The 57,671-nt window shown below is 38.0% G+C and carries 52 protein-coding genes and 3 pseudogenes (2 of these 55 cut by a window edge); 10 read left to right on the top strand and 45 right to left on the bottom strand.

From position 1 onward, the window contains the following. From J7E77_RS05040 to J7E77_RS05055, 4 genes and pseudogenes are all read right to left on the bottom strand, one after another. Positions 1–455, bottom strand: partial view of an exonuclease SbcCD subunit D gene (locus tag J7E77_RS05040; protein ID WP_214712885.1) — the start only. It extends 691 nt beyond the left edge of the window; 455 of the gene's 1,146 nt are visible here — the first part of the coding sequence; the start codon lies at positions 453–455; its stop codon lies beyond the left edge, outside the window. Positions 456–653: 198 nt separating this feature from the next. After that, positions 654–854 (bottom strand): cold-shock protein, encoded by a 201-nt coding sequence (locus J7E77_RS05045; RefSeq protein WP_007083969.1) that lies wholly within the window; start codon positions 852–854, stop codon positions 654–656. A gap of 699 nt (positions 855–1,553) precedes the next feature. Then, entirely contained in the window at positions 1,554–1,907 is a 354-nt protein-coding gene (locus J7E77_RS05050) for an ArsR/SmtB family transcription factor (RefSeq protein WP_214712887.1), read from the bottom strand. 21 nt (positions 1,908–1,928) lie between these two features. Next, positions 1,929–2,129, bottom strand: a pseudogene (locus J7E77_RS05055) (sodium-independent anion transporter); the annotation flags it as partial. Positions 2,130–2,516: 387 nt separating this feature from the next. Here J7E77_RS05055 and J7E77_RS05060 point away from each other — a divergent pair. Further along, complete coding sequence (locus tag J7E77_RS05060; protein WP_214712889.1) at positions 2,517–3,311, top strand: TIGR00266 family protein; 795 nt, start codon at positions 2,517–2,519, stop codon at positions 3,309–3,311. Between the two features lie 317 nt (positions 3,312–3,628). On the opposite strand, the gene J7E77_RS05065 is transcribed toward J7E77_RS05060, so the two are convergent. The 5 genes from J7E77_RS05065 to J7E77_RS05085 all read right to left on the bottom strand — a co-directional run bounded on the left by J7E77_RS05065 (position 3,629) and on the right by J7E77_RS05085 (position 7,952). Further along, positions 3,629–5,089, bottom strand: coding sequence for a DUF4153 domain-containing protein (locus J7E77_RS05065; protein WP_214712891.1), 1,461 nt, complete (start codon positions 5,087–5,089; stop codon positions 3,629–3,631). A gap of 70 nt (positions 5,090–5,159) precedes the next feature. Further along, on the bottom strand, positions 5,160–5,795 hold the full coding sequence (locus tag J7E77_RS05070; protein WP_214712893.1) for an HAAS signaling domain-containing protein: 636 nt from the start codon (positions 5,793–5,795) through the stop codon (positions 5,160–5,162). Beyond that, positions 5,776–6,123, bottom strand: a complete 348-nt coding sequence (locus J7E77_RS05075; RefSeq protein ID WP_168243163.1) for a PadR family transcriptional regulator — start codon at positions 6,121–6,123, stop codon at positions 5,776–5,778. The genes J7E77_RS05070 and J7E77_RS05075 overlap by 20 nt, the downstream gene beginning before the upstream one ends. Positions 6,124–6,241: 118 nt before the next feature. Then, positions 6,242–6,415: a hypothetical protein gene (locus J7E77_RS05080; protein WP_214712894.1), complete on the bottom strand. Its 174-nt coding sequence runs from the start codon at positions 6,413–6,415 to the stop codon at positions 6,242–6,244. Between the two features lie 94 nt (positions 6,416–6,509). After that, positions 6,510–7,952, bottom strand: a complete 1,443-nt coding sequence (locus J7E77_RS05085; protein WP_214712902.1) for an amino acid permease — start codon at positions 7,950–7,952, stop codon at positions 6,510–6,512. Positions 7,953–8,451: 499 nt separating this feature from the next. On the opposite strand from J7E77_RS05085, the gene J7E77_RS05090 reads away from it, so the two are divergent. Together J7E77_RS05090 and J7E77_RS05095 are read left to right on the top strand one after the other, a co-directional pair. Next, positions 8,452–9,870: a sigma-54 interaction domain-containing protein gene (locus J7E77_RS05090; protein WP_214712911.1), complete on the top strand. Its 1,419-nt coding sequence runs from the start codon at positions 8,452–8,454 to the stop codon at positions 9,868–9,870. Between the two features lie 237 nt (positions 9,871–10,107). Next, positions 10,108–10,314, top strand: a complete 207-nt coding sequence (locus tag J7E77_RS05095; RefSeq protein ID WP_214712913.1) for a methionine aminopeptidase — start codon at positions 10,108–10,110, stop codon at positions 10,312–10,314. 134 nt (positions 10,315–10,448) lie between these two features. On the opposite strand, the gene J7E77_RS05100 is transcribed toward J7E77_RS05095, so the two are convergent. Further along, the gene (locus tag J7E77_RS05100) at positions 10,449–11,480 is read right to left on the bottom strand and encodes a VanW family protein (RefSeq protein WP_214712914.1); all 1,032 of its coding nucleotides are present in this window, start codon (positions 11,478–11,480) and stop codon (positions 10,449–10,451) included. Between the two features lie 361 nt (positions 11,481–11,841). Between J7E77_RS05100 and J7E77_RS05105 the strand changes: the two genes are divergently transcribed. Continuing rightward, positions 11,842–13,008, top strand: a complete 1,167-nt coding sequence (locus tag J7E77_RS05105; protein WP_214712916.1) for a polysaccharide deacetylase family protein — start codon at positions 11,842–11,844, stop codon at positions 13,006–13,008. 87 nt (positions 13,009–13,095) lie between these two features. On the opposite strand, the gene aspA is transcribed toward J7E77_RS05105, so the two are convergent. Both aspA and J7E77_RS05115 read right to left on the bottom strand, forming a co-directional pair. Beyond that, entirely contained in the window at positions 13,096–14,514 is a 1,419-nt protein-coding gene (gene aspA, locus J7E77_RS05110) for an aspartate ammonia-lyase (RefSeq protein WP_214712923.1), read from the bottom strand. 261 nt (positions 14,515–14,775) lie between these two features. Then, positions 14,776–15,201, bottom strand: coding sequence for a MarR family winged helix-turn-helix transcriptional regulator (locus tag J7E77_RS05115; RefSeq protein WP_214712925.1), 426 nt, complete (start codon positions 15,199–15,201; stop codon positions 14,776–14,778). A 228-nt stretch (positions 15,202–15,429) separates the two neighbouring features. Here J7E77_RS05115 and J7E77_RS05120 point away from each other — a divergent pair, with 228 nt between their 5' ends. Next, positions 15,430–16,644: an MFS transporter gene (locus J7E77_RS05120; RefSeq protein ID WP_214712994.1), complete on the top strand. Its 1,215-nt coding sequence runs from the start codon at positions 15,430–15,432 to the stop codon at positions 16,642–16,644. A 48-nt stretch (positions 16,645–16,692) separates the two neighbouring features. Here J7E77_RS05120 and J7E77_RS05125 read toward each other — a convergent pair. The 14 genes and pseudogenes from J7E77_RS05125 to J7E77_RS05190 all read right to left on the bottom strand — a co-directional run bounded on the left by J7E77_RS05125 (position 16,693) and on the right by J7E77_RS05190 (position 34,224). After that, positions 16,693–17,577, bottom strand: a pseudogene (locus J7E77_RS05125) (YitT family protein). Between the two features lie 132 nt (positions 17,578–17,709). Then, entirely contained in the window at positions 17,710–18,435 is a 726-nt protein-coding gene (locus J7E77_RS05130) for a sirohydrochlorin chelatase (RefSeq protein ID WP_214712927.1), read from the bottom strand. 28 nt (positions 18,436–18,463) lie between these two features. Continuing rightward, positions 18,464–19,063, bottom strand: coding sequence for an adenylyl-sulfate kinase (gene cysC, locus J7E77_RS05135; protein ID WP_214712929.1), 600 nt, complete (start codon positions 19,061–19,063; stop codon positions 18,464–18,466). A gap of 16 nt (positions 19,064–19,079) precedes the next feature. Next, complete coding sequence (sat, locus tag J7E77_RS05140) at positions 19,080–20,228, bottom strand: sulfate adenylyltransferase (protein WP_214712931.1); 1,149 nt, start codon at positions 20,226–20,228, stop codon at positions 19,080–19,082. A gap of 5 nt (positions 20,229–20,233) precedes the next feature. Continuing rightward, positions 20,234–21,331 (bottom strand): sulfate permease, encoded by a 1,098-nt coding sequence (locus J7E77_RS05145; protein ID WP_308160419.1) that lies wholly within the window; start codon positions 21,329–21,331, stop codon positions 20,234–20,236. 8 nt (positions 21,332–21,339) lie between these two features. Beyond that, positions 21,340–22,056, bottom strand: coding sequence for a phosphoadenylyl-sulfate reductase (locus tag J7E77_RS05150; protein ID WP_088086780.1), 717 nt, complete (start codon positions 22,054–22,056; stop codon positions 21,340–21,342). Between the two features lie 79 nt (positions 22,057–22,135). Then, positions 22,136–22,291 (bottom strand): YezD family protein, encoded by a 156-nt coding sequence (locus tag J7E77_RS05155; protein ID WP_285289242.1) that lies wholly within the window; start codon positions 22,289–22,291, stop codon positions 22,136–22,138. A gap of 188 nt (positions 22,292–22,479) precedes the next feature. Further along, on the bottom strand, positions 22,480–23,571 hold the full coding sequence (locus tag J7E77_RS05160; protein ID WP_214712939.1) for a GerAB/ArcD/ProY family transporter: 1,092 nt from the start codon (positions 23,569–23,571) through the stop codon (positions 22,480–22,482). A gap of 21 nt (positions 23,572–23,592) precedes the next feature. After that, positions 23,593–23,802 carry a hypothetical protein gene (locus J7E77_RS05165; RefSeq protein ID WP_214712941.1) on the bottom strand — a complete coding sequence of 70 codons (210 nt, stop codon included), beginning with the start codon at positions 23,800–23,802 and terminating at the stop codon, positions 23,593–23,595. A gap of 9 nt (positions 23,803–23,811) precedes the next feature. Then, positions 23,812–25,074: a Ger(x)C family spore germination protein gene (locus J7E77_RS05170; protein ID WP_214712942.1), complete on the bottom strand. Its 1,263-nt coding sequence runs from the start codon at positions 25,072–25,074 to the stop codon at positions 23,812–23,814. Further along, positions 25,067–26,602 (bottom strand): spore germination protein, encoded by a 1,536-nt coding sequence (locus J7E77_RS05175; RefSeq protein WP_214712944.1) that lies wholly within the window; start codon positions 26,600–26,602, stop codon positions 25,067–25,069. The genes J7E77_RS05170 and J7E77_RS05175 overlap by 8 nt, the downstream gene beginning before the upstream one ends. Positions 26,603–26,675: 73 nt before the next feature. Beyond that, positions 26,676–28,697 (bottom strand): YhgE/Pip domain-containing protein, encoded by a 2,022-nt coding sequence (locus tag J7E77_RS05180; RefSeq protein ID WP_214731463.1) that lies wholly within the window; start codon positions 28,695–28,697, stop codon positions 26,676–26,678. A gap of 142 nt (positions 28,698–28,839) precedes the next feature. Continuing rightward, positions 28,840–30,792: a lipoteichoic acid synthase gene (gene ltaS, locus J7E77_RS05185; RefSeq protein ID WP_214712946.1), complete on the bottom strand. Its 1,953-nt coding sequence runs from the start codon at positions 30,790–30,792 to the stop codon at positions 28,840–28,842. A 267-nt stretch (positions 30,793–31,059) separates the two neighbouring features. Continuing rightward, positions 31,060–34,224, bottom strand: a complete 3,165-nt coding sequence (locus tag J7E77_RS05190) for an efflux RND transporter permease subunit (RefSeq protein ID WP_214712947.1) — start codon at positions 34,222–34,224, stop codon at positions 31,060–31,062. A gap of 153 nt (positions 34,225–34,377) precedes the next feature. On the opposite strand from J7E77_RS05190, the gene J7E77_RS05195 reads away from it, so the two are divergent. Further along, the gene (locus tag J7E77_RS05195) at positions 34,378–35,238 is read left to right on the top strand and encodes a TetR/AcrR family transcriptional regulator (protein ID WP_214712948.1); all 861 of its coding nucleotides are present in this window, start codon (positions 34,378–34,380) and stop codon (positions 35,236–35,238) included. Positions 35,239–35,358: 120 nt separating this feature from the next. After that, on the top strand, positions 35,359–36,963 hold the full coding sequence (locus J7E77_RS05200; RefSeq protein WP_214712949.1) for an MDR family MFS transporter: 1,605 nt from the start codon (positions 35,359–35,361) through the stop codon (positions 36,961–36,963). Positions 36,964–37,005: 42 nt separating this feature from the next. On the opposite strand, the gene splB is transcribed toward J7E77_RS05200, so the two are convergent. Both splB and J7E77_RS05210 read right to left on the bottom strand, forming a co-directional pair. Further along, positions 37,006–38,034, bottom strand: a complete 1,029-nt coding sequence (splB, locus tag J7E77_RS05205) for a spore photoproduct lyase (RefSeq protein ID WP_214712950.1) — start codon at positions 38,032–38,034, stop codon at positions 37,006–37,008. Further along, on the bottom strand, positions 38,027–38,275 hold the full coding sequence (locus tag J7E77_RS05210) for a transcriptional regulator SplA domain-containing protein (RefSeq protein WP_214712951.1): 249 nt from the start codon (positions 38,273–38,275) through the stop codon (positions 38,027–38,029). The genes splB and J7E77_RS05210 overlap by 8 nt, the downstream gene beginning before the upstream one ends. A 189-nt stretch (positions 38,276–38,464) precedes the next feature. Here J7E77_RS05210 and J7E77_RS05215 point away from each other — a divergent pair, with 189 nt between their 5' ends. After that, positions 38,465–38,809, top strand: coding sequence for a hypothetical protein (locus J7E77_RS05215; RefSeq protein WP_374102951.1), 345 nt, complete (start codon positions 38,465–38,467; stop codon positions 38,807–38,809). Positions 38,810–38,979: 170 nt separating this feature from the next. Here J7E77_RS05215 and J7E77_RS05220 read toward each other — a convergent pair whose 3' ends face one another. From J7E77_RS05220 to J7E77_RS05295, 16 genes and pseudogenes are all read right to left on the bottom strand, one after another. Next, positions 38,980–39,834: a manganese catalase family protein gene (locus tag J7E77_RS05220; protein WP_214712953.1), complete on the bottom strand. Its 855-nt coding sequence runs from the start codon at positions 39,832–39,834 to the stop codon at positions 38,980–38,982. Between the two features lie 88 nt (positions 39,835–39,922). Then, the gene (brnQ, locus tag J7E77_RS05225) at positions 39,923–41,248 is read right to left on the bottom strand and encodes a branched-chain amino acid transport system II carrier protein (RefSeq protein ID WP_214712954.1); all 1,326 of its coding nucleotides are present in this window, start codon (positions 41,246–41,248) and stop codon (positions 39,923–39,925) included. Between the two features lie 147 nt (positions 41,249–41,395). Then, the gene (locus tag J7E77_RS05230) at positions 41,396–42,607 is read right to left on the bottom strand and encodes a GNAT family N-acetyltransferase (protein ID WP_214712955.1); all 1,212 of its coding nucleotides are present in this window, start codon (positions 42,605–42,607) and stop codon (positions 41,396–41,398) included. Positions 42,608–42,779: 172 nt separating this feature from the next. Beyond that, positions 42,780–43,550 carry a L,D-transpeptidase family protein gene (locus tag J7E77_RS31100; protein WP_285290485.1) on the bottom strand — a complete coding sequence of 257 codons (771 nt, stop codon included), beginning with the start codon at positions 43,548–43,550 and terminating at the stop codon, positions 42,780–42,782. A 474-nt stretch (positions 43,551–44,024) separates the two neighbouring features. Continuing rightward, positions 44,025–44,873: a tryptophan 2,3-dioxygenase gene (gene kynA, locus J7E77_RS05240; protein ID WP_214712956.1), complete on the bottom strand. Its 849-nt coding sequence runs from the start codon at positions 44,871–44,873 to the stop codon at positions 44,025–44,027. Positions 44,874–44,929: 56 nt separating this feature from the next. Then, a complete protein-coding gene (locus J7E77_RS05245; protein ID WP_214712957.1) occupies positions 44,930–46,357 on the bottom strand; it encodes an amino acid permease in 1,428 nt (475 codons plus the stop codon). 24 nt (positions 46,358–46,381) lie between these two features. Continuing rightward, positions 46,382–47,653, bottom strand: a complete 1,272-nt coding sequence (gene kynU / locus J7E77_RS05250; RefSeq protein ID WP_214712958.1) for a kynureninase — start codon at positions 47,651–47,653, stop codon at positions 46,382–46,384. A 50-nt stretch (positions 47,654–47,703) separates the two neighbouring features. Further along, positions 47,704–48,495, bottom strand: coding sequence for a 2-keto-4-pentenoate hydratase (locus tag J7E77_RS05255; RefSeq protein WP_214712959.1), 792 nt, complete (start codon positions 48,493–48,495; stop codon positions 47,704–47,706). Positions 48,496–48,540: 45 nt separating this feature from the next. Next, positions 48,541–49,320 carry a 2-keto-4-pentenoate hydratase gene (locus J7E77_RS05260; protein WP_214712960.1) on the bottom strand — a complete coding sequence of 260 codons (780 nt, stop codon included), beginning with the start codon at positions 49,318–49,320 and terminating at the stop codon, positions 48,541–48,543. A gap of 71 nt (positions 49,321–49,391) precedes the next feature. Beyond that, on the bottom strand, positions 49,392–50,870 hold the full coding sequence (locus J7E77_RS05265; protein WP_214712961.1) for an aldehyde dehydrogenase: 1,479 nt from the start codon (positions 50,868–50,870) through the stop codon (positions 49,392–49,394). Then, positions 50,851–51,324: a RidA family protein gene (locus J7E77_RS05270; RefSeq protein ID WP_214712996.1), complete on the bottom strand. Its 474-nt coding sequence runs from the start codon at positions 51,322–51,324 to the stop codon at positions 50,851–50,853. The genes J7E77_RS05265 and J7E77_RS05270 overlap by 20 nt, the downstream gene beginning before the upstream one ends. A gap of 22 nt (positions 51,325–51,346) precedes the next feature. Further along, the gene (locus J7E77_RS05275) at positions 51,347–52,351 is read right to left on the bottom strand and encodes an amidohydrolase family protein (protein ID WP_214712997.1); all 1,005 of its coding nucleotides are present in this window, start codon (positions 52,349–52,351) and stop codon (positions 51,347–51,349) included. Further along, a complete protein-coding gene (locus tag J7E77_RS05280; RefSeq protein WP_098932183.1) occupies positions 52,342–52,881 on the bottom strand; it encodes a 3-hydroxyanthranilate 3,4-dioxygenase in 540 nt (179 codons plus the stop codon). The genes J7E77_RS05275 and J7E77_RS05280 overlap by 10 nt, the downstream gene beginning before the upstream one ends. 35 nt (positions 52,882–52,916) lie before the next feature. After that, positions 52,917–53,482, bottom strand: a pseudogene (locus J7E77_RS05285) (NADPH-dependent FMN reductase). 61 nt (positions 53,483–53,543) lie between these two features. Further along, complete coding sequence (locus J7E77_RS05290) at positions 53,544–54,053, bottom strand: FAD synthetase family protein (RefSeq protein WP_214712962.1); 510 nt, start codon at positions 54,051–54,053, stop codon at positions 53,544–53,546. A gap of 26 nt (positions 54,054–54,079) precedes the next feature. Beyond that, on the bottom strand, positions 54,080–55,558 hold the full coding sequence (locus J7E77_RS05295; protein ID WP_214712963.1) for a 4-hydroxyphenylacetate 3-hydroxylase family protein: 1,479 nt from the start codon (positions 55,556–55,558) through the stop codon (positions 54,080–54,082). A 381-nt stretch (positions 55,559–55,939) separates the two neighbouring features. On the opposite strand from J7E77_RS05295, the gene J7E77_RS05300 reads away from it, so the two are divergent. Next, a complete protein-coding gene (locus J7E77_RS05300) occupies positions 55,940–56,575 on the top strand; it encodes a Crp/Fnr family transcriptional regulator (protein ID WP_214712964.1) in 636 nt (211 codons plus the stop codon). Continuing rightward, positions 56,572–57,228: a Crp/Fnr family transcriptional regulator gene (locus tag J7E77_RS05305; protein ID WP_214712965.1), complete on the top strand. Its 657-nt coding sequence runs from the start codon at positions 56,572–56,574 to the stop codon at positions 57,226–57,228. Before J7E77_RS05300 ends, J7E77_RS05305 begins: the two co-directional genes overlap by 4 nt. Positions 57,229–57,286: 58 nt before the next feature. On the opposite strand, the gene J7E77_RS05310 is transcribed toward J7E77_RS05305, so the two are convergent. Continuing rightward, positions 57,287–57,671, bottom strand: the 3' end of a protein-coding gene (locus tag J7E77_RS05310; RefSeq protein ID WP_214712966.1) for an AEC family transporter. The gene runs 539 nt beyond the window's last position; only the last 385 of its 924 coding nucleotides appear in the window; the start codon falls outside the window, past its right edge; its stop codon occupies positions 57,287–57,289.

Below are 57,671 nucleotides of genomic sequence, written 5' to 3' on the forward strand. Positions count from 1 at the left end.
GCTTTCATCGCGTCTTGATGGGAATGGATCGAATCATCGTGGAGAAGTTGACGGACCATCCCTGGCTCTGCATAAGGAACAAGATAGAAGTTTACTCCATTTATTTGCACAGGAGTGAAGCTTGTTGATAATTTTCCTGAAAGATAAAATTGGCTGTGCTTATACCATGAACTGCCAAAGGAAAGTCTCTCTGCACTATCGTGGTTCCCTGCAATGGCGACAACCGGTGTTTTCAGTTCAACATTTATTTTAAAAAGCATTTCATCAAGTAATTCCACGGCATCGGTTGGTGGTACAGAGCGATCATATAAGTCTCCTGCGATAACAACGGCATCGGGCTTTTCTTCAGCAACAATGGCCACAAATTGCTCTAGTACTTCGCGTTGATTCTCTGTCATATAGACCCCATGGACTAATTTTCCTAAATGCCAATCAGCTGTATGGATAAATTTCATCTGGTTCACCCCAATTTTTTAATCTGCATCTTTTCCAATACTACTATTATAACAAAATACTTTCAGATATGAGCTTGGAAATGCTAGCAGATTACTGGAACAATGGGTATTTTATACTAGAGGATATTTGAAGGGAATCTATAAAAATCCAAAAAACAGCCCGGAACCTAGTCCGGGCTGTTATAGTAGATTACAATATTATTTTTTAGTTACGTTAGCAGCTTGTGGTCCACGAGCTCCTTCAACTACTTCGAAAGATACTTCTTGACCTTCTTCTAAAGTTTTGAAACCTTCTGTTTGGATTGCAGAATAATGAACGAATACGTCGTTACCGTCTTCTGCTTCGATGAAACCAAAACCTTTTTCTGAGTTAAACCATTTTACTTTACCGTTTTTCATGAAAAAAAATCCTCCTATTGGCTTATACACTTAAGCCATGTGTAAATTCACCAAATTACAACGTGATAGCTTTACCTTCATTTCCTCATCCAAACATCGGTTAAAACTTTGAACAAGCTTGTAATATAAATCTAATCTCGTGCAACGGCTGATTAAATTTTAGCATTCTAATAGCCTAAATGTCAATAAAGGACAAAGCAAGATAAACCTACATACTTCTACATTTCCCCCCTTATTTTCTGCGGTAATTTCGAGTCAAATCGACATCTCTTCAAAAGGGACTATTCCATTCATATGGAAAGATTATTTAAGTCAAACTATGCGATCCATTAGCTATTTTTCAATATTGCTATTTTGGAAAGTTGGAAGAACAGCAGTATTGCGATCAATTTTTCCTATCCGACACTTAATTCCTTTAATGATGTCCTTCACAAGTAATTCCAAACCTATATAGGTTAGAGATGGGAAATCCGCAAAAAGCTTTTTAACCTCACTTTAGTTCATTTTTTTCCGCAAATACTATGTCGATTAATTTTGTCGACTTCTTCCTTTATTTTGGCCATTGGGGCAAGTAAATCTTTGAATCATGCAATATCTTCAGTGGAAAGATGGTGTAATATTACGAAATAACAATAATTACCAAAATTAATAAATTACCCCTTTTCACTGTGAATAAAAGAAAAAAATTACCGAAGAAAATTAATTCTTCGGTATTGCTAAATCTTCCTCATCTTCTTTAAACTTGTCTAGTATTGTGATCGTATCCACGAGATGATTGTTAAATATTTGCCTTGCAACGGCTAACAATTCGAAGATCATCGGGTCCTTCAAAGTGTAGATAACTTTGTTGCCCTCTTTTGTTCCAGACACAATATTCTTCGCTCTAAGAATGGTTAACTGCTGTGAAACTGCCGACCCTTCACTGCCAACAAGGGTTTGAATTTCATTTACATTCTTATCCCCTTCGGCAAGAAGTTCTAAAATGAGGATTCTCAAGGGATGCGCTAATGCTTTGAAAAATTCCGCCTTAAATTGTTGCATTTCAAGATTCAAATTGTCCACTCCTATGCTTTTTTAGAAAGTAGCCGTAAGTTTTGCTCTGCTTCCTTCTACTGCCTCCGCAGCTGATAGCTTTTTGCATTCTCTAAATGCGTAATGCTTACAGCCTAGGCACTTATTTTTGTTAATATGCTCAAGTGCATATTGGATGGCTTCACCAGTATGTTCAAAAAAATGTTCCTCGCCGATTATTTGATATAATCCAGTCTTTTTCAAGGGAATAATTATGGAATCTTTTGTCAATAAACATATAAACCCTTCTTATCTTCTTATTTTTATATATCTGACTATTTGAATATATGGTAATTTAACTTACATAGCAAGTATTTTGTTTTAAAAAAAGAAAATTTATATTTAATAAAAACTACTTGTTTGATTCACAATGCCATGTTATAATAACAAAGCGATGAGCTGAGTTGTGTAAGTCGAGAAACATTCCTTTTTGGAGCACACTATGTGGAGTGTGGTTTTTCGCCTCAATACGCAAAAGACGTCTGTGTAAACAGGCGTCTTTTTATTTTTATTATGTTAAAATTAGCACTTTTTTCCTAAATTTTTTATAATATATATAGATTTGCCATTATAAAAAGTGGAGGGAAAAGTATGAATAACCACGAAATTGATTATAAAATCTATGGTGACGACATGCAGTTTGTTGAAGTAGAGCTCGATCCACAAGAGACAGTTGTCGCTGAAGCAGGAAGCTTTATGATGATGGAAGATGACATACATATGGAGACTATTTTTGGTGATGGCAGCGGCACTAGTGCCGGAAGCGGACTTATGGGTAAGCTGTTCAGCGCTGGTAAACGGGTACTTACCGGTGAAAGCTTGTTCATGACTGCCTTTACCAATAACGGCATCGGCATAAAACGGGTGTCGTTTGCTTCTCCTTACCCTGGTAAGATTATTCCGATGGACTTAAGCCAATTGGGAGGAAAAATTATCTGCCAAAAGGACGCCTTTCTTGCTGCGGCTAAAGGGGTTCAGGTCGGGATTGAATTCCAACGAAAAATTGGCGCCGGCTTCTTTGGCGGCGAAGGATTTATTATGCAAAAGTTAGAAGGTGATGGGCTCGCTTTTGTTCATGCAGGTGGAACGATTATAAAAAAAGACCTTTTGCCAGGCCAGTCACTGCGCGTGGATACAGGCTGTTTAGTGGCGATGACAAGTAGTGTAAATTATGATATCGAATTTGTAAAAGGAGTTAAAACAGCCTTGTTTGGCGGAGAAGGCTTGTTTTTTGCCACACTCCGCGGTCCCGGTTCCGTCTGGATTCAATCCTTGCCATTTAGCCGTCTTGCAAGCCGTGTTTTTGCTGCGGCACCTTCACGTGGCGGGGCGAAAGACGAGGGCAGTATCGCAAGAGGGATTTTTGATATGTTTAATGGTGACTGATATGGAGGCGGGATCAATTGATCCCGCCTTTTTAATGTCTAGCTACTAATTTACCCAAGCTATAGTTTTTGAACAAACTCAAATTTTTTGAGGAATGTGATTCAAGCATAGAATCCCTATCCTTACTTTTTTCTTTTTCACAACCCTTGAACCATATATGTTCTCTTCTAGTTCTTTCTTGATCAAATTCACGATGACTATGACCACAAAAAATCCAACCACTGGACTTAAAATGGACCACGGAGCACGAATAATTTATTCAGATTAATAAACATCAACTAAAAGACGATCCGGATCACCGAATCGTCTTCTTTTTACTATTTTATATCCAACTTTTTAAGTTCAGAGAATGCCTGCTCTCGTTTTAGATTATACGATTGCCACGGCAAGCTTTCAGCAAGTGCTTCCTGTTTTCGCTCTAGTAATATTGTTTTTAGTTCAGGTATATTCTTATCTTTTTCATAAAGGTCTATTAAGCCTAAAACCCCTCTATATGACAAGTTATTAAGGTAATGAACATCAATTTTCCCGCTGGTCTCGTAACGGTTCATATTTTCTTTCACGACGATTTTATCCAAGTCAATAACTGTAATCGCTGTATAGTAAATTAATGAAGTAATAAAATAAAAGTGAAATAACGACAGCTTCTCCACCCAAATCTTCACTAGTGTATACGTAAAGATGACGACTAGGAAAATCATAAACGAATGCACCAGCACCCTAGTGAACGTAAATCCATACGCTTCTTCATACATACTTAACCGTAGGAAGGCGGAACTGAGCATCACGGAGCTCGCAAGGACAAGAATGGTCAGCATAATTTGCGTTGCTCTTCGCATGAAACTCGTTGCACGATTCACGAAGGTTAATACGATTACTGTTATGGATAAATTAATTAGTGTCACAAATAAGAGCTCGAAAAATCCTTTTCTAGCGTATTCAGCAAAGGTAAAATCCGCTTGTAATGTTCCACTGAAAAAATACCTGAATTGCACGACCGTAAACAAAAGATAAACGGCATTGATGATGACAAGTACCGTGATTGCGATAATTCCATCCATCTGAATCCTTTGCTCATTTGATTGTTGTTTTATTACGTTCATATGTCTGTTGTATAGGATTTGCATAAATCCAAAGAAGGCTGCTGTTAAGATTAACATAACAATTAGTCTCATGACGCGTTCAACAGTAATGACTTGGAACCACTGTGGAATGCCGCCAATTAATTGCTCAAACTGAGTATCTGCCGAAATTAGTAAATTCAATACGACAAAGAGGATTGGCAGTGAAATCACTATCCCCAGGATTATTTTTTTCCATACTACAAATTTGTCCTCATTAACACCTTGTTTAAAGCCCTTTCCAAATAATGCCGCGAAACTAGCATTATATTTAAGTGCTTGGATTAACCTAGTCAATATATAAGTAACAAACGCGGGTTTATTCCATTGAAAATTTTTCGGACTTGTGATTAACACTAAATGAAAGATAACTAACCCAGGGATCACCAGTATATTTAAGGCATAAAATAGCACATTATTATTTAAAAAATAACTGGCTGACAGCAGCCAAATACAACAAAGAATTAGATAACCCAATCGTTGATGTGAAAATTGAAAGCCTCGGTAGCGCCAAATAAACACCGAGTAAAAAGCTGAAATAAACACAAAATAGGAGATCCCTACCTCACTGCGAAAGAAAGCTTCTTCACCTAAAATTCCAAGCAACAAACATAAGACTAAAAAGATCCAATCAGATTTAGTAATTTTCATTTCCATCTTCATCCCTCTTTTTGTGTAGAAATTCTATATATATAGTTTTACTAGGTAGTTAAGCAAAAAAAACTGCTTATATCGACGCTTTTCTCCCCCATCGATAGCCAATCCAACTGACCGGGTATAGGATGATGGTAAAAATGATACAAGCTATAATAAATGTTTTGGTTAATAACGGGGCGAACCAAGAATGTGGAATAATATGAAAAACTGTTAGGATCATTAATAGCAAATTAGGAATAAGCGATAGTAAAAACGTTTTTCTAAGGAGCACTCTTCCATTATGCCCAAATCCCTTTCCGATTTCATATCCTAACAAGGCCCAAAAAAACATATACAAAACAGCTATTAAGGTTGGAATCGAGGTTAAGTGATTCCATGTAACCGAAAGCCATTCCCACGGATAGATATTGTGAGCCAAGGTTAGTAAACTGCCTCCTCCAAAAAAAAGAACATTTAAGAGGATAAACACCCATTTCATATTACTTGGAGTGACAGAAAACTCTTCTCTCCACACTTGTGCAATTTCTTTAGGGCTGCCAAGCCGGGATACAATCAGGTCAAAAACCGTATCCTCATCCTGACATTCCGATTCCATTAGAATTTCATCGATATGTGACGCATATTCACGGAGAATCTCCTCTTTATCTAATTGGGTTCCCAGCCCTTTTGCCAGTTGTTCAAGAAACCTATTCTTCGGCCGTTCCATGCTTCGATCTCCCTATCACTTTGTTCATCACTTTAACAAAGTCCTGCCATTCACGTGTTTTTTCACCTAATAATTCCTTTCCAGCCGTGGTTATCTTGTAATATTTTCGTGCTGGGCCCTTTTCCTGCTCCTGCCAATAACACTCAATGTACTCTTGCTTTTCAAGCTTGTGAAGTGCCGGATACAAGGTCCCTTCTTTAACACTTAAGTCATTATCACTGCGCTGTTCAAGCTCTTTCACTAATTCATAGCCATACATATCCCGTTCGTTTAATAATTGAAGCAGGATTAATGAAGTACTGCCTTTCACTAATTCGCGGTTAAACATTTTATCACCTACCTAGATATATTAGGTACATAGAAATTCTATAACAAAGGAATTGTATTGTAAAGAACTTATAAAAAAATAGTGGTAATTTTTTAATCACCACTACTGAAATCTAACCCTATTTTACTCTTCCGTTATTTCTCAGAACCTTAATATTTTGATTTCGTTCTCCACCATCAGATAATTCCTCTGAAAACTCAAGTTTTGCTTCGTTCCCAACTAATTCTCCATGCTTGATTGTCTTTCGTGGCATATTATTATTGGGTGCAGCTTGTTCATTCCATTTTCCCATCTTCATCACCTCGATAAATAGTATTTGAATTTTGCTTAAACTTATCCATTTAACAGAAAAAAACGCTCAATTTGAGCGTTTTTTACATGGTAAACTAAATAATCATTTTTTTATTTTCATGCAGTTGTAATTCTTGTTCACCTTCACCATCTTGTTCGCGGTTCTTTTTAATTCTAAAATGATAAATTAAATAACAGGCTGCTACAAACGGAACCCCAAGATACAGAGCCAAACGCTGTTCTGAATCAAACGCTAAACTTGACAATACGATAACGTTTAAAGTTAAGGCAATGATTGGTAATGCTGGATAAAGCGGCGTTTTAAATTTAAGATCCTTTACATTTCCGCCTTCACGAATGAATTTTCTACGGAAGGCAATTTGTGAAGCTGTGATTGAAATCCAACCGACTTGTGCACCTAATCCTGCGACGGAAAGCAGCCAAACAAAGACTGTTTCTTCGGCAAAGAAGCCTGACAGTAAGGATAATAAAGCGATCCCGATCGTCAATACAAGCGCGTTGATTGGTACTCCTTGTTTATTTACTTTTGCAAGTGCAGGACTAGTCATTTTCTCTTTAGACATGGCATATAACATTCGTGTTGCTGCATACAGTCCTGAGTTTGCAACAGAAAGTAACGCCGTCAGAATAACAAAGTTCATAATGTCTGCTGCATATGGGATTCCAATACTATCAAACACGACAACAAACGGACTTTCCACGACTCCAGCTTGTTTCATAGGAATTAAACTGGCTAATACAAATATCGCTAAAACGAAGAAAAATAGCGTTCTCCAAACTGTTTGTTTAATTGATTTCGGAATGGTCTTTTCAGGTTCTTCACTTTCACCTGCAGCTATCCCGATTAATTCTGTGCCCTGAAACGAAAAGTTAACTGCAATCATTGTAATAATTAAGGCAGTAAAACCATGTGGTAATAAACCATTTGCGGTGAAATTAGATAAAAACGGTGCTGGTTGTCCACCTTTCAAGTGAATTAAACCAAACATCGCCGCTCCACCAAGAACGATAAATGCGATGATAGCGAATATTTTTATACTTGAAAACCAAAATTCGGTTTCGCCAAACGCGCGTGCTGAGAGTGCATTCAGTGAGAATAATACAACAGCAAAAATCGCACACCAAATCCAAATAGGGGAATGAGGAAACCATCTTTGCATGAGCTGACCTGCAGATAATAACTCCAATGCTACAGTTACAGACCAGCCTAACCAATAAAGCCATCCAAGTGCAAATCCAGTTCCAGGGCCAATAAATTTCGTGGTATACGTTTGAAATGAACCAGATACCGGCATGGCAACAGATAATTCACCGAGACATAGCATGGTTAAAAACATGATCAAACCGCCGACAATATAAGAAAGAATAGCACCCGTTGGTCCTGCTTGGCTAATCGTGTAGCCTGAACCTAAGAAAAGACCTGATCCAATTACCCCACCTAAAGAGATCATAAATAAATGTCTCGTCTTCATCGTTCTTTTTAATTCATGATTTGAATTATTTTCTTGCAAATTCATAAAATATCCCCCTTTTCCCCTTAAAGAATGCGCTTTCAAACCTTATTAACACAAAATAATAGGATAATTTTCTGCCTAAACTGGCAGCTCTACATATTAAACCTTTTGCATTAGAAATTATACGGAAATAGTAGCCTATTTTCAATAGCTAATACTAGATAATAATTTGTAAATTATCGCTATATTTCAAAATATTAAAATGCAAGTTTCATGCCAAAATTAATATGCCGATTTGTGAGCATTTTTTGAACAAATAGGCAAAATATTTTTGCATGATTAATAAATATTTTGCACTTATACCGCCAAAATAATTTTTCCACAAAAAAGGAAAGAATATTTATCTAACAAAAGTTTCCAAATTGAGAATTAATCTAACAAACGCCAATATTCTTTGCAAATTTTCACGGTTTTTCTACGAAACTGCAAAACTATTTTGCATTATTACGTTTTATTTGGTTAAATAGGTGTATAAGGGATAAAACAAAGGGAATGAATCACGATGGAGAAAACTATACAAACCGCCAATTACTTACTTTATGTAAATCGAATGTATAAACGGATTTTGGACGAGGTGGATGTTGGTGTCCATGCCGTAGATGAGACTGGAAAAACGATTATATATAATAAAAAAATGATGCAAATGGAATCGATGGACCTTCATGACGTTATTGATAAAAACCTATTAGATGTGTTTATGTTTAAAGATGATCAATCTAGTACTCTTGTAAAAGCGCTGCACGAAGGAAAAAAAACGAGTAACGTAAAACAAACCTATTTTAACAATAAAGGTCGAGAAATTACAACAATAAACAATACTATCCCAATTTATTCGGAAGAAAAACTCCAAGGAGCAGTTGAAATTGCCAATGATGTTACAAAACTAGAGCGATTAATTAAAGGCAATATGAATAAAGGATCAACCCGATACACGTTTGATAAAATCATCGGAAATAGCCGTGCCATTAAGGAAGTAATCGAATCAGCTAAACGTGCTACCCGAACTTCCTCCTATGTTTTAATTGTCGGAGATACAGGTACCGGGAAAGAACTTTTTGCCCAAAGTATTCACAACGGGAGCGGGCGATTATCTGCACCATTTATTTCTCAAAACTGTGCAGCCCTTCCTGATAATTTAATCGAAAGCCTCCTATTTGGGACAAAGCGTGGTGCCTTCACGGGCGCTGTCGATACCCCAGGATTATTTGAACAGGCAAATGGTGGAACACTTTTGCTAGATGAGATTAATTCATTAAATTTAAATCTTCAGGCAAAGTTACTTCGTGTTCTACAGGAAAAGACCATTCGGCGAATAGGTGATACGAAGGATACACCTGTTGATGTACGAGTTATTGCCAATATGAATGAAGATCCGATCGATGCTATTGCCAATAGTCGGATGCGTAAAGATTTATATTATCGGCTTGGAGTCGTAACTATCTTTGTCCCACCCTTAAAAGAGCGCAAGGAAGATATACCATTATTAGTCCAAAACTTTATTGAAAAATACAATGAACTTTTTCAGATGAATGTAAAAGGTTTGTCAGAGGAAGTTAAACAGTCTTTCTTTGAGTATGACTGGATGGGCAATGTTCGTGAGCTTGAGCATATTATTGAAGCAGCTATGAATATTATGATCGATGAAGAATGGATCATGTACACCCATTTACCCTACCAATATAGAAGCAAAATGCAGATGAAAGAAAGAATGATCCCTCTTTCTACAGTTGATAACTTTATAAAAGAAAATGCAGAGGTAGCTGTTCCCTTAAAACAACAAATGGAGTTATTTGAAAAATCTTATATTGACCATGTATTAACTAAAAATAATTTTAATGTTTCTAAGTCAGCCCAACTACTTGGACTAAGTCGGCAAAGTTTACAGTATCGAATGAAGAAATTAAACATTACTGGGAAATAGGATGAACACGATTATATGAAGGTGGAGAGCAATGATGCTTTCCACTTTTTTTATTTCCATTGTAAAACCACTCACAAAAATGACTTTTTTTACATAAAATTATTATAGAAAAGTATTGAAGTTTGATAAATGGAAAATTGTATATTTCAATCGTTTCCCTATATGCAATAAAATAATACAAGCATAATAATTCCATTTTTTCTCCATACTAAGAAGAAAAAAGATGAGGTGAATAAAATGGGACTACTCAACTCTTTTAACCAGTGGAAAGAGACTAAATACCAGAATCATGTCTCGAATATGAAAGACCAGGGCAAATGTCCTGATTGTTATGGTCGAGGCTATACCGTCTACCCTTATAATGAATTTGCATACTTTAATTCGTTTGAATGCCCGGGATGTCAAGGCAGTGGTCAATATACAGATTGGGAGGAAATGAAGTAATACCGTAAAACGGTAACCTATTAAAAATAAACATAAAAAATCCCTTCATCAAACCCGTTTTCTCGGTTCAATGAAGGGATTCTGTCTGTCTTTAATGGCATCTTTTCATGTGGCAAACTTCACATTCTTACTAGCTAGATACCTTTCTTTACTTGGTCTTGGTAGGCTGTTGATGTCCTTACCTCTACTGTTAGTGACCCATTTCTTACAATTGCCTTTAATATTAAAGGTACACCAGATGTATTTTGAAATCTAAAATCTTTGCCGCCATAGGATACGGTAGCATCTCTTCCTTTTGGCACGTAACCAACCTTTAAGGAATGATGATGTTTTTCTACATAAGTTACAGCTAGTTGATCGATTGCATTATACAAAGTAGAAGAAGTTTGGCAAATGCCTCCGCCATATCCTTCGACTAATTTCCCGTAATTAATCTCTGGTGCTTTTTGGTACCCGTGCTCCGCATCACTCGGGCCAACTGTTGTATTGTATGAGAAGTAATCATTCGTTCCAAGGATTACATTATTTATCGCTTCTGCCGATAGTTCAATATTTTTGGTTCTTCCCACAACACCACTATTAAAATAAGTAGTATATGAGGCAATTACCACTTCATCTAAATGGGCCGCGTCTTCGTTTTCATATCCACTCGAAGTAATATATAAAGGAATCTCTACATCGCCACCTTTTTCAGAAACGAGCATAATCTTTTCAGCCAATTCCTCTTCATCAAGGATTGTTTGAGGTGTTCCTTTGATCACCTGACCATTTCCATCCAGCTTATCAAGAACCATTCGTTTATCGTACCCAGGTGTCGATTGAGATCCTCGCGCTAATTCTCTGGTCAATTTTGCAATTTCAACTTTATAATTTTCAGGATTCGTTATATACCCTAAATCCTTCGTATTAAAAGTTTTTACCTTGTCTTTCGTGTTCGGATCAATAATATTTACATATACAGGCCTTGCTTCTTCCCGTTTTCGTTCTTCTTCGCGTTTCTTTGCTTCTGCCAGTTTTTTTTCTTCTTGTAATTTTTTCTCTTTTACAATCTTTTGTTGAATTTCTGCTGCTTTTGCCTCTTTTTCTTTTGCGGTTAGTTCCGTACATCCAGTTCCTATTAAACAAACTGCTACTAATAGTGAAATTACCCAATTATGCTTCGCCATTTTATCCTACTTGACCCCTTTTTTTATAGCTCTATGCCCTTTTATAAATAGTTAGACGATACCCATTGAATTTTGTTTCATATGACTCTCCTATTCTATTCCATTTTTAATTACAATTTCCTGCAAAAAAGTTGGAAATTATAATATAAAAATAATAAACAAAATGAAGTTTGTATAAATCGTAGGCTTTTTTTATAGGTGCGTGGCAACTAAGCCCATTTCCTCATATGGTATAATTAAAGCAGAAATCAATTATATATCAATACCACTTTAGTCCCCTCTTTGTCTTCAGCACCAAATTATTCCTTGTACTAAACGATTTCTGCACCCACGCCAGAACGAAAATAAAGGGGGAATTACCATGACAGAAATCTTAATACTTGTTAGCATTCTTTTATTTTCAGTATCTCTTGTTTTAGGAGTAATTTCTCATGCCCATCGAACAAGAGGAAAAAGAATTTATTATACTCTTGCAACAATCTGTTTGCTATGCGTTGTTTTCCTGTTGTTTTTTCACGACAGGAACCTGCCTGCCCTTAGGAGTGGAGAAACAGTTGATTCTCCTAAAACAGAGATACCTTCAGGTCCCGGACAAAATAATGGAACCGATTCAGGAAATGAAAATCCACCCGACATTGAAAACCCTCCATCCGAAGAACCTGCAAAAGAAGAACCTAATCAACCTAACCCCACTACTCCCAAAAAAATTATTGTGGGTGATAACGAAACCGTTGACTACAAGGTCGTTAAAGGCGATACCTTATTCTCCATCGCCGAACAAGCAAATGTGACTGTAGAAAAAATTAAGCAATGGAACCGACTCCCCTCCGATGACATCTATGTAGGTCAAATATTGAAGCTTTATGGGAAGAATGTAGAGCCGGCACAACCTGCAGATCCACCAAAGCAGGATCCCCCACCTACAACAGCTTCATCTGTGATTATTTCAAACGGCAGCCTCCAGCAGAAAAAAATCGCATTAACCTTTGATGCGGGTAGTGATGCAGTGGGCATTGGGATACTCGATGTGTTGAAAAAGCATAATGTCAAAGCCACCTTCTTCCTTACCGGTAAATGGGTTGTGAAATATCCAAACCTCGCCAAAAGAATTGCCGATGAAGGACATGATATAGGTAACCATTCTTATTCCCATCCGGACGCAGTAAAAACGACAGCTAGTGCATTTAAAAAGGATATCATCAAAGCTGAAGAAGCAATCAAGTATGCAACGGGAAAATCACCCCAACCGTATTTTCGCTTTCCATTCGGATCATATAATTCATCCGCTCTTAAAACAGCAGGCGAAGCTGGGTACCCGTACAGCATCCAGTGGTCACTTGATACGATAGACTGGCAGCAGCCGGCTACTGGGGTAATCATCTCCCGTATTAAAACTGGAGCAAGCAACGGTGACATCATCCTCATGCATATCGGTGGAATAAACACACCGGAAGCTGTTAATCAAGTAATTCCATGGCTAAAAGCCCAAGGGTACCAACTGGTTCCATTGAGCGACTTATTACAGTAAAAAAAATGGTGCCTGACACTCCATTCGCAAATGTTCCGGTGTCAGGCACTCCTTATTTAAAAGAATAATATTTTTGTAAAAAGAACTTTAATCTTTTTCTAAAAGAGCAGCACCTGCGATTCCAGGTTTGGTCATTTCATATATATTCAAAATAAGATCTAATTCTTCTTCGCTTAGGACATCATATTTCAGGCATAATTCACGAACAGACTTGCCAGTTATAGTTGCTTCTCTAGCGATTCTCGCTGCCACTTCATAGCCAAGGTGTGGATTAACCGCTGTAATAATTCCTACGCTTTTTTCAACATTCTCTTTTAAGCGAGCCTCATTAGCCTCAATCCCTACAAGACAATGATCCGTAAACGATCGGAATCCGTTGTTCATAATACTAATAGATTGAAGTAGGTTAAAGACTAATACAGGTTCCATGACGTTCAATTCAAGCTGGCCTGCTTCTGAAGCTAGACAAATGGTATGATCGTTTCCAATCACCTGAAAGGCGATTTGATTAATCAGTTCCGGCATAACAGGGTTTACTTTTCCAGGCATTATCGAAGATCCTGGCTGACGGGCTGGAAGGGAAATCTCAGCAAGGCCCGCACGAGGACCTGATGCCATTAACCGAAGGTCATTAGCGATTTTAGACATGTTCATCATACACACCTTTAATGCTGCTGAAACTTCGGTATAAGCATCCGTATTTTGCGTAGCATCAACCAAATGTTCTGCATTGACCAACGGTAATCCACTGATTTCTGTAAGCTGTTTGACCACATCTAGTATATATTTTGGGTCTGCATTTAACCCTGTTCCAACTGCTGTTGCTCCCATGTTCACTTCATATAAATTCCCCCGTGAAAGATGGACCCGTTTAATATCCCGTTCAAGCACTCGAGAGTAAGCCTCAAATTCCTGACCTAATCGAATCGGAACTGCATCCTGAAGATGGGTCCGACCCATTTTAATAACGTTTTCAAATTGCTTAGCTTTATCCTTAAAGACCTTAAGCATATCCTGCATAGTCTCTAGCAATTTTTCAAGTAATCTGAGTGTTGCTATATGAATAGCTGTAGGAAATACATCATTCGTTGATTGCGACATATTCACATGTGTATTGGGACTTAAATGCATATAAGCACCTTTTTCATGACCAAGTAATTCTAGTGCACGGTTGGCAATCACTTCATTAGCGTTCATATTCATTGATGTCCCTGCTCCACCTTGGATCGGGTCAACGATAAACTGATTGTTCCATTTACCTTCAATCATTTCATCAGCAGCTTGGCTAATAACGTTGCCAAGTCCACTATACAGCCTCTTCGTATTCATATTGGCAATTGCAGCCGCTTTTTTAACCATCGCAAGCGCTATTATTAAATCTTCATGAATTCGATAACCTGTAATTGGAAAATTTTCAACTGCCCTAAGTGTTTGAATACCATAGTAAGCATCTGTTGGTATTTCTTTTTTTCCTAAGAAGTCTTGTTCAATTCTTTTAGTGTCCATGATTATCTGTCTCCCACCCTTTATAAAAAAACAGTCGATTTAGAAAAATTTTTATTACACAAAGATAATACCAGTTTAATCAACTCATGTCTCTCTTTTTAGAGATATAGTGCGAACTACCTTTCGAGAGATTTATAGAGCTTTTATCACCGTTAAAGTCCTGATAAAAAAGAGGTTTATCCAGAAAGTTGTCTATCACAACTTTTTGGATTACCTCTTTTTTCTATAAATTAGAATTTTACTCTTTTTTTCTTATAAAATTTATGAATTGAAGGACTGATTGAATTTTTCCAAAAGTATCCCGAATAATTTGCGTTCGTCATCAGACCAATCCTCTAGTAGTTCGGTAATTCGCTTTAAACGTGCCTGTTTATAATCGAATAATTCATTTGTACCTTGTTCAGTTAACTGAAGAGTGTAAGCTCTCCCATCCAATGGATCGGGAATTCTATACAAATAACCTTTATGCTCTAAAGCTGCTGCCTGTCTACTGACTGTAGATATATCTAACTTGAATTCCTCCGCTAAAACTTTAACCCCTACTGCCCCCTTCGATTTGATGCGGCGAAGGATTAAATAGGCAGATCTATCAAGATTCCCGAATTTTTTATTGTTTGAAATTGAAGTAGTTCGGCGAATCAGAATTGCTAGTTCAAGTTCGATCATTTCTAATGAATGTTCATCCATTTCTTTCCTACCTCACTGTCAACCTTATTTCCATATAACAAATATGATAACATATGTACTCTATGATAAGTAATCACAACCTTACATTCATTGCAAAAACACTATTGACGCAGTGGAAATTGATTGTATAATACAATTATATACTTTCATCATACAACTAATTCAAAAGGATGGAAACAAAAAACAGGGGGAAATTAGATGTCACCAAGACCAGAATCTAAAATAACAATGCAACCACACAAATCGGAGGCAATCGGTAAAAAGATTGGTTTACTTACCCAGCCAAAAGCAGTTTGGGCTGTATTTTTTGCAAGTATAATCGCGTTCATGGGATTGGGTCTTGTTGATCCTATTTTACCGGCAATCGCCGAACAATTAAATGCCACACAAACTGAAGTAACCTTACTATTCACTAGCTATAATGCCGTTATGGCAATTGCCATGCTTATTACTGGGGTAATCTCAACAAGGCTTGGCATCAAATGGACATTACTTTCTGGAATCGTGATTATTGCGGTATTTTCGGCTCTTGGCGGAGTTTCAAATGGCATTTGGACACTCGTTGGGCTTCGAGGCGGCTGGGGCCTTGGAAATGCACTATTTGTTGCAACGGCTTTATCTGCAATCGTATCCCTCTCAAATAGCGGAACGGCAAAAGCAATCATCTTATATGAAGCAGCAATCGGACTAGGGATTTCAGTTGGCCCGCTACTTGGCGGTTGGCTTGGCGCTATGTCATGGCGAGGCCCGTTTCTTGGGGTCGCCACATTGATGGTTATTGCCTTTATTGGCCTTTTCATCCTAATGCCAAAAGCAACTGCTCAAAATGCGGTAAAAGCTCGCACTTCATTATTAGATCCATTTCGCGCTTTAAAGCATCGTTCACTTTTAGTTTTTGGGATTGCAGCTGCCCTTTACAATTTTGGCTTCTTCACCTTGCTGGCATATGCACCATTCGTGATGGGCTTAGATGAACACGGATTAGGCTTCGTATTCCTTGGCTGGGGAATTTTACTGGCTGTCACCTCCGTTTTTATGGCTCCAAAGCTTTCTATATGGTTCGGAACGATAAAATCGATGTGTATGATGTTAATCTTGTTTGCACTTCTTTTGGTCGCAATGGGTATATGGACTTCAACCCAGTGGGTGATCATCGCCGCTGTTATCCTAGCAGGTGCGTTATTAGGAAATAATAATACACTCATCACTACAGCCGTGATGAATGCTGCCCCCGTTGAACGATCAACGGCCTCTGCTGCTTATAGCTTCCTCCGTTTTATTGGAGGCGCGATTGCTCCCTTTACTGCCGGAAAACTTGCCGAAATTTATAATCCAAGTGTTCCATTTCTTGTTGGAGCAGGGTTTGTCATCGTTTCGGTCCTTTTTATCTGGGTTAATAATAAACATGTGAAGCATGTAGATGATATTGGTTTAGGCCACTAATACTAGTTGAAGGATTTGTGATTCATTTGCAGATCCTTTTATTTATTGTTAGTGAATATCCTTTTTCTTAAATCGGCCTCCGCGGACTTCTGAAATGTCTGCTATAGCCAAAAAGGCTGTCGGATCAATATCCTCTACAATTGTGGTTAATTTAGATTCTTCCAACCTCGTGATAATACTGAAAATGACCTTCTTGCTATCTCCAGTAAAAGCACCTTGACCCTTAATGTAAGTTACCCCTCTTCCCAGTCTGGCATTGATGGCATTTCCAATTTCTTCTGCTTCATCACTAATAATCCAAACAGATTTGGACTCTTCTAATCCTGCAACAACAGCATCTATCGCTTTAGATGCAATAACATAGGCTAACAGAGAGTACATCGCCCGGTCCCAACTAAATACAAAACCGGCTGCTCCTAAGATAAAGATATTGATAAACATGATAATCTGGCCAACTGAAAATGGGACCTTTTTGGTGATTACAAGTGCCAATATTTCTGTCCCGTCTAACGCTCCGCCATTTCGGATGACGATTCCTACACCCATACCCAGAATCATCCCTCCAAAAACAGTAGCAAGGAGAATATCATCAGTAAAAGCTGGAATCGGGTGGAAAAATGATACAAAAATAGATAAAACGATTATTCCATAAACAGTAGAAAATGCAAAGGTTTTCCCCAACTGTTTATATCACATATAAACAAAAGGCAAGTTTAATATGAAGATGAAGATCCCTAATTTCCATCCAATTATATGGGCAAGCATAATTGAAATACCTGTAATGCCGCCATCAATAACATGGTTAGGAACTAGAAAAATTTCTAACCCGGTAGCCATAAGAATGGCTCCGATTGTAATAGCGATAGTTCGAAGAATAACTTTTCGAAGTGGTAACTTGCGGTGTTGAATTTTTTCATTCATAAGTTCTGTCACATAATCACATCTTTTCGTTAGATTTTACCATTTTATTATCCCCTGCTTTATTTATATAATTTGATTCCAAAGAAATAGCTAATAATCCATTGGACTATTAGCTAATGTGCATTTACAATAATCAGAGTATTTTTAACATTCTGCAACCCGCTCAATGATGATATCCTCAATGACTCGATGTTTGCTAAGCGAACCTGTGTGGATAATTTGCTGACCTAGATTATGTCTCATACTGACCTTTTGATCGACTTCCTTTAAAAGTAGACCGGAAAATAATAAATAAGGAACAACGATTATTTTTCCAGTTGATTTTTCGGAAATAGCCTCAAGACCTACTGGGAACTTGGGCTCAGCAGCAGCCAAATAACAAACAGAAACAAGTTTCGTTCTGAGGCGTTCCTGAATCCCTTCAGATATCTGTGCGAAGGCAGTGTGAATGCTCAGGTCACTGCTTCCTCTTCCAACAATTAAAATGGAATCCTCCGAAGATAAATCTACGACCGTATTCCTAACGAGTTCAGCAATTCCATCGAGAATCCTCCCCTGGACACCAAAAGGATTCCTTATTTTCACTTCGATTTTCGGAAACCGCTTCTGAAGAGAAGTAAGTGCACGAGGAATATCTTCTTTAATGTGACCTGCTGCCAACAAAAACAGGGGAATGACTGTAATTTCAGTCGCTCCCCTAATCACACAGCGCCGAAAGCCTTCCTCAATACTTGGTTCGGTCAACTCAAGAAAGCTCATTTCCTGAATAGCAACATCAATTCGTTCCATTACTCTATGTATGAAGGAATTCGCTTCCGCTGCTCCTTCTTTTGAGCGTGTGCCGTGGCCAATGTAAAGAATCCCTTTCATTCTCGCTGCCCCTTTATTAATTCATTATTTAGATAACTTTTTTCTCTCTTAAATAAGCAAAGACTTGTTCCACTGCCTCTTCAACGGTTACCTGATCAGAACGGAGGGTGATTTCCGGTTGTTCTGGCGCTTCATAAGGTGAATCGATTCCCGTGAAATCTTTAATTTCGCCACGACGCGCTTTCGCATAGAGTTGCTTGGGATCGCGACGTTCACATTCCTCGATTGGACATTGGACAAAAACTTCAATAAATTCACCGTCTTCAAATAAAGCCCGCACTTGCTCACGATCAGAGCGAAATGGTGAAATAAAGGCGGTGGTCACCACTTTGCCGCTGTCGACAAACAACTTGGCAACTTCGCCAATTCTTCGGATATTTTCAGTTCGGTCATAATCGGAAAAACCAAGATCCTTGTTTAAACCGTGGCGAATATTATCACCATCGAGGACATATTCATTGATCCCCTGACGGAACAATTCGTTCGATACAGCATTTGCGATAGTTGATTTTCCCGATCCTGAGAGTCCAGTAAACCAGAGTACACAGCTTCCGTGACCATTTTTTTCACGCCGAATTTTTTTGGAAATAGATGTTTCATGCCAAGTAATATTCGTTGGTTTAGACATTGATTTATTTTCCTCCTTACACTGTTGCTTTTTCTTTCATTCCCTCGATTAACACTTCAACAACTTCTTTGCGGCTAAAGGTAGACGGTGGAAGTACTCCTGCTCGTAGCATCTCTCTCACCTTTGTTCCAGAAAGAATCACTCTGTCTTCCTTACTATGCGGACAAGTTTTATCAGAAGCCATTCCTTCGCATTTATTGCAGTAGAAGCTATGTTCAAAGAACAAAGGCTTGATACCAAGTTCTTCTTCTGTAAAATTACTGAAAATATGCTGGGCATCGTAAGTTCCGTAATAGTTTCCAACTCCTGCGTGGTCACGACCAACAATAAAATGGGTGCAGCCAAAGTTTTTACGGGCAAGTGCATGGAAAATGGCTTCCCTTGGTCCTGCATATCGCATAGCTGCTGGATACACACCAAGTTGAACTCGTTCGCTAGGATAATAATTCTCAAGTAAAACACGGTAACTTTTCAAACGGACATCCGCAGGGACATCATCTGACTTTGTTTCACCTACAAGCGGGTTGACGAACAAGCCATCGACCGTTTCAAGGGCAGCTTTTTGAATGTACTCATGTGCACGATGAATAGGATTTCTTGTTTGGAAACCTACAACAGTCTTCCAGCCCTTTTCTTCAAAAATGGCCCGTGTTTCCTTCGGTTCAAACCACACATCACCGAATACTCCTTTTTCGGCTTTTTTTACGAGTACAACTTCCCCAGCCACGTAAACAGGTCCTCTTTCGTAAAGACGTTTCACACCAGGGTGGGCAAGTTCTTCTGTTTTATATACTTCAAGTGCTTCTTTGTCTAAATCAGGTTCATACCATTCTGAAACCCTAATAACACCATAGACTTCCTTGTTAAATGAAAGTTTGTACTCTTCTCCTTCCACAAGTGTTTCAGCAACACCGTAAGATACGGGTAATGTTACAGGGATAGACCAGATGGTATTGTCTGCTAAACGCATATTGCTCACGACAGATTCATAGTCCTTTTGTCCAAGAAAGCCCTTTAAAGGACTGAATAATCCGATACCAATTAATTCTAAGTCACTTAATGCAATCGTATCAATTTCAATTTCCTTTTCGATAGTGGTTAGATCGTAATTGGGGTCGAACGCTTGAATAAGTTTTCCTCCATGAGGTTTTGGTAAGTATGACATTTTGATCAACCTTTCTCTACAAATTTTAATTTATTCGCTACTTTTGTATTTGGGACTACTACCTTCGAAGGTGTTTTCTTCATTAGGAACATCACACCAAAAACGGAGATTAGAACACCTATCATTGCAATAATTGGATAGAAATTCTGTTCAATCACCAATTGAATAATGGTGTATGAAAGCACCATCGATAAAACAGGAGAAACAATCCAAACAGTTAGCAGTTGGACCACGATATCCTTTTTTAGGACTGCCTTCCCATATTTAGCATAGCCAATTCCGATTATGGAGGAAGTGGTAATTTGCGTTAATGGGACCGGAATTCCAAAAAGAGAGGCAGCAGTAACAATACTTGCACCAGTACCAGAAATTACACAACCTTCTTCTATCCTGAGAGTCGTTATTTTTTTCCCATTGGTTTCAAGCACCCGGTTTCCGAGAAAGAATGCACCGAGTGCAACGGCTAGACCGCCCCAGATGACCGCATCTCCCTTATGCATTAATCCTGCGGCAACAAGTGGTCCAACTGCATTTGCTACATTATTCATTCCAGCGGAGAAGGCTTCAAACAAGCCCATAAGTACAACAATGATTGCTAATATAGGACCAGCTTTTGACTTCTCCATCCATGTTTTAATGAATGGTCGCCTCAACAGTGATGCAGCCAAAATGGCAATAACAAATGCAGCAAAAGGAGTAAGCAGCCAAAACATTGCTATCCACAAAACTTTGCCTACAAAAACCGATTGATATACTACACCAGCTCCAATAACTGATCCTACTGCCACTTCGCTGGTCGAAAGAGGAATCCCAAAAATGTTGGCAAGGAATAATGATAATGCTGCTGAGGCAAGCACAATCAAGGCAATCGCCGTCGTAAAAGTACTGCTAGGGACAATCCCGCTCCCAATAGTCTTTACGACTTCCTCTCCACCTAGCCAAGCACCTAGGAAAACTGCAATAGCACAAAGAGCCAATGCCTTTCTTTTTGCTATTACACCGGCTCCATAGGATATACCCATCGACGCTGCGGCACCACTAGCACCAATATTTACTGCAAAAAATAATCCTATTGAAACCGCAATTATGGTAAGCGTAGGAATTACCTCCTTTACTTAGAGTGCAAACCGCACTCCGTTTTACTGCTGCCCGTCCAACGCCCATCTCGGGAATCACCATTTGTTCCGACGGCCTGTGTACATGGGAAACAGCCAATACTTGGATAGTTTTGATCATGCAATTGGTTATAAGGGAGGTCTCTTTCCCTGATGTACGACCAAACCTCATCCCACGTCCAATGAATTAATGGACAGATTTTTATATTTTTAAATTTATCATCTTTATTAACGAATTGCGTATCCTTCCTTGTTGGCGACTGTTCTCTCCTAAGACCTGAAATCCATGCATCTTTTGGAGTCAATGCCTCGCGCAGAGGGATGACCTTTCTGATTTGGCAGCATTGGTTTGGATCACGTTTCCATAATGCCGAGCCATATTCTGCTGCTTGTTGGTCTAAACTCAAATCAGGGGTTTTTCGCTCGATTTGTAACTCTGGAAAACGAGCTTCAATCTTATCAATCACTTCATACGTTTCAGGAAAGTGGAGCCCTGTATCTAAAAAAACAATCTGAGCATCTTTTTTTACCTGATAAATCAAATCGATTAATACAATTGCTTCAGCACCAAAACTGGATGCATAGATAATTTTCCCTTCAGGATAATTGCTATATGCCCACTCTAAAACAGACCTGGCACCCTTTGTCTCATCCTGAATAGAGAAGTTTTCCGAGATTTCACTCCAATTATTATAAGTCACTGCTTTTGTCATCCTCTATGGACCCCCTTTGTCATAATACAAAGGCTGTCTCCCACCCCAATAAGGTGTAGACCGCCTCAAGTTTTTCTAGTCAGCGAATTTTATTTGATTGAAGACGAACCTTTTCATTTTTCTCAATTTGTACTATTTTTCCATCCTGAACTACTAGTGTAATAGATCCATATTTTAATGTGTCCAGCATACGTTCAATATGTTCCTTTACTTCTTGCCATTCTGAACCTTCCAGTTGATTCGCCTCCCTTTCAAAACTTCATTGAATTGTTAAATTAAGATTAATCCTACCATACGCATAGGAATTGTCAATATAATTTATTATAATATTTAAAAAATCCTATAGTGTTCCAAAATAGAAAAGAGGCTGACATTAATTTTAATGTCTGCCTAGTCCTATTCAAGGGAACTAAAAACCAGTTCTTATACTGTTTTTTTCTTTTTCAACATCATTGTAATGAATAGGAAAAGAAATGGTAGAACCGCTCCCATAAGAATATTTAAGGGGACATATGACTGAAACAGAAATTCATTTATTTCGGAATAGTTCTTGGCGAAAATTACGGCACCGACACCGATTAACCATCCGAATGGAATGATAAAAGGTTTGTATGTATCAGTTTTAAATATTTGTGCGGTCCCAAGGCACAGCCCATAGAAGAATAAAGAAATACGTATCATTAATCCAACCGTCCAAAAGAGAATCGCAATGGCATCAAAGCGATTGATTACATCGCCTGCTTCAATATACCTTACTTCCGAAAAAGTAGGAAAAGCCATTTTCGCGGCTTCTTCTGGCCCAAATAGGGCTATAGGCCCTGTGATAGGCCCTAAAAAGAAGATCAATGTTAAAAGTGCGCTATAAATCCCTGTTTTCATTAGTTTTTTTGGATTTTGAACATACGGTAAAACCATTCCCATTATTGCAAATTCACCAAACCACCCCATTACGGTGAGCGAGCCCAAAGAAACGGGGTATAACCCGTTACCTAAAAAAGGCAGGAGGTTGGTATAATCCTTTTTTTCGTTCATCGTTAAGACTACAACAGCCAAGGCGAAAATGATTAAAACCGGAAGCATCACCTGGTTCAATCTTCCTAATGTTTCAAGACCTTTATGAACGATATAGATAGTTAATAGAAGAATCAACGTAATAAAAGCCCACATTGGTGTTTCCATCATAATTCTTTTATAGGACTCGGCATATAGTCTTGTTGCCAAACATGCCATGATAAAAAAATAAAACAAATATAGGAGTCCCAGTATTTTCCCAATCCAAGAGAAATGCTGAAAAAGAATTTCAATTAAAGTTAAGCCTGGAAATCGCTGAGAAAGCTTAACCAACGAGACTATTCCAATGAGCCCCAGTGCACTTCCGAATATTCCTGCAATCCACCCATCTTGCTTACTATGTGCCATCACGACCGTCAAAATAATTAAATGCCCGATGATCGTCAAAGAAGTGATCGCTAACATAGAAGCCTGAATATTACTAATTCTTCCCTTTTCAATCATAGGAATTTCCCTCCAATCATACTAAAACGGGCTTATTGTATTAAATAATTTTGATAAGGATGGAAGCTGGAATTCGTATATCAACACACCACCTAAAACAATTGCTAATCCCAGGATACCCATTTGAATAAACATCACTTTTTTCTCTTTCTTTTTCCAGGAAGTATATAGATGAAAAACTGTTGTGATACCTACTAGTATGATAAATAGTAAGAAGAATAACGTTTTCATTTTTTCCCTCTATTCTGATGTAGTTCCTTTTTCTAAGCCGAATCTTGTTATTGAAAAATCTATGTTTATATCGATGTCTGTATCTTTAAAACCATCCTTTTTCCATGACGAAGCCATTCCCCTCCAATCTTCAGGATATTTCCGTTTAAATTGGTCACCAAAGCCAATGATATCTGTATTCCAGTCATATTTAATCTTTCTAAACAAATCATCTATTTCTTTTCTTACAATTCCTTCAACCTGGCGATTTAGGTTAGCTAAATAATTACTTGAAATAGAAGGGGTTGAACAGGTTATCTCACTGATTTCACCGTCAGCATGAATATCAACATGAAAAGCAATCTTCGAATCATTCTTTTCGGGTGAAATAGAAGTGTTTACCTTTCTTATGGTGAGACTTGTGTTCCCTTCACTTGACCCATCTCCACAAGGAGCAATGATCACATCTTTAACTAGGTCTCCTTTAAGCCACAATAAGCCATTCGTCTCCTCTTTATTCAAGTATCCAACTAATTTCCCATTTTTAAACACAGCTGTTTCGTTTAAACTTAGTGAAGCCTCTCTACTTTCCTGAGGAATCAGACTTTTACTACTTTCTTGTCCAATGGGTTCAACTTTTCCTGTTTGAGCTAATTTATCATTCGCAATTGAGTTAGATAGTACCCCTGTATAAGGTTCCATTGAAACACTGCTTAAACCCTCTGAAAATTTACTAAGGTCTTTGACCATTGAAGATGTGGCATACCGATTCGTCGCAAACATGCCTCTTATTTCCAAACCAAGTGTTGGCTTTAACTCTGGTTTTGTGGTAATAATATCCTTTGCCTTCCCTTTTGTTACATAAAGTTGCAAATTCGGACGAAAATCATTTTCTCTTTTAAAATAATCTAAACTTTGCTCCAAGTTTTCCTTAGAAGCAAAAGTGTTTCCCAAAACAAGTACATTCATGTGTCCAAAATATAGTCTCTTCGGTATTGTCCTTGCTAAACTTGAAATAGCTTGGACAATGCTTTTACCGGTTGTAGAAATAATAAAAGAATTCTCGCCTTTTCCATCCGAATTATTTTTTGATGTTAGCGAAAATATTTGGTAAGTCTTTACAATGGATGCAGTGATTTCATATTCTCCTTTTTCATTGATATCTATTCCCATGATATCGATGACTGCATTTTCTTCTGCCTCATGTGAGCTCCAGCAGCCTGTTAAAGAAATAAGCAAAAAAGAATTAATAACAATGATTATTAAACATCTAAACTTACTGATATTACTCATCCTTTTTCTCCTTACTGCCAACTGATGATGAAGAAGCCTCTCCACTTCGGTGGAAATTGTTGATATTCATACCTGGAATACGCGACTTCATTCCCCACCAAGGAGCCCGAATAAAGACATCCTTCCAGCCCTGATAGAATGCAGGTGATACTGGCGAAAAATAGGGAACACCGAAAGAACGCAGACTGATAACATGGGTTAAGCCGAACATCAGACCAATAAGGATACCCATGAATCCAAAAAAACCAGCCAAAATAAGCAAGGGAATGCCTAACATTCTAATTATTTGGTGAAACGCATAGTTTGGCATAATAAACGATGTTAACGCTGTGATCGAAACAACAATGCTTAAAACTGGCCCAATAATTCCAGCCTGCACGGCCGCTTGGCCAATGATAACTAAAGCAAGCGTGATTATTATTGGACTCCCAAACGTTTTAGGCATTCGCAAGCCAGCTTCCCGAATCAGTTCGTAAGTCATGACCATAAAGATCGCTTCAATTAAGACGGGATATGGAAGACCTTCACGGCTCCCGGCAATTCTCAATAGAAGGGTTGTTTGTAATAAATCGGGATGAAAGGTGGTCAATGCTACATAAAAAGCAGGAAGGATTAAGGTTACAAAAAGCCCCAAAAATCGGACCCAACGAACCATTGTTGCAGCTAGTGAACTATCGTAATAATCCTGACTGGTGTGGAGGAATTCCACAAAAAGGGCAGGTGCTGTCAAGACAAAGGGAGACCCATCAATGATAATGGCGACCTTACCATCTAGTAAGCTCCCACATACTTTATCTGGACGATCAGTATTGTAAATGGTTGGAAACGGAGACCGCTTTGAATCTTGGATTAGAGACTCAATATATTGACTCTCTAATATTCCATCAATGTCTATTTTGGAAAGCCGATCTTTTATTTCTTGGACAATTTCCTCACTAGCAATTCCGGCCATATATAAAATGCCTATTTTTGTATTGGTTTGTCGACCCAGGGTTAGAAATTTTACTTTTAATTGTGGAGTTCGGATCCGTTTACGGACAAGCGCTAGGTTTGTGTCTAAATCCTCGATAAAACCCTCACGCGGCCCGCGAACAGTTCGTTCAGTAACAGCCTCCGTTATGGCTCTGCCTGTGTATTTAGCCGTTTGCAGCATATATGCCTGGTCTTCATTATCAATCAATAAAATAGTATTCCCTAATAACAACTGTTCAACAATTGTACTTAAACTATTTGAATGCTTAACATTAATAGATAAAAAATTCTTTCTTATGACATTTTGAGTGGTTTGTTTTGTTCTAACGGTGTGATGTTCATTGATGGTTACGACATGACTTTCGATTTCGGTTAACAAATGAAGGTCGACCATTCCTGGATGGTAGATTAAACATCCTTCAACATTTGAAATGTCCATGTGTTTATATTCCATATCCTCACAGGATTCGAACAAACTCTTAAGAGAAGCAATGTTTTCATTTAGCGAGGAAGATAGAAGTCCGTACTCACTTAAATTTGGCTGACCACTTACCACAAACTCCACCTCCATAACTACTAGTGTTTTACTTAGTTTTAAAAATATACAACCTACACAGCAATTAATTGGACTAAGGAATAATCTTTGTTGTCCTCGCTTTTTCTGCTGTTTGGTTAATCCGTTTGCTTAAAGGTTTTTTTAATATCAATGCTACAAGAAAACTAATGAATACAAAGACAATTAAAGAAAGGATATCTTTAATAACCACCTCTTTGATCATTCCACCGACCGTTTCACGGAGCATGCTTACCGCATACGTAAACGGCATAAAGGGGTTTAACTTTTGAAAAAAGGTAGAGGTCAAACTAACCGGAAACGTAGCTCCCGAACTAGATATTTGCAGGACTAAGAAAAGGATTGCTAAACCTTTTCCAATATTTCCGAACACCGAACATAAGGAATACGTAATCGTAACAAACACGATACTGATAAATATGCATAAAAGTACAAACCAAAGTTTGTCCACAGCATACGTGTGAATTAAAAACAAATCACCAAGGGCTACAATGGCTGCTTGGAAGATGCCGATCGTCAGAAATGTTAGCAGCCTCCCTAAATAGATTTGGTAGCTTTTGTATTTATTCTCAGGGTCATCGACATCTACTTTTAAGGAAGCAATCAGGAGAGTGGCTCCGACCCATAGGGCCAGCATCGTATAAAAAGGGGTCATCGCCGATCCATAATTCGGGATAGGAAATAACCTTTTCGTTTTCAATAGGATTGGACTTGATAAAAAGTTACTTTCCTTTTGAGGATCATGTTTAAGAAATTGGATTAAATCATTTATATTTACACTGCCTTCAAACTTACGGATTTTATCGGCCGCACTTCTAATTTTAGTTTCAAATCCTGGTAAGTCATTTCGAGCTATGTCCGCTGCTTTATGAACGACTTTTACAAGTTCGGGAAGCCTTGTTTGAACAAGGTTCCTTGCTCTTCGAATGTCTTCCTCCACTTTTGGCAAATCATTCCGCACAAAATCAGCCGCCTTATGTAGTTTCTGTTCAACCCTGGGCAAATCATTTTTAAAAAATAAGGCTGCTGAATTTATATCTTGGGTTACTTCGTCTACTTTCTGTTGAATGCCAGTCCGAGTTTCATGGATGCTATTATGGATTTTTACTAACTCCTCGTACAATTGGTCTAATTGGTCTTGATTTGCTGTAGTATCCACCTGTTTTGTATCCTTTACGCTATCGATTGCTTGATTAAGTTTCGTTTCTATCTCATTTAAATTCGAGACTACTTCTAAAATGATATCGGTGGTACGCTGCATATCAGTAAGTTTCCCCTGTAATACGATCACTTTGTCCCCGGCATCCTTTATAAGTGGCAAACTAGCTTCAACCTTTAAGATACTGGTGCCGGCCTGCTGGATTTCGGGTATTCTTTGTTCAAGCTCAATAATTTTCTGTCCCTTTGCTTGTATTTCGGGCAGCCTCTCCTCCAGTTCTATCGCCTTTTTTCCCATTTCCTCAATCTGCGGTAATGCTTTTTCCAATTCAAAGATTTGTTTCTCAACATTATGAATGGAAGGCAATGCTTGCTCAAGCTCAATACCTGCTCTATAAAATACAGAGAATAATTCATTCCCCACCGTTTTAATAAACGCCTGACTAATTTGCGCCGTAACACTCGATGCCCCTGAGTTTGCAATTTTCGGCGCCACGGCATTGATTTTTTCGTTAACAGCGAACTCTATGTTTGGTTTTTGGGGGTTCACTTCTAAAATACTCGTAAGTTTCTTTGAAAAATCCTTTGGGATAATAAGATATGCATAGTAATGCCCTTTCTCTACGCCACTCTGTGCATCGCTTCGATTCACAAAAACCCAACCAAGCTGGTGATTCTTTTTTAGGCTTTTTACAGTATCATTTCCAACATTAAATTTCTTCCCACGAATTTCCGCTCCTTCATCCTCGTTGCTAACAGCCACCCGAATCCCCGATGTATTGCCGTAAGGGTCCCACATCGATTTGATATTAACCCATGCATAGGCAGAAGGCAGGATCATTAGTGCTCCAATTAACAAAACTACAATTGGAACTCTAAATATATTTCTCCAATCTGTTTGGTAAATATGAAAAATCATCCTCACTATTTCCCCCACCTTTCACTAGTAGTCCATGATCTTATCTTCCTACTATCTACAAGAAAAGATTCAGGAAATAGAAACGAAATGCACAAAGAGGGCTGCCTAAGAAAATTTACTTAGGCAGCCCTCTTTGTTTTACTTACTTATTGGGTTCCACATCAGTCGTGGGATTATAGTTATATTTTGAACGGTCGACAGGAATAAACGTTTCAGGTTTGTAGAAACGTAATAAATCTCCATTTACAACTTTATCTGATAGCTTTAATTTATATTCGACGATTTTCTGATCTTTCTTAGCTTCTTCGGTTTTAGCTTTATCTAATTTCATTCCCGTTTTGGAATCATAGAATTTACCATCAATAGAGGTGATTGTTGAACTTACAAAGTCGCCATTTCTGAAAGGAACTACATCATCATGCTGTTTAGATAATATGTCGGTTCCAAATTGGACATATTCTTTTGTGTCCGTGCCAAGCAAATGAAGAAGTGTTGGAAGAAGATCGATTTGACCACCGTACTCGTGGTTTACTCCACCTTCCATTCCTGGTACACGAATAAATAATGGCACTCGTTGTAAGCCAGCATTTTCGAAAGGAGTAATTTCTTTTCCCATCACCTGTTCCATTGCTTTATTATGATTTTCTGAAATTCCATAATGATCACCGTACATGACAATAATCGAATGATCATATAATCCTGATTTTTTCAGGTAGTCAAAGAATTGCTTCAATCCCTCGTCCGCATATCGTGCGGTTTGAAAGTATCCATCGACAGATTTATCACCGGTTGTCCCTGGTGCAATCGTTGCGTCTTCCTCATTAATTGGATATGGATAATGATTCGATACGGTAATAAATTTTGTATAAAATGGCTGTGGTAAGGATTCCAGTAGTGGAATGGATTGCTCATAGAAAGGCTTATCCATCAGCCCATATTCAGCTAGATCTTTAGAATCTATTTGATAGTAATTTGAATCAAAGAACTTGTTAAACCCAAACGATTTATAAATCTCATTACGATTCCAAAAGCTTCCTGAATTTCCGTGGAACACCGCTGACGTGTAGCCTTGCTGACCTAAAATAGCTGGAGCAGCTTCATATGTGTTTAAACCTTTTGTCGTATATGCTGAACCTTGGGATAATCCATATAATGAATTTTCTAACATGAATTCAGCATCAGATGTTTTACCTTGACCTGTTTGATGGAAGAAATTATCAAAGTAAAGCGTATTTTGATCTTTCGTTAATGAATTTAAAAATGGTGTTACTTCTTCCCCATTCAACTTGTAATTAATAAGGAAGTTTTGCATTGATTCTAGATGTAAATAGATTACATTCATTCCTTTTCCAGCACCAAAGTAAGCTGGATTTGGCTCTGCGTAATTAGATTTTGTATAGTTAATGACTTCTGTAATATCATCACTGCTTGCCATAACCCTTTGTGCTGATGCTTTGGTACTTTGAACTGCATCATAAATGGTGTAATTGTACATACCTAAATACTTCACAATATAATTACGGTCAAATCCTCTGGTTAATAATTGAGGGCGGTCTGTTTCAGCTAAAGCTAGGTTTGCACTAGAAATAGCAAGCGCCATTGAAAATAAGGCAGCCACTTTTCCGCGATTCATGTCATTGGCCTCAATTTTCACAAACCGTAAAACAAGTAAGGCAGCCAAAATAATGATATCAATGAAGAATAAAAAATCATAAGGTTTTAATAGAGTCGTCACACTTCCACTTACATCGCCAAAGTTTTGTGTCTGCGTTAGAGTCGGTAAGGTGATAAAATCATTAAAAAATCGGTAAAATAGAATATTCGCATATAATAGAAACGATAAAAGAAAATCGATGACAATCAGCCCAATATACTTTTTTCTACCTTTTAAAAAGAAAGAAAAGCCTAAGAAAAGTAAAGAAGATCCGAGCGGATTTATAAATAATAGAAACTTCTGAAGAGAATTTTCTATCCCTAAGTCAAATTGCGTTAATTGAACGATATATGTCTTCATCCATAGGAAAAATACAGTCAAAAAGAAAAAGCCAACATATTTATTAAAAATACTTTGACCTCTTTGCAATAAGTTATTCATATAGCACCTGCCTTGTAGTCTATTATTATATAATTTTAGTCATTATTTTAAATATAATGGGTGGATACTGTTCCCAATAGTCTATCATCTATATTAGCATTTAAATATGAACAATCCATGAATATTTTAGAAATAATTAAATTAGGCAACACAAGAATATTACTATACTCCATTTTTTTAAAATGTCAAGGACTCGATAAAAAACAAAAGAAGCTGATACTTCAGTAAAAAATAACGAAGAATCAGCTTCTATTGATTTTATTTTACTTATAATACTTTCTCTACCGGCTTCTTTTCTTTTCTCTTCATTTTCATTAGTGTTTCATAGACAATTGGCACAATTACTAATGTAAGCAACGTAGAACTTGTCAGCCCCCCGATGACTGTGACACCTAATCCCTTCGAAATTAGTCCACTTCCTTCCATACCGATTGCTAGTGGTATAAGCGCACCAATTGTCGCAATTGCTGTCATAAGAATTGGGCGAACACGTGTCCCTGCTGCCTCAAGAAGGGCTTCTCGTGTCGATAATCCATCATTTTCTTTATGAATGACACGATCAATTAATACGATTGCATTCGTTACAACAATCCCAATTAACATCAAGGCGCCAATCATTGCTGAAACACTTAAGGTTTCGCCAGCGATCAATAATCCTAATAACCCGCCGATAATGGTAAATGGCAACGAGAATAGAATCGCTAGTGGTGCTAAACCTCCACCAAATGTAATAACGAGAACTAGATAAACAATTGCAATCGCTGCAAGCATTGCTAAGCCTAACTGTGTAAAGGATTCAGCAATATCTTCTGATACCCCGCCGACAGATATATCCACGGTCGATGGCATTTTTAACGTATCTACTTTCTTTTGAACTGCCGTCGAAACTTTTGATACATCTTTAGTGGTAATTTCTGCACTTACACTTGCATAAATACGACCATCACGCCTTGTAATCGTGTCAGAAGTGTTTCCCACTTTTACGTCGACGACATCCTTAATCGGAACTGTCATACCCATAGGGGATTGAAGCGTTTTATCTGTCAATTCATTAATATCTTCATATTCATCTTTCTCAACCTCTAGATAGACATTCATTTCTTTGCCGTTATTTTCAATTGTTGTTAATACTTGACGTTGGCCATTTCCAGCTAGGCCCATTCCAACCTGTGCTACAGTAAGACCTAATTGACTTAACTTTTCCTGATTAGGAACTAATGTGTATTCTTCATACGTATCCGAGATACTCGTTTTCACATTTCTAAGGGATTCGTTTCTCTTAAAAATCTTCGATATATTGTTCACGACTGGTTCAATTTCATCCATATTGTCACCATAGACGTTAAACGTTAGAGCATTCGATGATCCCATGCCAGAGAAATCTTGGCTTGCCCATTCACCTTTATCTTTTCGTTTCTTTAGGTCATTGATAACCTTTTCGGTTTCATGTGAAAAGTTTTTAGTATCTTTGTCATATTCAACAAAAAACATGGCAGAATTACTTTGCCCTGGATTCATTGGATTTTCTCCGCCAACAGAAAACTGAATGGTTTTTACTCCTGTTCTTTCCTCAAAAAATTCTTCTGCTTCTGTTGCAATCCGCTCAACTTCATCCAATGTTTGGCCTGGTGCCGGTTTGTATGTGGCAACAACCATTTTCTGTTCATCAGAAGGAAGGAAACTTACCCCAATGACCGGTACAAGGAACAAGCTGCCAACTAACAGTAAGATAGCTAACCCAAAGGTAATAATTTTATGGTTTAACGACCAATTAAGAACCTTTTTATAATTAGAAGCTAATTTACCAGGTTTATTTTCAACATGCACTTGTTTTAATGATATCCCTTTTTTAAATAAAGAATGAGCCATCATTGGTACAATTGTAATGGCTACTAAAAGAGAAGCCATTAATGCGAAGACGATTGTCAATGCAAATGGTAAGAACATCTCCCCAACTGGACCTTTTACTAATCCTAATGGCAGGAATACAGCAATTGTTACAATCGTTGAAGAAAAGATCGGCATAAACATTTCTCTAGTGGCCGCCACAATTAATTCCTTACCACTAAGTGTTTCATTCTTAAGAGACATTCGTCTAAATATATTTTCGATGACAACAATTGAATCATCAATAACTCGACCGATCGCAACTGTCATTGCACCGAGTGTCATCATATTTAGCGTAATATCCATTTGTTTAAGAAGTAAAATAGCTATTAATATCGATAAAGGAATAGAAATGACTGAAATAATTGTTGTTCGAAAATTTCTTAAGAAAAGCAATATGATAATCATGGCAAAGATTGCACCAAATATCGCTTTATTTAGCATTGTTGCAACTGATTCTTCGATAGGTTTCCCTTGATCAAAAATCGTCGTTACTTTTAACCCATCAATCTTAGCTTCAAAACCACTTAGTTTTTCTTTTACTGCGTTTACAACATCTACTGTATTTGCATCTTGTGCACTTGTAATTTGCACACCGATTGATTCCTCACCATTTGTCCTGGAAATAGATTCGGCTTTCCCTACTACTTCAATTGTTGCCAGATCTTTAAGGTCTACAGTAGGAATCGATGCTGGAACCTGTGCTGTTTGATTTCCTTGGCTAACTTGGCCGCTTGTCATACCTTGTTGTACCTGACTTTGTTGACCACCCGTCATTCCTTGCTGTGATGCACCTGTAGATGGGACTACGGGAATTTTTATTGCTTTTAGGTCATCGATCGATGTCACATTACCATTGATGACAACTGACTTTTGCGTATCTTTAAATGTATATAAACCTAATGGAAACTTAACGTCTGTAGCTTTAATTAAATTCTTGATTGTTTCTTCGGTTAACCCATATTTCTTTAATTTAGTTTCATCAAATTTCAATTGAACTTCGTCAACTTGCTGCCCTGATATTTGAACGGTTGATACTCCTTCAACACCCTCTAGCTCTGGAATGATCTCCTCTTCAGCTGTTTTTGTTAATTCTGTCAATGATTGGTCTGAATTTGTAATACTTAAGGACATGACTGGAAAGCTTGAGAAACTCATCCGTGAAACTTTGGGTTCCTCCACTCCGTCAGGAAGTTCAAGATTGCTTAATGCTTCCTTCACTTCGTTTTGAGCCTTTTCCATGTCTTTATCAAAATCATATTCAATTTGAATCGATGATGCATTTTGAAATGAAGAGGAGCTTACAACGGAAACTCCATCCAAATTCTCAACTCTTTTTTCAATTGGTTCTGTAACACTCACTGCTACCTGTTCGGGTGTTGCACCAGGGTAAATAGCCATGACTGTAACAAGCGGTGTACTGATATTTGGAATGGTTTCTAGTTTCATGTTCATCCCAGAATACAATCCTGCAATTGTTATAATAATAGTTAACAGCCATATGGCAAATTTGTTCTTCAATGAAAACTGAATGATTTTCTTCATATTTCGCTCCTTCTTATACCTTGTTGACATTTTGGTCTGATTCGAATAGGATTGACTATACGGTCATAACAGATTTAATCATACTGACCAACCGGTCATAAGTCAAGAAATATTCATTATGGCATAGGAACATCAATTAATGGAGGGTTTATTTTGACAGAAAAGGAGAAAGTTATTATAAAATCAGGGATGAAGCTTTTTGCTCAAAAAGGTTTTTCCTCGACGTCTATACAAGAAATTGCTACTGAAAGTAATATTTCTAAAGGAGCTTTCTATTTACATTTTAAGTCCAAAGATGATTTATTACTCGCAATTCTGGATTATATATTTGAGACAATAGAATCAAGTAGGTTGGTTTTTGACAACCAAGATTTATCCCCCAGAGAAAAATTCATTAAGCAAATCTCTGCTATTTTCAGAACCTTTATTGGTCATAAAGAATTTATGATTATGCTCTCCAAAGAACAAGCAATCCCAAGGAATGAAGAAATCAAGAAACTTTTCTTCAAAAAGCGGTTTGAATCTCATTTATTATATCGCAAAGGAATAATTGCTATTTATGGTCAAAACATTGAGCCTTTTTCAATTGATTTAGCCCTGATTCTAGAAGGATTGTTTCAATCGTATATTGGATTATTAATACTCGAACCAGTAGAGTTTGAGATTGAAAAACTATCCCACTTTTTAATGAAAAGGTTGGATAGTATCATAAAAGACATTACATGCGAAGAACCCTTCTTAACCGAGGAAAAGATGGGGAAAATAATAAAAAACTCGAAGCAAATTTTTGAACCTACCAATGTAAATAATATTATCCAAGCAATGAGAACTGAGATTGATCAAATGGAAAATAAAGAAACATTAGAAATCTCATTAGAGGTACTGGAAGAGGAAATAAACAAACAGAGCCCCCGTGTTCCAGTAATTAAAGGGATGCTTTCAAATTTTAAAGGGATTTCAAAACTTGAAAAATATAATAAGGAAATTACTGCTATTTATGGCTTTGAACTATAGAGGATATCTTATCAAATATCCTTTCTACAAAAATAATTGACTGACTGACCAGTTATAGTGTATATTTTATGACGACATAGTCATTAGTCTTTTTATAACATCTAGGTAGGAGAAATAATTATGGCGATAGAAGAGAAAAGAATAAATACAAAATTAGTCATAACCGGTTTAATTATCGGTATGTTTTTCAGTGCACTAGAGCAAACAATCGTAGGAACAGCAATGCCTACAATCATCTCAGAGTTAAATGGCTTTACCATATTTGCGTGGGTTACAACAGCCTATATGATTACTTCAACAACAGTGGTTCCGATAGTTGGAAAACTATCTGACCTTTATGGTAGAAGATTCCTCTATTTACTTGGAACCATTATCTTTATTATTGGTTCAGGTCTTTGTGCCACTGCAACATCTATGGAACAACTAGTCATCTATAGAGGTCTTCAGGGGATCGGCGGTGGGATGATTATGCCCCTTTCTCAGACAATCATTGGGGACATCTTTACAGCTGAACAACGGGCTAAATGGCAAGGGATTTTTGGTGGGCTGTTTGGGTTAAGTTCAGTCATCGGTCCTTTCTTAGGCGGAGTTATTGTCGATAACATTAGTTGGCACTGGATTTTCCTAATTAATGTTCCCTTTGGACTACTTTCCGCTATTTTAATCTTTATGGGATTAAAGCACGAATCGATTGAGAAAAAAGACAAAGTTAATATCGATTATTTAGGGATAATCACCTTAATTCCTGCGATCGTATTATTATTACTGGGTTTAACATTCGGCGGTGATAAATTTGAATGGGCTTCTGCCACATCTTTCCTTATTTTCGGTGGTTCAATTTTACTGCTTATAGTCTTTGGATTTATTGAGCGAAAAGCTGCTGAACCTATACTGGACCTTTCCTTCTTTAAAAATCGAATTTTTGCAACTATGAATGCATTAGGATTTTTACTGGGACTTGGAATGTTTGGTGCGATTATGTTTGTACCTATGTATATGCAGGGTATTCTTGGCGTTTCACCAACCCAGGCTGGATCTACAATGACTCCAATGATGATTGCTATGATTGCTGCAAGTGTTGTTGGCGGTCAGTTGTTATTAAGATTTAGTTTCCGCACAGTATTAACTTCAGGCATGCTTCTTGGTGCCTTAGGATTCTTTTTAATGAGTACAATGGGCATCGATTCAAACGAATTTACTGCTTATGCATATATGGTGGTTCTTGGCTTAGGTATGGGCTTAGTAATGCCCACATTAATGATTGCCATCCAAAATGAATTTCCAAAGTCACAGCTTGGAACGGTTACGGCAGCCTCCACCTTCTTTCGTTCTATAGGTGGAACCATCGGGATAACCGTTCTAAATTCAATCATGAATCATACACTTAAAGGAAAAATGGTTACTGCGGCTAATGATGCTGAAAACCCAATTGCTCACCAAACATTACAAACTCTTTCAGAGAAAACTGATTCACTATTTAGTTTGTTGCTTAATCCGAGTCTATTAAAAATGCCTGAAGAAATTCAGAAAAGCGTGATATACGGCATTCAAATTGCATGGTCAGAATCCTTTTCTACGGTTTTCTTAACGGGACTCATCTTTATATCAGTCGGTATTTTGGTCGCTCTTGCAGTTGGCAAGGGTCGTATTAAAAGAGATAAGGAACTTAAGGATAGTGGTGATCAACAAGTCGCATCATTTGGTCGGGATGCAACTGAATCATAGTAGTCGATTAATGAAGAGGGATTCTGCTGAATCCCTCTTTTTCTATGTGAAATATTCAATTTTTGCTTTGGGAAAATAGGTGTTAATATACTTGCCAAGAGTGTCTTTAATATCTTCTTGCTCATCATTCGTATACACAAATTTACCGATCCCGTAGCGTCCCCATTTCCATTTCCTTTTTGACTCATCGAGTTCAAGTTTTGTCATCGGGTAATTTTTCTGAATGACACGTTTTGCTGGTTTCGTAAAACGGTGTTGAATCATTTCAAAGGTTAAATCTTTTTTTGCTGATTCCGGTAATTGTGCTTCCAGCTTTTCTAACATTTCCTTATATCCTTCTTTCCATCCTTCATGCAAATAAATAGGAGCAATAATAAATCCTAATGGAAACCCAGCTCCAGCCACCTTTGTAGCTGCTTCTATTCTATCAGGTAACCTTGAAGTACCTGGTTCAAAATTCTTGATTATATAATCGTCATTTATACTAAAACGAAAGCGGGTTCTTCCATTATGTTTAGCGTCAAGTAAATGGTCTACATGAGCAAATTTAGTTACAAAGCGGAGCTTGCCATATTCAGACTGTCCAAAAAATTCTATCGCTTTTTTTAATGTATGGGTCAAATGGTCAACGCCTACGATATCGGAAGTACAGGAGGCTTCAAACCTGGTTGGTTCAGGTGCACGTTCTATCATGTAATTCTCTGCAGCCTCAAAAATATCTTCAAGATTGACATAGGTACGAATATAAGGTTTACTGCCCATTGTCGTTTGTAAATAGCAATAATGGCAATGCCCCATACACCCAGTTACAAATGGGATGGCGTATTCTGCAGATGGTTTAGATGTATCAAACTTTAAGGTCTTCCTTACCCCAATTACCAACGTGGATTTTGCAGTTCGGTATTTTTGAAAATCATTATCTCCAGGTAAGTTTCTAATTTGATTGTGTGAGGTAGTTTCTCTTATTTCAATGCCCATATGTTCAAATTTGGCAATTAACGCTTTCCCAAGTGGATATTCCAGTGCACTTGGTTCAACGTAAACGAGTTGAGGAACAAAAGGCTTAACCATAATAATCCCCCATCTCTGCCATTCCAAACGCCTCCTGATAAGCAGATTCCGCCTCATTTGCCGACGAATAGACAGCAATTTCATCTGTTAAGGGGTAATAGGTTTCGTAGACAAAAAGTGCTAGTTGATCAGGGTTCTCAGGATTCTGCACAACTGCGGCTTCTTGGATATTGGCTACATCCTGTGCATGCGGGTTCCGAATAATTATATGGACGATTTGTCCTGGTTGGTATGATTCCATTTTTCCACCTAATCCTTTCATATCTCGGTTTTCTATTGATATTATTCTCCAGAGGAGATTTTTAAGTGGAACGAAATATTTCCATTTCCAACGTGGAACCTACAGCTTAAATGAAAGAGCATGGATTGAAGAATAAATTTTGAATCTGAGGGAAATGTAATGATAGGTTTGTAAAATATAATCTAGGGGATGCTGCCAGTGGCAATTTTTGTGTATCAGACATTTGAGATCAAACAGGATAAATTTAAAGAAGGTATTGAAAATTTAAAGGAACTAAAAACATTCAGAAATGAGAATTATGATCAAAATGTGGAGATTTTAACACCCGTTTCAGGTGAGGATCATACATACGCACTACTTACCAAATATGAAGGCTTAGCTGAAATGGAATTACAAAACAAAAAAATGTTTGAGGATGAGCAATACTTAAAGCTTATTGGAGACTTTTTCCTACAAAATATTGTTCAAGGCAGTATGTATACGCAAATTTATCGTGCTCTAAGTGAGAAGAAAACTGATAAAAAACAATCGTAGATTTTTGTAAAAGGGTGCCGGTTAACTTTTGGTCGTCAATAACCCCTATTGACTATAGTAACCTTCCTTTTTTCTCACTATCAGTCGTCAATAACCTTAATCGGAACTTTTCCGATTTTTAATATAAGAAAAACACGGCTGTTCACTAGCCGTGTTTTTTCTTGTTCATCCTATGAGTTTAAATCATTTAAACCAGGACTATGTTCATTCGGCATCTCCGGTAAAATAGGAACTGGATAACCTTGTGGCGGCGGTACTACTTGGAGGGTTCCACCATTTCTGCTCGGTGTTTCACCTTGGAAAATTTGGCCGATAAGCGTTTCGTCAAGTCTAAAATTAAACTGGGCATTATGGAAGCCCATTTCAACATATTTACGACATTCAGGATATTTATTAATGTCGTAATTAGGGACTGGGAATAGTTTGGCCCAATCAACACCTAGGGTCTCTAATGCTTTGGCAAATGCATTTTGATGAGCATTATCACGCACGATTAAGAAAGCGAGTGTTTCTCTAAAGGTTTTATTTGTACTCATTTCATAAATACGTGATTTTTGCAAAACTCCGGTGGATTCCAAAACTAAATTGTCTAATAAATCACTTATCAAGTTTCCGTGGCTATATACGTAGTTTCCATTCCAAGGATTCCCCGCGGCGTCTACTGGAAGTGAAGCTTGTGCCCCAACGATAAAGTGATGAGGATTCGCGTGTTTAATCGCTTCCTCTAACGGTGCACCAGTGCTGCCACCAGCACCCACAGCCTCTTCTCCAGCTCCGTTCAAAAGCTGATTAATCGTTGTTTGAACAAGTTCAACATGGCTGATTTCCTCAAGAAATACTCCCCTTAGTAAATCACGGTATTGTTTTTGATTACCGCGAAAGTTAGAGCTTTGGAAAAAATATTGCATCATTGTCCGCATTTCTCCGAATCTTCCACCCAATGTCTCTTGAAGAACCTTAGCTGCTGCAGGATCTGGCTTGTCGGGTACGATCACGTTGATTAAATCTTCTCGATAGAAATACATACTAATCCCCCTAAAAATTAGCTAGTTATTACTTATTTAGCTTTTTCTAGTTCATAGTGCCTTATTCTTTTCAAAGAAGATTTAACCGTTATTGTTTTATTCTATCTTCCGAAGAAGTTACCCTAAACATTCCAAAAAGAAATCCTACTACTAAACCGATAAGGGCAGGAATAATCCACCCAAGTCCTTCCATGTAAAAAGGAAGAATATCAAGTACCCCACTCCATTTATTTGCAAGGAAAGTTTTATTAATCGTATCTATGATACTAAAAAGGGCAACAAAACTTACAACATAGATATAAATCTGCGGATATCTTTTAATAAAATCATCGATGAGGCCTAAAAAGATAATTACGATCGCCAACGGGTAGATCATCCCAAGTATCGGAACGGAAATCTGTAATATTTGCGTTAATCCTAAATTTGCAATGGCGGTACTCAGAACAGATAAGATAATAACCCACTTCTTATAATCTATTTTTGGTATGGCATTTGCGAAAAATTGACTGCAGGAAGTAACTAAACCGATTGACACGCAAAAACATGCTATTGTAAAAACTAATCCTAATATAAAAGTTCCACTTTGACCAAACAAGTGAGTCATGACATTGGACAAGATTTGTGCCCCATTTTCCGTTTGGCCTAAAGACGAACTTGCAGCCCCTAAATAACCTAAGATAAGATAAATTACGGTTAGAAGCAATCCAGCACCTAATCCTGCGTACATCATATATAAAGATCTTTTTTTGTTTTCGATTACACCCTGTGCTTTCAATGTGTTTGCAATCACAATACCAAATGCTAAAGCAGCCAGGGCATCCATAGTTAAATAACCATCTAATACCCCTTGAAATACAGGGTTTGCCTCATAATTTTCTTTCGGTTCGGCAAATGAACCTATTGGATCAATTAAGCTCTTTATAAAAATAATCGTAATTAAAGCCAAAAGAATAGGAGTCAATAATTTCCCGAAAAGGTCAATAAGTTTCGACGGAAACATACACAACCATGCCACTAATCCAAAAAAGATGATGCTATACACTAACAAAGAAACAGGGTTGCCTACTAAATGTTCTGGCAAAAAAGGAGCTAACCCCATTTCAAACGCAAGACTCCCTGCACGTGGAATAGCTAGTCCAGGTCCGATAGCGATATAAATCAAAAATGGGAAAATGAAAGCAAAAAAAGGATGAACCCTTTGGTTTAGCTCGTTAAAGCTTCCTGCCTTTGCAACCACTATAACGCCTAAAATAGGTAGTCCAACAGCTGAAACTATAAAACCAGCAAGAGCTGTCCAAAGATGAGTACCCGCTGATTGCCCCAGAAAAGGTGGAAATATAAGGTTACCTGCACCGAAAAACATTGAAAAAAGCATAAAACTAATAAAGACAATTTGTTTGGCAGAAAAATTCATTAAAAATCTCCTTTAAGATAAAAATATTATTCCATAATAATAAACTATATTTGCCCTTTGTTGGTATATTTATTTTTAACAACTAATTAATAAAAATCCTCTTTCTTATTTTTTCGAAAGAGGAAATTAACTGTTTCTTTATCTAATTCAAAAATAATCTGAGAAATATGGAGTCTGTCGTTCAATTAAATTTTCCAATATTTCCACGGTTTGGTCATTGCTGGTTAATCTCCCGATAGCTGCCAAATAGGATGGTCGTTTGTACCCGAGTAACATTGTCGTCAGTGTCTGGATATCAACAACCACTAGAGGCTGATCCTCACTTTGAGTTAGTTCTCCCTGACCTGTGGCGGAAACATGGAGTGTGAATAACCCCTGGTTCCACTCAAGTAGTGGATCATTAAGCAAAATCGTCAGGTTTATATCTATGCCTGGTGCTCTATACGGGTATTGATTCATAAACTGTTTAACATCCACAATTCTTGCCATAAAATAGGGTGCGATTGTTTCTTTAATATCCCCGTCTTCCAGCCAAAATGCCAATGGTTCATCTGTATAAATGGCCCCTAAAACTTTTGAAACCATAGAAAAATGGGCACTGATGAAATTCCAGAGTCCAATCCGTGCCTCTTCATTCATATAGACCATTTCTTTTATATGAAGCACATCATGTGAAATCCAGTACAACAGATACCCTTGGGGCTGGTGGGAACTATCATAATAAACAGCTGCTGTTAAATCCTCCAAATCCCATCTCCAATACTCCTCCCAGGCCAAATTATTTCGAATCATAGCGGCATTGCGTTTACTAGAAAAGAGTTTGTAAACCGTTTTAATATCAGGATGCTCTGTAGTTAGCCGATCAACATAGCCTGACACTTTTTTTACCTTAGGCAATTGATAGTCTTTGACTTCGAAGGTCATCTTATCAGAAATGATCTCCCAACCCCTTTTACGGTAAAAAGGCAATGAATAGGGGTATAAATAGGAAATAGATTGCTTCCTTTCCTTCATATCCGCTAATGCCTGCCAAATCAACTTATTCATTAGTCCCAAGTTCGCGTATTCAGGGTATGTACCGACGCCTGTCAAACCACCCATCTCAAATGTGCGCCCAAAAATATTTATTTGAAAGGGATAAACAGCTATTTGGGAAATCAATTTTTCCCCATCAAACCAGCCTAACACATCAGCCTGTTCCAAAACGGGAAGTTTTGCTAATGCTATTTCACGTTCCTCCCAACCCACCGTTTGTAAGTCTTTTTTGGTCACTTGGAACACATAACGCAATAACTCGTTGAACTGCCGCCAATGTTTCGGTTCCACTTTCTCCATCTTGAGCCTGTCCAATCGACTCATACCATTACCTCCAAAAATTTAAAATCTTACTCTATGTAAAGGTTTTTATATTAAATTTGTGTAATTTTCTTCTTTTTCATGCGTTTATTTTTGGTAATAATAAAGTGTTTTTGTTTTTATTGTCTATACAAAAAAAAGTTGCTCATCAATTGGAGCAACTAGTTTATATTTATTATTTAATTCCGAGCGCTTTTTTCGTGGCTGGCCCGACAATCCCGTCAGCTGTTAATTTACGGGCCTGTTGAAATTTTCGGACGGCACTATCTGTGTTTGCTCCAAAGACACCATCCACACCTTTCGTACTGTATCCAAGTGAGGTCAGCTTGCGCTGAAGCTCTTGGACGGCAGGACCCCGACTGCCTTTTTTGAGGATTTCTCCACTAGAACTAACAGGAACAGATGGTGCACTAGACCCTCCATTAACTTTATACCCATTGGCTGCCGCAATTGCATTGAAAGATTTCCCTGACGATGTGATGATAACTGTGGTACCATTTGGAACTTGATTAAATAGCCATTCTACCTCACTATCATACATCCGAATACAGCCGCTGCTTACGTACCCTCCTATGGAGGCTGGATTGTTGTTGCCATGAATTGCATATGTCGTTCCCCATGTCCCCCGAGCGTTCAAACCAAGCCAGCGGTTACCGAGTGGATTACGTGGATCTCCACCTGGAATATGTCCCTTATAGTAAGGCCTATTCTTAATCTTAACTACAATCTTGAACTTGCCTTCTGGTGTATACGATTTTTTTCTCCCTGTTCCTACTTTGAACTGTTTTATAAACTTACCATTTTCAAAGTATGCGAGCCGATTGATAGTCTTGTTAATGATAACAAATTTTCCACTGGAAGCTGCAAAACCTGTCGGGACACCAACAAAAAAACTAGACAACATAAAAAAAGCAAATACAAAAAGAATTAACCACTTTTTTTGCAATCTAACCCCTCCAATACGACATAAATACTCATCCGTGTATCTTATGTCGGAGGGGCTTGTCTACATTACAATTTTATTAAAGATATTTCGATTTGGGCGTAAAGTAGGTAATACACTAGTTTATGTAATAAGTACCCATCTAAATATTAATCGATCCTACCGAAGTAATTAGAAAAACCGGGCAAAAAAAGTTCAGTCCTTAGTCTACTGAATTTTCCTTTGGCAGCAGGCATCAGATGATTCCTTTGATTAACGGTGATCTGTTTTTCTCCTCCTAAAAGCATCATACGGTTCCTATGGTTACCAATGAACTGATTTTTCTTCCTTCACAGGCATCATATGCTTCCTATGGTTACCGTTGAACCAATCTTCCTTCCTCACTGGAATCAGAAACAACTATTAGTCTTATAAAAAAAAACCGCAAGACCTTATAACAAGGTTTTGCAGCCAATTGTATCTAAGATGCTATCCAACCTAAAGTTTCGTTCTTAAACTCCACAGCTCTGGGAAAAATTGCTGATCTAGGACTCTTTTTAAATAGGTCACACCTGACGACCCACCGGTCCCCTGCTTATGACCAATGATTCTTTCCACGGTACTCATATGATTAAAGCGCCATAATTGCTGTTGATTGCCAATATCTACTAACTTCTCTGCCAACTCGTATAAATCCCAGTATTGATCAACATTTCGATAGACTGTTAACCACGCTTCTTCCACGCTGGCATTCGGTTCGTAGTTTTTGGACAAATCCCGATGGCGAACCTCATGATCGACAGGTAATCCACGCGCAACAAGAGCTTGTATGGCCGCATCATATATACTTGGTTGATGAAGGGCCGCTTGCATTTTTTCGTATAGGTCTGTTTGATGTTGATAGACTGTTAGTGTATGAACATTTTTATTTCCTAATGCAAATTCAATCAAACGGTTCTGATAAGACTGGAATCCTGACGATTGACCCAATTTATCCCTAAACTCCAAGTACTCAGCAGGTGTCAACGTCGAAAGAACACTCCATGATTGAATTAATTGCTGCTGAATTCTTGAAACACGCGACAGGATTTTGAATGATGGCTCCAAATCGTTGTTTTGAATAAACTCAATAGCCGCAGACAATTCATGAATAATTAACTTCATCCATAATTCACTAGCTTGATGGATAACGATAAATAACATTTCATCATGGTGATCTGACTGCCGATGCTGACTGGATAAGATTTTATCAAGATGGAGATAATCCCCGTATGACATCGCTTTTTGAAAATCTGTTTGAATCGTTTTCTCTAGTCCATTATTTGTGTTTTTTTCTTGTGAATTCATTGTATTAGACCTCCATCATTCTATTGTAGTTAAGTTATTTATGAGAATTTACCACGTTAATTTACCTTTTTGTTAAGAATAGCATCTGACTCGTTCTTTTCAGGATTGTTTCTTCTTTTATTAAAAATAAAATAGGCTGCAGATAAAAACAGTAACCAAGGAACACCGAATTGTAGCATGATTTTAAAACCTGTAAACCAAGTGGTGATCATTAAACTCAGTAGAAGTACCGCTCCTAATATCGTCAAATATGGAAAACCAACCATTTTAACTGGCAATTTCCGGCCGCCTGCCTTCTCCCACTTTTTTCGGAAAAACAAATGAGAAACAAACACCATAAACCACGTGAATATCGCACCAAACATGGAAATCCCCATCATAAATGCGTAAGACGAGTCTGGTAATAATGCATTTACGGCTGCCGCAAGAAAAATACCTAGTGTAGATATAGCAAGAGCACTAAATGGTACACCTTGTTTGCTTAATTTACCTAAAAAGGCTGGTGCATAATTTCCTCGTGATAGTGAAAACATCATCCGAGTTGAAGCATATAACTGACTGTTCATCGCTGACAGTGCAGCTGTCAAAATAATAAAATTCATAATTCCACTTGCACCTGGGATATTTAAGAGTTCCATAACCTTTACGAAAGGACTTTCCTCCACTCCTGCGGATTTCCATGGAACAATCATTAACATGATGCCGATAGTAATAATATAAAATGTCGATAATCGGAACACCGTTGCTTTCAGAGCTTTTGGTACCGCAATATCCGGGTCCTTCGCTTCTCCTGCTGTTACCGCAATCATTTCTGTTCCTAAAAAGCTAAATAAAGATATAAAGATAGCCACCCACATTCCCCACCAGCCGAACGGTAAGAAACCACCAGCATTGACAAGGTTTTCAGGTCCCATTTCTGGTTTTGCAGAGCCTCCAAAGAAAACGTAGGATCCTAGTAAAATAAACCCAACAATTGCACTGATCTTAATCATCGAGAACCAATACTCAAAAGTTGCAAATGTATTTACACTTGTTGCATTTACATAAATCAATACAGCTGCGAACAATAATATCCAGACAAACCCAGGCACATCTGGAAACCAGAACTTCATATATACCGCAATTGCACTTACCTCTACCCCAACAGCAAGTACGTTTGCAATCCAATAGGAATATCGGACAAGATAACCAGCGAACGGGCTAATGTACTTCTCAGAAATAGTACCAAACGACCCTGATGTTGGATGGGCAACAGTCATTTCTGATAAACATCCCATTAAAAGTAAGACAATGAAAGCACCAATGGCATAACTGATTAATACACTAGGACCAGCTGTACTAATGGCAAGTCCACTACCTAGGAAAAGGCCCGTTCCAATCGCACATCCCATAGCTATCATTGTAAGTTGATTTGTTTTTAATTCACGCTTCAACCCATTTTCTGAACCATTTCCATTTTTCAAATGAGTTTTATTGTTCGCCATATAATTCCTCCTCGTTCCATTAGGTTAAGCAACAACTTCTCGTTCATTCTTAAACTTTTCATATTGCTTATCAGTCATAATTTTCTTAAGAATTTGGACCACTTCCCAAACCTCTTTATACGAGGTATAAAGCGCAACTGGCGCAAGACGAATGATGTTTGGAGCACGGAAATCAGGTATGACACCATTTTCTTTCAACGCTTTGCAAATACGTGCGGCTTCTTTATGCTCTAAACTTACATGACCACCCCGACGGACATCTTCGACAGGGTTTCCTATTTTTAATCCCATATCAGATAACTCTTGTTCAAGTAGGTCCATTAGAAATTGATTAATCTTAAGTGACTTAGCGCGGATTTTTTCAATCCCTGCTTCTGCAAAAATCTCCAACGCGCCAAGTAAAGGGGCAAGACTCAACACATGTGGTGTCCCGATTTGATAGGCTCCTGCAGAATCAGCCGGTGTTAAAGAATGCTCCATGTCAAATTGTTTCTCTTTTTTGGAACCAAACCAGCCGGCAAGACCAGGGGCTGTGCCAAAGTGTTTAGAATTCACATATAAACCTCCAACACTACCCGGACCACCATTTAAATGTTTATAATTGCACCAATACGCAAAATCTACACCCCATTCACTAAACGAATGCGGAATTGCTCCGATCGAATGACATCCATCAAAACCGATTAATATCCCTCTTCTGGTCGCTTCAGCTGTCAGACGCTTCATATCCAAGATTTGGCCGCTTCGATAGAGTACTGTCGGCAAAATGATAAGCGCAATTTCATCAGTCATCGCTTCGATAATATCTTCTTCCTCTAAAAAGCGACCATCCCGACTTTTTACACGAATAAGATGTGTATCGGGATCAAATCCATGAATACGCAGCTGACTTTGAAGTGCATAAATATCTGATGGAAAGGTTAATTCGTCAGCCAAAATTTTAGTCCTTGTCCCTTCTGGCTTATAAAAAGTAGCAACTAACTGATGCAAATTGACAGTTGTGGAACCTGTTACAATCACTTCATTTGCTGAACCACCTACTAGAGGAGCCATCATCTCTCCTAATTTTTCCGATAAAGAAAACCAAGGGTTGTTCCCACTCATCCAACCGTCAATTCCATGCTCTTTCCAATCATTTAAGGACTCCAACAGCGTCCGTTCTGCTCTTTTCGAAAGCAGCCCCAATGAATTCCCGTCCATATAAATGGAATTCGGCTTTATGTAAAATTCTTCTCGAAATCTGTTAAGTATATCTTCTTGATCCAATTGTTTTGCATACTCTAAAGTGAAAAGCATCCTATTCCTCCTCGAATCTTGTGTCATTATAGTTAGGGCGTGAAGGGAGGCTATGATTTGCTGGAGAATGAGACACTGCCTAGATCCGCAAATTGTGCCAAAATCGTATCCCCGGGTTGAAAGCTAATCGCTTCCGTTATCGCACCGCTAAGAACGATATCACCTTTCTTTAATCCCTGCCCAGTTCCTCCGAGCTTGTTTACAGCCCAAGCAACAGCAGCTGCTGGATCTCCTAATACGGCAGCACTGGTCCCCGTTGTTGCAACCTCTGAATTCTTAGACATATATACGCCAATTTCTTTCAGGTTTAGAGCATTCGGCGATACCCATTTGTTCCCTACGATAAATTTTGAGGAAGAACAGTTATCCGCAACGACGTCTACGAGAGTAAACTTGAAGTCTAAATAACGGCTATCAATAATCTCGATCGCTGGTGCTACATATTTCGTCACCTTTAAAATATCTTCGGCTGTAACATTAATTCCTTGGATATCTTCATTAATCAAGAAAGCAATTTCCGGTTCTGCTTTGGGATGAATAAAACTGCTAAATTGGACTGGTTCCCATTCAGGTGCAAGCATATCATCCATTAAATACCCGTAGATGGCTTCATGGACACCCATCATCTCTTGCTTTGCCTTACTTGTTAAACCGAGTTTCACTCCAATTCGGCGAAGTCCCTCCTGTTCTTTTTGCTCGATTAATTTTTGTTGTATTTCATAGGCATGCTCAAAAGTTAAATCAGGGTAACTAGTCGTGATTTTCTCGACTTCCCGCTTTTCCTTTTCTGCAGCTAATAGGTAGTCTACGATTTCTTGTTCTGTTCCTTGCAACAGTGTCATAATGGAACCTCCACTTTTAATATTTTTATTCAAGAAAAAACTCGTTTACTCAAAAGTTACAGATACAGTACCTAGTGGGCCAAAATCAGCCAAAATCGTGTCGCCTTCTTTTACTGCAATCGCACCAGAAAGTGCTCCGGGAAGAATTAACTCACCTGCTTTAAGAGTAATCCCAAATTCATGCAATTTATTGGCTAACCATGCGACGGCTTGGGCGGGGTGTCCTAGAGCGGCAGTTCCAGTTCCCGTGGCCATAAGCTCATCATTTTTATAAAGGACCATTCCTTGGGTTCGCAAATCCAAACTGTCGATAGGACACAGCTTTTTCCCAACCACTACTCTAGCTGACGAACCGTTATCTGCCACTGTATCAATCAATTTGATTTTCCAATCAGAAATACGGCTGTCAATAATCTCGATGGTTGGTACTACATATTTCGCAGCCATTAACACATCTAGATAATTCACATTTGGACCAACTAAGTCTTGCTCCAAAATAAAACCAATTTCCGCCTCAACCTTCGGACTGATAAAATCAGCAATTTTTATCGTTGCTTCATCGGCTATTTTCATATTATCTAACAGGTGGCCGTAATCAGGTTCATCGACGCCAAGCATTTGCTGCATTGCTTTACTTGTCAGCCCAACCTTTTTCCCTATGACTTCATTTCCTGCTTTTAACTTTTTACCGATAACTTGGAGTTGGATTTGATAGGCATCGCTTACAGTCAATACGGAAAAGCGCTCCGTCAGCGGTGCGACAGAATATTGATGATTTTCTGCGTCGATTAATTCATTTGCAATCTTTTCTACTAATACTCCCATTTTTTCCTAAACCTTCCATTTCTATATTAATAGATAAAAAGTGGCCATTCAGCCACCTTTTACTTTTAATATTATAATTTCATTGTAATCGTCTTAGCCTCTGTGTAGAATTCAAAACTATGACGTCCACCTTCTCGGCCGATACCACTTGCCTTGGATCCTCCAAATGGCGTTCTTAAATCACGATAATACCAGCAATTGATCCAGAATAACCCTGAATCGATTTGAGAAGCGACACGATGAGCTCGTCTTAAATCATTCGACCAAACGACTCCTGCCAAACCATAAATCGAATCGTTGGCGATTTGAATCGCTTCCTCTTCCGTTTTAAATGGAATGACGACTAATACAGGACCAAAGATTTCTTCCTGTGCGACTCTCATTTTGTTATTTACATCATAGAGCACTGTTGGCTCATAAAAGTTACCATGTGACAATCCTGCCACACGCTTACCGCCTGCAGCAAGTTTCGCACCTTCAGAAATTCCAATTTGCACATAGTTGTCAACCGTTTCTAGATGACCTTTGGAAATCAGTGCGCCCATATCTGTCGTTTCATCCAATGGATCGCCCACTTTGATGTTCTTTGCTGCTGTAACAAATTTTTCTAGGAATTTATCATAAACCGATTCTTGCACCAATAGTCGAGAACCGGCTAAGCAGATTTCCCCTTGATTTCTAAAAATTGCTTCGATTGAGCCTGCGACTGCTTCATCTAAGTCGGCATCCTCAAATACGATATTGGCGGATTTACCACCTAATTCTAATGATACCGGAATTAACTGGGATGCTGCATTTCTCATAACTGTTTTACCAGTGGAACTCTCCCCGACAAAAGAAATCCTGCGAACGTATGGATGAGTGGTCATTGCCGTTCCTACTGTTCCACCTGGACCTGTTAGTATATTCAACACGCCTGGCGGTAATCCTGCTTCGTTGGCAATTTCACCTAACATGACCGCACTGAGTGGTGTATAGGAAGCAGGCTTAACGATCACCGTATTACCAGCAGCTAACGCAGCAGAGACTTTCCAAGTCATTTGCATGAATGGTAAATTCCAAGGAATGATTAAGCTTACTACACCTGCAGGAGCGTATTTTGTATAACTCATATGCTTGGATTGTTCGTAATGCTCGTGATTGATATATTTTGCCATTTCTGCAAAGAATCTTAAGTTTGATGCTGCACGCGGGATATCAAAATCTCTGCTTTCTCTAATGGGCTTACCCACATCTAATGTTTCAATTAGCGCTAACTCCTCGACACGTTCCATGACAAGATCTGCCATTCTGCACAGGATCTTTGCTCTTTCTTCTACTGGCATTTTACTCCAAATACCACTATCATAAGTACGCTTTGCGACCTGAATCGCTCTTTCTACATCTTGCTCACTTGCACTAGCGACAGCAGCTAATTTTTGATTCGTGGCAGGATTAATCGTGTCAAAGGTTTCTTCTGAAATAGCGCTTACATATTCTCCATTAATAAAAAGCTTGGCATCGTTAATTTGAAGTTGTTTTTCTAGGACTTTACTCACCGAGATCACCATCCTCAACTTCTACAATCATCTCAACTTCAACAGCGTTATTGTGTGGCAGCTGAGACATCCCTACTGCTGATCTCGCATGCCTTCCCTTTTCACCAAACACTTCTACCAACAAATCGGAGGATCCATTCATTACTTTAGGATGGTCTTTAAAATCGTGCGTGCTGTTGACCATACCAAGGATTTTAACAATCCTTTTCACTTTGCTAAGGTCACCCAGTTCATTTTTGACTACTGCTAATAGATTAAGCATACATTGTCTTGCTGCTTGATAGCCTACTTCTATCGATACATCTTCACCAAGTTTTCCACGGTATTCATCTGTACCTTGTCCTGATGTGAAAATAAGATTCCCTGTACGAACACAACTTACATAATTACCAGATGCGGGGCGGAGTGCTGGAAGCTTTAATCCAAGTTCCCCTAATCTCTCTTCTGGGGTGATCACCTTGTCTATCATCTTCTCATCTCATTTCCTATTAAATTAATAAATTAACCGGTATATTTAAAAATCTTAGTGCATTTTCACCTAACATTGCTCTTTTCTGTTCTTCGCTTAGTGTTAAGGTGTCATCAATAATCTTCCCTGGTGGAGTTTCCCGCAGTAAGAATGGGTAATCCGATCCCATAATGACTTGTTCAGCACCAAATTTTTCGACTAAGAATTTAATATTTACAGGATTATTTACGATTGAATCATAGAAAAATTTCTTGGCATAAAAACTTGGAGGATGCGCCGTGAACTGCAAATGCGGCCAAACATTCCAACCATGATCAAGTCTAGGGAGAATGTAAGGAAGTGACCCGCCTCCATGAGAAAAACAAATTTTAAGTTTTGGAAATTTCTCGATGACACCTCCCAGGATCAGACTTGCTGCAGCCAATGCTGTTTCACTTGGCATTCCAACCGTATACATTAAGTTATGGGAGGAAAAACGATCTCCACCCAGTGTTTCCCATGGATGAACAAATATTGGAACATTCCATTTCTCACACATCGCAAAGAAATCAATTAATGATTCATCGTCTAAATTTTTGCCATTAATGTTTGTTCCAATCTCAATCCCTTTTAATCCTAGTTGATGTACACAGCGGTCTAGTTCACGAATCGCTTCTTCGACATTTTGCAGAGGAACCGTCCCTAGACCAATAAATTTGGTTGGATGCTGAGCTACTGTTTCGGCGATGAAATCATTTTGATATCTTGCCATAGCTACTGCTTCTTCTGTAGGTGCCCAATAGGAAAACGTTACAGGAATTGGCGATAAAACTTGTATGTCTATATTTTCTCTTTCCATATCGGAAATCCTTTTTTCAGGCCTCCAAACCTGGTCTGTCACTTCTCGAAAAACCTTCCCAGCCACCATAATATTAGCACCACAAGAGCAGGTAGGCTGGAGTACTGGCCACTTGTCGTTTTGGTACCTTTTCGCAAAATCAGGGAAATTTTCAGGGATGATATGTGTATGAAAATCTACTCGCATTTCCATTCACTCGCTTCTTCGGGCATAATATGTCCGCAGTTCTTACAAGAGCGAAGCTCTAAATTACTGTTAAATCCATGAATCGCTTCTTTTACCTGGACTTCAATATTTGTCAATTGGACGGTAACGCGGTGCATTTCATGATCACATTCATCACAAAACCAAACAAAATCCTCTAATTCACCTTCACCTCTGTCACGTTCAATTACGATCCCGATTGTATCAGCGACCCGATGTGGGGAGTGGGGAACATTTGGAGGGAGATGAAATACTTCTCCTTCTCTCACTGTAATTACTTCTCTTTTACCTTCCGCATTAATAATTTCAACGTAGCAATCACCTTTTAATTGATAAAATATCTCTTCAGATGGGTCCACATGAAAATCACGTCGTTTGTTTGGACCTCCGAGGACCATGAACATTAGTTCAGAATCCTTCCAAACTACTTTATTATTTACTGGCGGCTTAAGTAAATCTTTATTTTCTTCAATAAATCCCCAAAGGTTAATTGGTTTTAATGAGTTTGTCATAAAAATCTTCTCCTCTCAACTTTTAATACAAAAGCTTATCCATTTACTGTTGCAAATTTTTCCTCAGATGATTTTAATGCCTCCTGCATGAAGACCACTTCTTTTGCTAAAGCAGTAATTCTTGTTAGAACCTCAGAATCGATGATTTCATTTTCTTCATTAAAATGATCGTTATTAACATAGACATAGCCTGGTGCCACAAAGGCTCGGAAAAATCCTGCGATCGGCTTCAATTGATTTTCGAAAATCAGTAATGCTGGTATGTACCACCTGTTGCAACAAAACCGATTACTTTGTTGCGAATCTCCTTAGGATTGATTAAATCAAACAAATTTTTGAGTGGGCCAGATAAAGATCCCTGGAATATCGGTGTTCCGATAATATAGAAGTCAGCAGAATTAACAATATCGAGAACTTTCTTAGTGTCACCTGTATAGGTTGAAGGATTTCGTCCATCACAGAACTGAATCTCATACTCTCTTAAATCCAACAATTCTACTTCAACGATAGGATGATGTTTCTTTACATCCTCTAATACCTTTTGAACAACAATACTTGTTTTTGCGCCAATAATTGTGCCTGAAATTCCTAATAACTTCATAAAGTGATCTCCCTTCTAATACTCAGTGGATACCATGTAGTCTCATTTACTTGACTTCCGTTTACAGTCCTAGTAATGAGTAGGACTGCTGGAAATCTCCCTCTGAAATTAACTGGCGGATTCTCGTCGATGAAATAAGTTTACCGCCGTTACAATAAGCAGGAGGAGTGATATTGATATGAAAATACTTTTCTAAAAGATTTACATCCCCTGCTCTGTTTTTTCCAAAATGAAAATCAGAACCAACTGAAATCTCTACTGGGTTAAGCTTAGATAATTCACAAATAAAATCTTCAGGGGGACGGGTGGCATACCATTCATCGAAGCTGGCAACGATTATATAATCCACACCTAACTTCGCTATCCTGCTGACCTTTTCCTGAATTGGTGTCAAAATTTGAACGCCCTTAAAAAAATTTCGAGGAGGCGGGTCGAAAGTATATACAACGCTAGGAACCTGATAAACCCGACTCTTTTCCACAGCTTGATGTCCTTTATGGACTCCATCAAAAGCACCAATAGCAATCACCGAACCAGATAATGTCAAAACTCCATCTTTTAGCGTTTGCATCACCTCCTCTTACTTTTGATTTACTTTTATAAGCTTGTAACCTCATTTTTTCGATTAAATATTTTCATTGCTTCATCAGCCAGCTCAAAGGAATTCTGCTTTTTGTGGTTGTTATAGAAAATCGCTCTTTTACGAATTGGATCTCCAGTATAATAGCGTTCGTATTGAAGAACTCTTTGTCCAAATGCCTCGCCACATAAATCCCATGCTAGCTTAAAGAGATGAACGCGTTCTTCCGCTGAAACTCCCTCTCTTCCAAGATAATACTTCTCTAAATCCTCTCTTAATTCCGGATTCTCGAAATCAGCATCTGTTGGAGACATTAGTAGGCCACCTGCACCAATGATTTGGATCACTTCAATCGCACGTGGGTACATTTTTGGCAGCAATCCTCGAATTGTTTCTAGTGGTGCATAGGCTGGCATCGCTTCCCCAGTAGCAGTTACTTCATGTTCATACTCTGAAATTCTGAGTAATGCCCTAATCGATTCAACCGATTGGACTAATTCTCCTAAATCATTTTGTACATTTAGGTAGGCATCAACACCGATGGAGTCGGCGATTTTACAAGCCACTTCGGTTGCAAATTGTAGTTTGATTAACCCTCTTACACCAGACTGATGAGCTGGCTGCTGAGCGATTCCTGTTTTCGGATAGAGTAAATTTGCTGCTTCAACATTGTTATAAAGGAATACACGATGCCAAGGTACTAAAACATCATTAAAGACTAAGACCGCATCCATTTCTTCGAATCTTGATGCTAATGGGTGGTCATATACCGAACGCTGTCCATCCTGCATTGCTTCACGGCAGATAATGCGAAGACCAGGAGTATCAAGTGGTAGTGCAAACGCAAGTGCATAGCGCTCATCACCAGGCTTAAATCCAGGAAAAGAATAAACAATTACTTCGTCAGTTATCGGTGCAAGTGTAGCTAGCATTTTCGCTCCTCTTACAATTAAGCCATCAGGTGTTTCTTTAACAGCACCTAGATGGGTAAACATATCCTGTTGTTCGTGTGATGATTTGCTGCGGTCATTCTGCGGATTAATAATTGCATGGGTTAAAAATAAATCATTATCGCGGATAAACTTATAATATGATCGAATATTTTTTCCCCATTCAGGATTGTATTTGTCCAGGAACTCCGAATTGCTCGCCATGGATGTAACGACTACATTTAAGAAATCAGGTGTTCTTCCCATTAAACCAAAGGTCGCTTTGGCAAACTCTTCGAAGGTTCTTCTCCGAGCTTGTAAATCTTGATAGCTTTTTGGTACCAAGAATGCATTCGAGATTCTTTCTCCTGTTTCTTCACAAATATGAGTAATGTCCTCTTGAAATTTGGAGTCATGCTGCATATCATATAGCTTTGCAATTTGAAGAATTGGCTGATGAAAAACTGGCTCTTCAAAGATATTTTTTACTTTTTTTCCTGATAACCAAACTTCTGGACTTCGGGATTTTAATGCCTCGATATATTGTGCTCCTGTACGAATTCCCATAAAACATCCTCCTTTAATTTCATATTTTCATTATAAAATTGATTTTTTTGAGTCATTGTAGTCTGATTAACATTTTTTCTAAAAAAATAAAATTTTCATTTTATTGAAACAAATAAAGCAACACACATCATTCTAAATACAAATGATATGAGCTGCTTTTCTTTTTATATATGCTAGACTTCATCCACCCAATATTGATTTTCTATCTTTAATCTTTTACACTGTTGTTAAGTGGTTAACGCATATAAACTTTTTCCTTGCATTCAGATGTAAGCGTTAACAATTTAGTGTCACTATTTTATAGCATGTGATTAATTACATATTTCCTAGATTTACAGTTTTATTGTCTTTTTACATACATTTCACTTAGGAGTTGATTAGTTGGCAATCTTGTTTGACAGTGATATTAATTGGGAATCATGCTTGCAGTTTGGTACTAGACAATTCTTCAAAGAGAAATCATCTATTTACCAGCAAGGGACGATCGGGGATGGATTTTATTATATCCAAAAGGGATTAATTAAAGTAACGTCTACCACTTCGTTTGGAAAAGAGCGTTTGTTAAACATCGCTATTCCCGGGCAGCTATTAGGAGTTCAAGCGATGGACCGACAGCCACATTTTACTACCGCAACGGCAGTAAATGACTCTATTCTCTATTTTTTCTCATGTGAACATTTTCAAAAATTAATTAAAGCTCAACCTTCTATCCTTAACATTTTTATCAAAACCGTTATTCATAAAATGCACATATTAGCTGATAAAATTTATTTGGATTCTCTCACACCAGAACAGCAACTGTCGGTGATACTACTAAATATTTGTTACGAATTTAAGAATTACGAAGTTCCTCTCACACAACAAGACCTTACAAAATGCACAGGCTTAACGAGAATCACCTTATATAAGATTATAAAACAATGGAAAGCTGAAGAAATTATTGAGATTCGTGGTAAGAAGTTTTTAATAAAGAAACCTGATGAATTAAAAAAGCTTCTTGGTAAGGTGATAATTTGAAAAATCTTCGATATTCGTGGAGCCCATTTTTAAAATATGGAAAAAAACTAGAGATTGAGGAAAATTCAGTTGTATACCATCAGGGAAGTGAAGGCAAGGGTTTTTTCTACTTATCTAAGGGTGGGATAAAGATAACTCTTCTCTCACAAGAAGGTGTGGAACGGACGGTGAATTATGTACCAGAAGGAATGCTATTTGGGGAGCACGGTGTGAAAAATGAACCCTATTTAACCTCAGCCACCTCGAGTAGTTCATCTGAGATCTATTTTTTTTCTGATGAGGCTTTATTCATGATTTGTGAGGAACATCCTGAGGCAGCGTGTATTTTCACCAACTCACTAATCTATAAATTTAGGATTCTTGCAGAAATTATTTCCTTTCTTAATTCGCCTATTGAGCAGCAAATGGCCCACTTCCTTTTAAAGTTAGTAAGCGAAAATGGTAATTTTTCAATCGACCAATCTTCTTTTGCCCGTTACATAGGGACCTCTAGGATTACGGTAAATAAAATACTGAATAAATGGAAAAGCCAACAATGGATCCAAATATCAACCCGTACAATTGACATCCTAGATATTAATCAATTAAAAGAAATTCGAGACTCTGGTGCAATCGACATTTCGAACTTGGATATATTAATGTTATCTCTATAGATGAAAGAAGCAGGCGCCATTAAGGTTTCCTGCTTCTGTTCCTCTAGTCTTCGCACGATTAAAATAATATTGTCGACAAATATACAACAGTAGTTACAGTAATCATGCTTAGTAATGTAGACAACAATACCACTTGTGCTGCATAATCTGGGTAATTTCCGTATTCTAACGCGAAAAGTGCACTGTTTCTTGAAGTTGGGAACGAGCTTGCTATAAACAAAGCCTGCGCCGTAGTACCCTCCAATTTTAAAAGTAATATAATGATCATCGCGATGGAGGGAGAAAGTATTAAACGGCCAAAGAGACTTAGAATAAGTGAGATAGAGAATCGATTTATTTTTAAAAAAGCACTTTGTGCACCGAGCGTAACCAGGGCCACAGCCACAAAGGCATTTGAAATATTTTCAATCGGAGTCCACAAGTATTTTGGTATTTTGATAGAA

This window comes from Bacillus sp. ISL-77, from assembly GCF_018613105.1.

What these genes read in the sequence shown, in the direction of transcription:
- J7E77_RS05070 (WP_214712893.1), bottom strand. Translation starts at nt 5,795, where the DNA reads ATGGAACGGCCGAAGAATAGGTTTCTTGAACAACTGGCAAAAGGGCTG.
- J7E77_RS05265 (WP_214712961.1), bottom strand. Translation starts at nt 50,870, where the DNA reads ATGGTGATCTCGGTGAGTAAAGTCCTAGAAAAACAACTTCAAATTAAC.
- J7E77_RS05170 (WP_214712942.1), bottom strand. Translation starts at nt 25,074, where the DNA reads ATGAGTAATATCAGTAAGTTTAGATGTTTAATAATCATTGTTATTAAT.
- J7E77_RS05215 (WP_374102951.1), top strand. Translation starts at nt 38,465, where the DNA reads ATGCTGCCAGTGGCAATTTTTGTGTATCAGACATTTGAGATCAAACAG.
- J7E77_RS05295 (WP_214712963.1), bottom strand. Translation starts at nt 55,558, where the DNA reads ATGGGAATTCGTACAGGAGCACAATATATCGAGGCATTAAAATCCCGA.
- J7E77_RS05190 (WP_214712947.1), bottom strand. Translation starts at nt 34,224, where the DNA reads ATGAAGAAAATCATTCAGTTTTCATTGAAGAACAAATTTGCCATATGG.
- kynA (WP_214712956.1), bottom strand. Translation starts at nt 44,873, where the DNA reads ATGAATTCACAAGAAAAAAACACAAATAATGGACTAGAGAAAACGATT.
- J7E77_RS05075 (WP_168243163.1), bottom strand. Translation starts at nt 6,123, where the DNA reads ATGTTTAACCGCGAATTAGTGAAAGGCAGTACTTCATTAATCCTGCTT.
- J7E77_RS05245 (WP_214712957.1), bottom strand. Translation starts at nt 46,357, where the DNA reads ATGGCGAACAATAAAACTCATTTGAAAAATGGAAATGGTTCAGAAAAT.
- J7E77_RS05080 (WP_214712894.1), bottom strand. Translation starts at nt 6,415, where the DNA reads ATGGGAAAATGGAATGAACAAGCTGCACCCAATAATAATATGCCACGA.
- J7E77_RS05065 (WP_214712891.1), bottom strand. Translation starts at nt 5,089, where the DNA reads ATGGAAATGAAAATTACTAAATCTGATTGGATCTTTTTAGTCTTATGT.
- J7E77_RS05160 (WP_214712939.1), bottom strand. Translation starts at nt 23,571, where the DNA reads ATGATTGAAAAGGGAAGAATTAGTAATATTCAGGCTTCTATGTTAGCG.
- J7E77_RS05120 (WP_214712994.1), top strand. Translation starts at nt 15,430, where the DNA reads ATGCAACCACACAAATCGGAGGCAATCGGTAAAAAGATTGGTTTACTT.
- J7E77_RS05165 (WP_214712941.1), bottom strand. Translation starts at nt 23,802, where the DNA reads ATGAAAACGTTATTCTTCTTACTATTTATCATACTAGTAGGTATCACA.
- J7E77_RS05200 (WP_214712949.1), top strand. Translation starts at nt 35,359, where the DNA reads ATGGCGATAGAAGAGAAAAGAATAAATACAAAATTAGTCATAACCGGT.
- J7E77_RS05095 (WP_214712913.1), top strand. Translation starts at nt 10,108, where the DNA reads ATGGGACTACTCAACTCTTTTAACCAGTGGAAAGAGACTAAATACCAG.
- J7E77_RS05090 (WP_214712911.1), top strand. Translation starts at nt 8,452, where the DNA reads ATGGAGAAAACTATACAAACCGCCAATTACTTACTTTATGTAAATCGA.
- J7E77_RS05290 (WP_214712962.1), bottom strand. Translation starts at nt 54,053, where the DNA reads ATGCAAACGCTAAAAGATGGAGTTTTGACATTATCTGGTTCGGTGATT.
- J7E77_RS05045 (WP_007083969.1), bottom strand. Translation starts at nt 854, where the DNA reads ATGAAAAACGGTAAAGTAAAATGGTTTAACTCAGAAAAAGGTTTTGGT.
- J7E77_RS05130 (WP_214712927.1), bottom strand. Translation starts at nt 18,435, where the DNA reads ATGAAAGGGATTCTTTACATTGGCCACGGCACACGCTCAAAAGAAGGA.
- ltaS (WP_214712946.1), bottom strand. Translation starts at nt 30,792, where the DNA reads ATGAATAACTTATTGCAAAGAGGTCAAAGTATTTTTAATAAATATGTT.
- cysC (WP_214712929.1), bottom strand. Translation starts at nt 19,063, where the DNA reads ATGTCTAAACCAACGAATATTACTTGGCATGAAACATCTATTTCCAAA.
- J7E77_RS05230 (WP_214712955.1), bottom strand. Translation starts at nt 42,607, where the DNA reads ATGAGTCGATTGGACAGGCTCAAGATGGAGAAAGTGGAACCGAAACAT.
- splB (WP_214712950.1), bottom strand. Translation starts at nt 38,034, where the DNA reads ATGGTTAAGCCTTTTGTTCCTCAACTCGTTTACGTTGAACCAAGTGCA.
- J7E77_RS05280 (WP_098932183.1), bottom strand. Translation starts at nt 52,881, where the DNA reads ATGACAAACTCATTAAAACCAATTAACCTTTGGGGATTTATTGAAGAA.
- J7E77_RS05060 (WP_214712889.1), top strand. Translation starts at nt 2,517, where the DNA reads ATGAATAACCACGAAATTGATTATAAAATCTATGGTGACGACATGCAG.
- kynU (WP_214712958.1), bottom strand. Translation starts at nt 47,653, where the DNA reads ATGCTTTTCACTTTAGAGTATGCAAAACAATTGGATCAAGAAGATATA.
- J7E77_RS05260 (WP_214712960.1), bottom strand. Translation starts at nt 49,320, where the DNA reads ATGGGAGTATTAGTAGAAAAGATTGCAAATGAATTAATCGACGCAGAA.
- aspA (WP_214712923.1), bottom strand. Translation starts at nt 14,514, where the DNA reads ATGGACACTAAAAGAATTGAACAAGACTTCTTAGGAAAAAAAGAAATA.
- J7E77_RS05115 (WP_214712925.1), bottom strand. Translation starts at nt 15,201, where the DNA reads ATGGATGAACATTCATTAGAAATGATCGAACTTGAACTAGCAATTCTG.
- J7E77_RS05275 (WP_214712997.1), bottom strand. Translation starts at nt 52,351, where the DNA reads ATGCGAGTAGATTTTCATACACATATCATCCCTGAAAATTTCCCTGAT.
- J7E77_RS05085 (WP_214712902.1), bottom strand. Translation starts at nt 7,952, where the DNA reads ATGAATTTGCAAGAAAATAATTCAAATCATGAATTAAAAAGAACGATG.
- J7E77_RS05220 (WP_214712953.1), bottom strand. Translation starts at nt 39,834, where the DNA reads ATGTATTTCTATCGAGAAGATTTAATCAACGTGATCGTACCCGACAAG.
- J7E77_RS05210 (WP_214712951.1), bottom strand. Translation starts at nt 38,275, where the DNA reads ATGGAATCATACCAACCAGGACAAATCGTCCATATAATTATTCGGAAC.
- J7E77_RS05150 (WP_088086780.1), bottom strand. Translation starts at nt 22,056, where the DNA reads ATGACAAAAGCAGTGACTTATAATAATTGGAGTGAAATCTCGGAAAAC.
- J7E77_RS05100 (WP_214712914.1), bottom strand. Translation starts at nt 11,480, where the DNA reads ATGGCGAAGCATAATTGGGTAATTTCACTATTAGTAGCAGTTTGTTTA.
- J7E77_RS05255 (WP_214712959.1), bottom strand. Translation starts at nt 48,495, where the DNA reads ATGACACTGTTGCAAGGAACAGAACAAGAAATCGTAGACTACCTATTA.
- J7E77_RS05105 (WP_214712916.1), top strand. Translation starts at nt 11,842, where the DNA reads ATGACAGAAATCTTAATACTTGTTAGCATTCTTTTATTTTCAGTATCT.
- J7E77_RS05180 (WP_214731463.1), bottom strand. Translation starts at nt 28,697, where the DNA reads ATGATTTTTCATATTTACCAAACAGATTGGAGAAATATATTTAGAGTT.
- sat (WP_214712931.1), bottom strand. Translation starts at nt 20,228, where the DNA reads ATGTCATACTTACCAAAACCTCATGGAGGAAAACTTATTCAAGCGTTC.
- brnQ (WP_214712954.1), bottom strand. Translation starts at nt 41,248, where the DNA reads ATGAATTTTTCTGCCAAACAAATTGTCTTTATTAGTTTTATGCTTTTT.